The organism is Leptotrichia sp. oral taxon 847, assembly GCF_001553645.1.
Taxonomy (GTDB): Bacteria; Fusobacteriota; Fusobacteriia; order Fusobacteriales; family Leptotrichiaceae; genus Leptotrichia.
Map to the genome: position 1 here is coordinate 1,095,757 of NZ_CP014231.1, position 57,671 is coordinate 1,153,427.

Genomic DNA, 57,671 nt, shown 5'->3' on the forward strand with positions numbered 1-57,671 from the left:
CCAATAGAATATCCAACTCAATTTAATAACAATATAAATTGGTATTCCAATAAACGCCCCACCAATTCCAAAGAGCGCTCCACCAATCAAAACTACAAGAAGTGTCGTAATTGGATGCATTTTTACTGATTTTCCTGTAAGCCAAGGTTTTACAATGTTAGCTTCAATAGTTTGAACAATTGTAACTATCACAACAATGACAATTACTAAATTAAATGATTTTGTTGCAGCAAAAAATATCACGGGAATAAGTCCGATAAATGGTCCTAAAAATGGTATCACATTTCCAAAACCGATAATTATAGAAAATAAAACACTGTAATCCAGTTTCAAGCAATAAAAAATTATAAAAGACGCTATTCCAACAATCATACTGTCAAGCACTGTAACTAAAATATATTTCCCAATAGTCTGATCTATCTTTTTCGCTAAATCAACCAATTTCCCTTCACTGTCAATCTCAGATAAAAATTTTTCTATCCAAATTTCAATATTGTCGTAACTAAAAATAAGCATAATTGTAAAAATCGGTGTCATAAAAAGTAGTGTAAATGTACTACTTACAATGGAATAACTAGAAGTTAGAAGTTGTACTGTTATATTAATGATCACATCTTTAGAATTTATAATGGCGTTTTTTAAATCAATGTTGTTGGCTTCCATAAAACTAAACGCTTTTTTTTGAAAATTTCCCTGATTTTTCAAAAAGAATTCGATTAAACTCGAAACCTGCTTTGCAATTAAAGGAATAAATGCAAGAACAATATATATAAAAATTGCAAAAAATATTGAAAGCACAAGTAAAATTGCCAAATTTCTATTTTTTATGAGCTTTTTAGCCGCTTTTTTTTCATTTTTTTTATTGCTTATCATATCAATGATTGGCATTAGTGAATACACAATAATAAACGACAAAATAAACGGGAAAATCGTGCTTATAGCAAGATTAATTGGCTTTTTAAAATAATCGTAAACCTTAAAAAAAAGTAAAATTGATAAAAACAAAAGTGTCACTACAATTAGCACATTTTTCATTTTTAAAATTTTTTCTTCATCATAAAATTTCATTTATCTTCCTTTCCAAATTTTTTATCCAAAAGTTTTATCAGCCTTTTTGTTAAACACTATTTCAATCGGACATCCTTCAAATCCAAAATATTCCCTAAGTTTATTTTCAATATATCTCTTATAAGAAAAATGAATTAACTCGGGATTATTTGTGAAAAATACAAACTTTGGAGGAGCCTGGCTAATCTGTGTTGCATAATTAATTTTAACCGCTCTTCCTTTTCGAGTCGGCACAGGATTTTGTGCAACAATTTCTGCCAAAATCTGATTTAATATTCCAGTCGTAACTTTTTTATGATATTCTTCATTTATAAATTTAGCCTGTTCCAAAATATTAAGTGTCCTTTTTCCTGTAAGTGCTGAAATTGTAATAATTGGAGCATAATCCAAAAACGCCAAATCTGCTTTAACAAGTTCAGTAAACTCTTTTACACTATTATCATTTTTCTCAATCAAATCCCACTTATTAATTGTAATAATAATCGGCTTTCTTTCATCATAAATCATTCCTGCAATCCTTTTGTCCTGATCCGTCAGAAGTTCTGTTGCATCCAGCATAAGTACACAAACATCTGCTCTTTTAATGGCTTTCATCGCACGAAGCACACTGTAATATTCGATGTCATCCTCCACTTTAGATTTTCTCCGAATTCCCGCAGTATCAATAAGGGTATACATATCTCCATTGTATTTTAAAGCCGAGTCAATTGTATCTCTAGTCGTTCCAGCAATATCGCTCACAATCGAACGCTCTTTATTTAATAGTTTATTTAAAAGTGAAGATTTTCCCGCATTTGGTCTTCCAAGAATCGCAATACTAAGTCCTTCTGAAATTTCTTTAACATTTTTATCTTCAAATTTTTCAATTACAGCATCCAACAAATCCCCCAAATTCGTTTTATGCTCCCCTGAAATCCCGATAACTTCTTCAAATCCAAGCCCATAAAATTCAAAAATATTTTCCTTCTCCTTTATATAGTTGTCAATTTTATTGACAGCCACAATAACTTTTTTACCTTGTTTACGAAGAACAGTTGCCACATCCTCATCAAGCCCAGTAATTCCAGCTTTTCCATCCACCAAAAATATAATTACATCCGCTTCATCAATTGCAACTTGTGCCTGCTTTTTAATTTTACTCATCATGAAATCTTCTGTTCTAGGTTCAAGACCACCTGTATCCACAAGTATAAATTTTTGTCCCAACCACTCCATCTCACGATAAAGTCTGTCACGAGTAACTCCAGGTTCATCTTTCACTATTGACAGCCTATCTCCGACCAGTTTATTAAACAATGTTGATTTCCCCACATTCGGTCTACCAACAATCGCTACAGTATGTCTCATTTTACCTCCATTTTCATTTTTATAATATCATTTCTAATCTTTTATTTGTATATTCAATTCATACTCTCTTATTCTAACATATTTTTCACTTTTTTATTAGTCTTTTTTCGCAAGAGGGTAAACTTTTTTGTAAATAAAAAAACTGCTTCATAGAATTATCTTTATGAGACAGTCTTTTTTCTTCCACATCCAGTGAACTACTCCCACTTGTAGAATTGGGAGCTTCTTGGGAAGTATCTGCGTATGACTAGCCAAATATATTTACCAAGCTCTTCGGGTAGTTCCTACCCTGATATATTTTTAGTGTAATACATTTTGCTATAAATGTCAATCAAACATGCAATTCATCTCCCACTTATAAAAAGCCTACGACTTCTTGCTATCTTTTTGTTAAAAATCTAAAACTTTTCTATTTCAAAAAATACACTAAATATCTAAACTTAAATCAATTCCTGCCAATTTAAGAAAAAAATCAAATACTGATAAAATGCCACCAGAAAAGTATTTATTTGCCAAATACACTATTAATATTATTATCACAACTCCATATTTTTCAATATAACCGTAAACTCTTCTAATTTTTTCAGAAGAAAAGAAATAAACAATTCTTCCGCCGTCTAAAGGAGTTATCGGTATCAAATTAAAAATTCCAAGTAAAAGATTAATCAAATAGAGATAAATAAAGATTTCCACAACAATATTATTTATTCCAAGTCTATGTCCAATAATTCTAAGCACAATCAGCGAAATTGCTGCAAAAATAAAATTCACCGTAACTCCGGCAATACAAACACAAAAAATCCCCTTTTTTTGAGGAGTCAATTTTGAAAAATTCACAGGTACAGGCTTAGCCCATCCAATTAAAAACTTAAATCCACAAAGAAATATAACAGCAGGAAAAATAATACCCAGTAAATCAACATGCTTTAATGGATTTAAAGTTATTCTCCCCATATTTTTTGCCGTATCATCGCCAAAACAATATGCAACATACCCATGTGCAATTTCATGAAAAGTCATTGAAAATATATAAACCACAAAAATGATTATTATATTCATCGACATTTCAAGATTTTCAAAAAATTTAAAAATAAGAAGGATAGTCACTAACAAAAATATTCCTATTCTAAATTTAAAATTTCTATTCCAAAAAGATAAAAATTTATCGAAGAATTCTCTCATATTCATAAAAAACCGCTCCAGAAATAAAAAAAAGTGGCGTCCCCGGTTGGACTTGAACCAACGGCCCTCTGATTAACAGTCAGATGCTCTAACCAGCTGAGCTACGGAGACGCAGAAAAGAAAAAGTTTGGCGATTACCTATTTTTCCTAGTGAACACTAAGTATCGTAGGCGTAAACAGACTTAACTTCCGGGTTCGAAATGTAGACCGGGTGTATCCCTGTTGCAATAGTCACCAAACAGAATATAAAGGGTATTGAAAAAAGGCAATGAGAAATAAATAGTAGGCTAAGTAAAAGACAAAAAAGCTTAAGTAATATTAGTACTGGTCAACTGAACGCATTGCTGCGCTTACATCTCCAGCCTATCGACCACATAGTCTATGTGGATACTGGGAATACTCATCTTAAAGGGGGTTTCTCGCTTAGATGCTTTCAGCGATTATCCTAACCAAACGTGACTACTCAGCCGTGCCACTGGCGTGACAACTGATACATCAGAGGTTTGTCCATCCCGGTCCTCTCGTACTAAGGACAGAACTTTTCAGTATTCCAGCGCCTGCAGTGGATAGGGACCGAACTGTCTCACGACGTTCTGAACCCAGCTCGCGTGCCTCTTTAATGGGCGAACAGCCCAACCCTTGGGACCTTCTCCAGCCCCAGGATGAGACGAGCCGACATCGAGGTGCCAAACACTTCCGTCGATATGGACTCTTGGGAAGTATCAGCCTGTTATCCCCGGGGTAGCTTTTATCCGTTGAGCGACGGCCCTTCCATCAGGGACCGCCGGATCACTAACTCCTACTTTCGTACCTGCTCGACCCGTCGGTCTTGCAGTCAAGCTCCCTTATGCGTTTGCACTCGAAGGCTGATTTCCATCCAGCCTGAGGGAACCTTTGAACGCCTCCGTTACTCTTTTGGAGGCGACCGCCCCAGTCAAACTGCCCACCTAGCACTGTCTCCGGTAAAGGATTAGAATTCCGACAACATATGGTTGGTATTCCAACAGTGACTCAGAAAAGACTGACGCCTTAACTTCGAAGTCTCCCAACTATCCTATACACACATTGTCAAAACCCAATGCCAAGCTACAGTAAAGCTCCACGGGGTCTTTCCGTCCTACTGCAGGTAGTCGGTATCTTCACCGACATTACAACTTCACCAGGTCTCCAGCCAAGACAGCTCTCAAATCATTTCACCATTCGTGCAGGTCGGAACTTACCCGACAAGGAATTTCGCTACCTTAGGACCGTTATAGTTACGGCCGCCGTTCACCGGGGCTTCAAATTGGAGCTCTCACTCCTCCTCTTAACCTTCCGGCACTGGGCAGGTGTCAGCCCATATACGTCGCCTTACAGCTTAGCATAGACCTGTGTTTTTGGTAAACAGTTGCTTGAGACTCTTCACTGCGGCCTGTTTCCCCTTGAGGTGTTTCTCCTCTTAAGTATATCAGGCACCCCTTCTCCCGAAGTTACGGGGCTATTTTGCAGAGTTCCTTAGCTAGAGTTATCCTGTCGGCCTTAAGTTTCTCACTCTGTCCACCTGTGTCGGTTTAGGGTACGGGCACTGACGAGTCTTGTTAGAAGTTTTTCTAGGCAGTGTAGGATTTGTGACTTATGCAAAAGCACTTACCCGTAGGGTCTCACCTATAGGCACGCGGATTTACCTGCGTGCCCAGGCTAGGTCTTTAGAAAGGCTATTCCGACAGCCTTCTCACATACCTTACTGCGTCACTCCGTCACTCAGACGACTGACAGTGGTATAGGAATATTAACCTATTTACCATTCGCGATCACATCTCTGCTTACGCTTAGGTCCCGACTTCCCCGGGGCGGACGAACCTTCCCCCGGAAACCTTGGACTTCCGGCCGGAGGGATTCTCGCCCTCCTTCTCGCTACTCATTCCTGCATTCTCACTTCTGATGTCTCCAGCAGGCCTTACGGCCAGCCTTCGTAGACCTACAGAACGCTCTCCTACCAAGCGGCTATGCCGCTTCCACAGCTTCGGTTTATGTCTTTAGCCCCGTTACATCTTCGGCGCAGATACTCTCGACCAGTGAGCTATTACGCACTCTTTTAAGGAGTGGCTGCTTCTAAGCCAACCTCCTGGTTGTCTGTGAATATCCACCTCCTTTCCCACTTAGACATAATTAGGGACCTTAGCTGGTGGTCTGGGCTGTTTCCCTTTTGTCCATGGACCTTATCATCCATGGACTCACTCCGAATCAGTAATAAATGGTATTCGTAGTTTGCTTGATTTCGGTAAGCAATATGCCCCCTAGATCATACAGTGCTCTACCCCCACATATCTAAAATTCAGGCTGCACCTAAATGCATTTCGGAGAGAACGGGCTATTTCCTAGTTCGATTGGCTTTTCACCCCTAGACCTATCTCATCTCCCAACTTTTCAACGGCGGTGAGTTCGGCCCTCCACTGAGTCTTACCTCAGCTTCAGCCTGGACAGGCCTAGATCACTAGGTTTCGCGTCTATGACCAGCGACTATGTCGCCCTGTTAAGACTTGGTTTCCCTTCGGCTTCATTAATTAACCTTGCCACTGATCATAACTCGCAGGATGATTAACCAAAATCCACGCAGTCACACATAAAGTGCTCCTACCGTTTGTAAGCACACGGTTTCAAATTCTATTTCACTCCCTTGCACAGGGTTCTTTTCACCTTTCCCTCACGGTACTCTTCACTATCGGTCAATAACAGTATTTAGCCTTACGTGATATGGTCCACGCAGATTCACGCCAAATTCCTCGTGCTTGACGCTACTCGGGAGTTTCAAATCATAGCACAGCATATACGACATACAGGACTATCACCTTCTATGGTTCAGCTTCCCATCTGATTCTTCTTACTGCTATGCTACTTAGACATTATGGCATAAGTCGTATGAAATCCCACGACCCCGTACCGGCAACGCTGCCAGCTTGGCACCGGTACGGTTTAGGCTTATCCCCGTTCGCTCGCCGCTACTGAGGGAATCGTTTTTACTTTCTTTTCCTCCTGTTACTTAGATGTTTCAGTTCACAGGCTTACCGCTTTCGCGCATACCATCTGAGTATGCAGGTTACCCCATTCGGAAATTCAGGTGTCATTGATTATGTGCATCTCGACCTGACTTATCGCAGCTTATCGCGTCCTTCATCGGCTGTTATTACCTAGGCATCCTCCGTGTGCTCTTAATTAGCTTTTTTTTATTAACAGAATAAACTATTTTGTTGTAATCTTTTACCTACTATTCATTTCCCATTGTCCTTTAAAAGAAAAACTGTAAAGAAGAAGAAAGTGTAGAAACAAACTCCTTAGAAAGGAGGTGATCCATCCGCACCTTCCGGTACGGATACCTTGTTACGACTTCACCCCAATCACTGTTCACACCTTAGATGCCTTCTTCCGAAAGGTTAGACCGGCAGCTTCAGGTGCAGACAACTCTCGTGGTGTGACGGGCGGTGTGTACAAGACCCGAGAACGTATTCACCGCAGCATTGCTGATCTGCGATTACTAGCGATTCCAACTTCATGAAGTCGAGTTGCAGACTTCAATCCGAACTTGGACTGGCTTTGGAGGTTAGCTAGGCATTGCTGCATTGCGTCTCTCTGTACCAGCCATTGTAGCACGTGTGTAGCCCAGATCATAAGGGGCATGATGACTTGACGTCATCCCCACCTTCCTCCTGCTCTTCGCAGGCAGTCTCGCTAGAGTCCCCAACTTAATGATGGCAACTAGCGATAGGGGTTGCGCTCGTTGCGGGACTTAACCCAACATCTCACGACACGAGCTGTCGACAGCCATGCACCACCTGTCACTCGGTTCCCGAGGGCACGGTGATATTACTATCACCTACCGAGGATGTCAAGATCTGGTAAGGTTCCTCGCGTTGCGTCGAATTAAACCACATGCTCCACCGCTTGTGCGGGTCCCCGTCAATTCCTTTGAGTTTCAGCCTTGCGGCCGTACTCCCCAGGCGGATTACTTATCGCATTAACTTCGGCACGGACACTCTTCATGCCCACACCCAGTAATCATCGTTTACAGCTAGGACTACCAGGGTATCTAATCCTGTTTGCTCCCCTAGCTTTCGCACTTGAGCGTCAGTTATCGTCCAGTGAACTATCTTCATCATCGGCATTCCTGCACATATCTACGAATTTCACCTCTACTCGTGCAGTTCCGTCCACCTCTCCAATACTCTAGCAAAGCAGTTTCCAAGGCAAGCTATTGGTTGAGCCAATAGTTTTCACCTCGGACTTGCAAAGCCGCCTAGATGCCCTTTATGCCCAATAATTCCGGATAACGCTTGCGACATACGTATTACCGCGGCTGCTGGCACGTATTTAGCCGTCGCTTCTTTAGCAGGTACAGTCAGAACTTCGTCCCTGCTGAAAGCACTTTACGATCCGAAGACCTTCATCGTGCACACAGAATTGCTGGATCAGGGTTGCCCCCATTGTCCAATATTCCCCACTGCTGCCTCCCGTAGGAGTAAGGGCCGTATCTCAGTCCCCTTGTGGCCGTCCACCCTCTCAGGCCGGCTACCTATCATAGCCTTGGTAAGCCGTTACCTTACCAACAAGCTAATAGGACGCAAAGCTCTCGGATGGCATTGCTTTTCATGAGCCGGCTATGCGGCAGGCTCATAATATCTGGTATTATCAGTCGTTTCCGACTGTTATCCCGGACCATCCGGCAAGTTCTTTACGCGTTACTCACCCGTCCGCCATGGTTAACGCGGTGCAAGCACCGTTTCCCCATAGACTTGCATGTGTTAAGCATTCTGTCAGCGTTCATCCTGAGCCAGGATCAAACTCTTCATTCAACAATATATTAAATTTCACCTTACATATTTTTTTAATCTATCACACTTAAATTCTTCTTCTTTTTTCATTGTCCTTTTGCGACACTTTTTGTATCGACGAAATATATTATATCAAAGTTTCTTTTCCTTGTCAACTACTTTTTTCCCTATTTTTTTCTTTTTCATTTTTTCAATTTGATTTTTAATCTTTTGTAGATTATTTCTCTTCTGCAGTGCATCGTTTCTCTTTTTCTTGTTCCTTTTTATTATTCTAATAATCTCCTGTCTTTCATTTGTTAACTTCCGATATTCCTCAATTGTATTTCTTAATTCCATAACTTTTTTTATTAAATAGTATTTTCTTGCAACTGGTGTAGTAAATGTCTTTAAATTTTCTATATTTAATAAATATATTGGTATCTTTGAGAAATTTTTTATATCATTTATCCTGCTAGAAGTTGAAATTATTATTATCTGTTCGTACCTTTTTTCTGTTTTATTTATGTTTTTTTTAAATTCACTTAAATTAAAAACTTCTACTATTTCCAAAAACCCCGATATCTTCCAGATCTCATTAAATATTCTCATAATATTATTTTCTTCTATGTCCATCAAAACTATAGTTTTTATCCTTTTTATCTCTTCTTTTGGCACATATATTTTTTTTATTTTCCTGTCTATAAATTCTTCATCGTTATGCATTTTTCTTTTCTCTTCAATCTCATAAAGCTCTATACCTGAATTTTCTTTCAATGAGAGTTCTTTAATTTTTTTGTTTATATCTTCTATTACTGACTTTTCTTTTTTTGACTTCGTTTTCAAGTTTTTGTAAAGATCTTTTACTATTTTGGGATAAAATTTTATGTTTTCTTTTTTCAAAATCTTTTTTATCATCGTAAAATATTTTTCTTCCATTCCATTTTCAACAGATACTTCTTTTTCCATTTCATATCTCTGAGATTTCAAATCCATTAAAAATTTTGTTAATATTTTATATTTTTCCTTCATAGAATTTATACTGCTATTTTCTTCCAGATATAAAAATATTTTTCTTTGAATATATTTAATATTTTTTATATCCAATGTTAATTCTAGGTTTTTAATGTAAAAATTTTCTGAATAAATATCATTTTTCTCATTTTTTAGCCTTTTTAACAGAATTTCTTCTAGAAATTCTCTTCTGATTTTATTTAGCTTATATCCCTTATTTCTAAACAATTCTTTTATATTTATAGAATCTTTGTACTCTTCATAACTTATCCCATATTTAAATAACACTTTCTGAACATCGCTCTTTATCTTATTTTTTTCATCTTCCTTTAAATTTAGTTTTTTTATTATTCTATAAATACTTAATTTTTTATCACTGAAAAGTAAGAATAGTTCGATTAGTTCTCTTCTATAGGTTCTTTTTAATTTCTTTTCTTCGCTCTCTAATTTAAAAATCTTCTCATTGTAACTTCCAAAATAATAAACATAACTGTAATTACTATAAACAACTTCTGCATTGATTTCTTTTAAAACATCATTAATCTTCATAAGTATATATTTTAACTGTCTAAAATTATACCTACTTTCTATATCTCGCTTACTTACAATCTTAAAATTTATTATCTCCCTTAATAAATCCTTTTCTTCCAAGTCCAATTTCATTACATAAATCACCTTAATTTATAACTATTAAAACTAATTTAATAATATCAATTATAAATATTATTTTTTAGGTGCTTTTATAATTTTAGTAATCTTGATTTTTAAACTTGTAATTAATTTATTTTGATTAATTTTTAATTAAAATTAATTGTAAAGAACTTTTTATAAAAAGGATATTTATATTTTTATAGTTAATTTATCTATTATTATCATAATTTTTCTATTTATATAGATAAAATAAAAAAGGTGTTGTGGAGACACCTTCTTTATTTTTTGGAGAGAAAATCAATTCGTGAAAATTGATTTTATCTTAGTTATATATAAATATAGCTAAAACCATAATTATAGTTGTGAACTTTTTTCACAAAATTTCATTAAAATTCTTTTTTTATTTCTTCAACCCAAGCGTCGATTCTTTCGTCTGTTAAATCAGATTGATTTACTTCGTCCAATGCAAGTCCTAAAAATTTGTCGTCTTTCACTGCTCTTGATTCATTGAACTCATATCCTTCTGTTGAAGTATTTCCAATTACAGTTGCTCCTGTTTTTGAAATTTCTTCATTTATAATAGCCATTCCGTCCATAAATGTGTCGGAAAAAGTTCCTTGATCTCCACTTCCGAAATATGCTACCTTTTTCCCAGCTAAATTTAAATTAGCTAAATCGTCTAACACTGCTTGCCAGTCATCTTGCAAATCTCCAAATCCCCAAGTTGACGTTCCTAAAATTAATACATCAAAATCTTCAAGTTTGTCTACATTTCCATCAATGTTAAAAACTTCTGCTCCATCAATTTTTTCTGCAATTCTATTTGCTATATCTTCTGTAACTCCAGTTGTTGAACCGTAAAAAATACCTACTTTTGCCATTTTCTAACCTCCGTTTGATTTAATTTATATTCTATATCCAGTCTTTATTTTTAAAAAATTATATGACTAAATATATCACATTTTACTTTGATTGTCAAATTTTTTTAAAATTAACAATTTTTTTTATTGTATTATATCAAAATAATTTAATTTAGACAACCATTTTATTTTTTTAAATTTAAACTCTAAAATTAAAACTGAAAAAAATTTAACTGACATATAATAATAAATATATTTAGCATTTTATTTCGTTTTTGATTCTTGCAACAATATGTATTCTAACAACAATTCCAAAAAATGGATTATGAAAAGGATTTGTATTTCTTCTATATTTTTTATGACAAACCTCCAATATCTATAATATTTGGTTATATTTCAATTTTTAAAGAATTCTTTTCCACTTCTTGGATTTGGCTTTTGTATAATAAAAAGAGGAAAATAAAATTTTAAATTACTTGTTTTATCCAGCTCATCTTTTGATTTTGGAATTTTTAAGATTATATTTTAAAATACCATTTTTTGCTAGGTTTATGACAAAAAATTTATCTCCATTCAAATTTTTAAAAAGGCAAAAGTGCTTCAATCTTAAATTGATTGCGGTATTTTTTTGTGTTATAATATGCTTAAAGAATTTTTTAAAAATTTTTCTAATTGTGATTAACTGAAGCTTTTTATTAAATAAAATTAGAATTTTTTTTTACATAAAAATTGAAAGGAATTTTTTTAAATGAAAACTTATGATGTAATTGTAGTAGGTGCCGGACATGCCGGTGTGGAAGCTGCTTTAGCTTCTGCCAGAATGGGTCTAAATACTGCAATTTTTACAATAACTTTAGATAATATCGGCGTTATGTCGTGCAATCCTTCTATTGGCGGACCTGCAAAAAGCCATTTGGCAAAAGAAGTTGATGCACTTGGTGGAGAAATGGGACGAAATATGGACAAGAGCTTTATTCAAATGAGAATTTTAAACACAAAAAAAGGTCCCGCTGTGAGATCTCTTCGTTCCCAAGCTGACAGAAAAATTTACGCATTAGAAATGAAAAAAACTGTGGAAAAACAAGAAAATCTTGATACAATTCAGGATATTGTGACAGAACTTGTGACAGAAAATGGCGAAATTAAAGGAATTAAGACAAAAACAGGGATGAAATTTTGTGCAAAAGCTGTCGTACTTGCAACAGGAACTTTTCTTCGCGGACTTTTATACATCGGAGAAAAAAGAGTTAAAGGTGGGAGAATGGGTGAACTTTCAGCAGATGACCTGACTTTGTCACTAAAAAAATTAGGTTTCAAAATGGGAAGATTTAAAACAGGGACTCCACCTAGACTGGATATAAGAACACTTAATCTGGACAAATTGGAAAAACAGCCAGGTGAAACTAAAATTCCATTAAAATTTTCAATGAGAACGTCAATCGGTGAAACTCAAAGCCGACCACAATTATCTTGCTTTTTGACTCGAACAAATTTAACTACACACAAAATTATAACAGAAAATCTCGATAGAGCGCCCATGTATAATGGAAGCATCAGCAGTACAGGACCTCGTTACTGTCCATCAATCGAAGACAAAGTCGTAAAATTCAGCGACAAGGACAGCCACCACTTATTTTTGGAACCAGAAGGATTTCATACGACAGAAGTTTATGTAAGTGGACTTTCCACAAGCTATCCAGCCGAATTGCAACAAAAAATTGTAAACTCAATTGAAGGTCTTGAAAATGCTCATATTATGCGTTACGGTTACGCTGTCGAATACGACATCGTAAATCCAAGTGAACTTGACTACTCGCTTGAAACAAAAAGAATAAAAGGTTTATTTTTAGCAGGTCAGTTAAACGGTACAAGCGGTTACGAAGAAGCCGCGGCTCAAGGAATTATTGCAGGAATAAATGCAGCTCTCAAAGTAAAAGGCAAAGAACCTTTAATTTTAGATAGAGAAAGCTCGTATATCGGTACAATGATAGATGACTTGATTAATAAAGAACTATTTGAACCTTACAGAATGTTTACTGCAAGATCTGAATTTAGGCTTGTTTTAAGAGAAGATAATGCGGATATCAGACTTTCTGAAAAAGGTTACAAAGTTGGACTGCTGCCTAAAAAATATTACGACAAAGTTTTAAAAAAAATAGATGATGTCAAAAATACTATTACAAAATTGGAAGAAACAAAACTTGGAACTAGCAACAAAAAACTGGTGGAAGTCCTTGAAAAATATGGAGAATCGCTAAAAAGTGGAACAACTTTAAAAGAAATTTTACGTCGTCCAAAAGTTAGCTACGAAGATATAAAATACATTGCACAAGATATTGAAAACCCTCCAAAATTGGATTTTGACGCCGAAACTGAATATCAAATTGAAGTTCAAGTAAAATACGAAGGATATATCGCAAGAGCGCTAAATGTTATGGAACGTGAAAAAAAACTTGACACAAAATTGATTCCAAAAGATTTTGACTACGATGCGATGAAAGGGATAACACGTGAAGCAAAACAGAGATTGAAAGAAAAAAAACCGTACAATGTGGGACAAGCAGCAAGAGTTGCAGGTGTAACTCCAGCTGATATTTCAGTACTTATAATGTATTTGGATGGAATTTTGAAATAAAAAAGACTAAGAATAAAATTATTAAAGAAGAGAAAAAGGAAAAGAAAATTTATGGAAAATACAAAAAAATATTTTGAAAAATTACTTTTAAAATTGGAAATAACATTGGAAGATGAAAAGATGGAACAAATGTTAAATTTTCTTGAGTTACTTTATGAAAAAAATAAAGTTATGAATCTTACAGCAATTCGTGAGAAAAAGGGAATGATAGAAAAACATTTTATCGACTCGCTTTTACTTACAAAAATTATTAAAAACGAAGAAAAATCTTTTATTGATGTTGGAACAGGAGCGGGATTTCCTGGACTTGTTCTTGCAATTTTTTATCCTGAAAAAGAGTTTTTACTAGTTGATTCCGTGAGAAAAAAAATCAATTTCATCGACGAAGTGGTTGAAAAATTAAATTTAAAAAATGTTCAAACAAGTTTTGAACGTGCTGAAGAACTAATAAAAGGAAAAAGAGAAGTTTTTGATGTTGGACTTTGTAGGGGAGTTGCAAACTTAAGGGTCATTTTGGAATATATGATACCTTTTATTCAATTAAATGGAAGATTTTTGCCGCAAAAACTCAACTTAAATGAAGTCGCTGAAAGTAAAAATGCACTTTCAAAGTTAAGCTCGAAAATCGAAAATATTCACAAATTCAATCTTCCTGACAGTTGTGACGAAAGAATCATTTTAGAAATCAAAAAAACGAAAAAAACTGACGAAAAATATCCAAGAAAGACGGGAATTCCATCAAAAAAACCACTATAAAATAAAAAAATTTTAATTGTCCTTATTCCTTATTTTCTGTAGAGAATGTAAACTTTTTTGTGTAAATAAACTAAAAAATCCTTATATTACTGGATTTATATATAGCTTCAAAAAAATTATAAATATTCTTCAAACATTTTTAAAATTTAAACTAACTATATCAATTAAAAAACTATCTCAAAAAAATTATGAGATAGTCTTTTTATTATTTTAATTATCTTCTTCTTCTTCTTCTAGGCTCTCTTCTTACGTACACTTTTTTTGATTTTCTAGCTCTTCTTGCTCTTCTTATTGCCAATCTACTCTTTATAGTTGAAATGATTCTATTAGGTTCCCTTTTCACATAAACTTTTCTCGCTGAAAAAGAAATTGCTGAAAAACTTAGCATTCCTAAAATTAATAACGATTTTTTTATGATATTTTTCATTTTATCATCTCCAATCTAAATTTTCCACATTATAGCACTTTTTCGGTTAAAAATCAAAACTTTTTTACTTTTTATAAATATCTTTTTCATATTTTTTTATATTAATTTAAGCTTATTTTTTGTATTTTTAAAAAAGTTTTTTAATAGTTTTCAAAATAAACTTTATTTTTTTCAAATTTTTTCTGAACTTTATCTTTTTCAGAAATTGTAAGTTCACTAGGATCTATCCCAAATTCTTCAAATTTCCAGTCAATACCAATCGTCTTGTCACTCCATAAAATTCCGCTATCATATTTTGGGGCATATAAGTCGGTACATTTATACATAAATTCTGTATCATCTTCCAATGTCAAAAATCCGTGTGCAAACCCTTCAGGTACATAAAACATGGTTTTATTTTCTTCTGTCAACAAAACTCCATACCATTTACCAAATGTTTTACTATTTTTTCTCAAATCCACAGCCACATCATACACTTTCCCTTTTGCCACTCTGACAAGTTTCCCTTGAGTATGTTTTGTCTGAAAATGTAATCCTCTAAGCACGCCTTTTTTGGATTTTGAATGATTGTCCTGAACGAATTCCATCGTAAGTCCCAGTTCTTCAAATGACTTTTTATTATATGTTTCTAAAAAAAATCCCCTTTCATCTCCAAACACCTTTGGCTGAATTATTACCAAACCTTTTATCGGTGTTTCAATCACTTCGAAATTATTCATAATTTCCTCCTTCATAACTTTTTTCATAAATTCCTATTTATTTCCATACATTTCATCATAGTATTTCTGATAATCACCTGAAGCTACTTCATTTACCCAATCTTGATTTTCCAAATACCATTTGACAGTTTTTCTGATTCCTGTTTCAAAATCAGTTTCAGGGTACCATCCCAACTCTTTTGCTATTTTTGAAGGATTAATTGCATATCTCATATCATGTCCTAATCTATCCTGAACATAAGTTATCAAACTATAATTTACGCTTTCTAAGTCCGTTTTCAAAACTTTTTTATACTCATCGTTATTTGAAATTTCTTCTTTTAAAATATCAATTACTAATTTTACAATGTTAATATTCTGCTCTTCATTGAATCCACCAATATTGTAAATTTCTCCCACTTTACCATTTCTCACAACTAAGTCAATTCCTTTACAATGATCTTTCACATAAAGCCAGTCCCTTACATTGTCTCCTTTCCCATAAACAGGCAACTTTTTGCCTTCAAGCACATTTTTTATCATCAGAGGAATTAATTTTTCTGGAAAGTGATAAGGACCATAATTATTAGAACATCTAGTAATATTTATCGGCATTTTATAAGTTTCTCCATACGCAATTACAATATGGTCAGCTCCTGTTTTTGATGCAGAATAAGGACTTCTCGGATCGACTGCTGTTTTTTCTGTAAAAAATTTATCCCCATAAGTTTTCAAATTTGTTCGATTTTTTACAACTTTTTTTACTTTTTCGTCATCAATTATTAAATCAATCGCTGTTTCATAATCTTTTGCCAAACTTCCATAAACCTCATCAGTAGAAACTTGCAAATATTTCACACCATCTTTATAAATTGGATACCCATTCTCATCTTTAGAAACCGTCCAAGCCTTTTTAGCATTTTCCAACAAATTTTGGGTTCCCAAAATATTAGTTTCCAAGAAAATTTGTGGGTTTTCAATCGATCTATCAACATGCGATTCCGCTGCAAAATTTACCACAAAGTCAACATCGTTCTGCGCAAATATCCTTTCAATTTCTTTCCTGTCGCGTATGTCCACTTTCTCAAATTTCACTCTCTCATCTTTTATCTCCTCTTTTATTGTCCCCAAATTTCCCGCATAAGTCAACGCATCTACAACTACAACTTTTATATTCTCTCTATTCTCATACTTTTTCAAAATATATTTCAAAAAGTTCGCACCTATAAAACCAGCTGCTCCCGTCACTAAATATGTTTTCATTCATTTCCTCCTAACTTTTACTAATTCAGTAATACCAAAATAGCATAAACATTAAATCAAGATCTTATAATTTAATATTTATGCTTAAATTTTTTATTTTATAAGTTCATCATAAAAAAAACTTTAATACTAGTTTCAATGTTCTAAATTAACTTCATTCAAAATTCATACGTTCAAATTTTTAAAATAATTCTATTAATCTTTTAGCCATAATCACTTTTATTTTGATTTTAAGAACGTTCTTTCAATGTCAAAAACTTCTTTTTTTATCATTTTTTTTTCGTATTTCGTTATTTTTAATTTTTCGTTCTTTATCAAAAAACCATCCCCACTTGTTAAAATATTTTATGGCAGATTTTATATGAAATATCATCATTTTTTTTGACTTATACGAAGCTTTTCCATGTTCGTGAAATATTTCAGCTTCCGGGTAATAGACAACTTTGTATTTTTTCCCTATTCTTCGACATAAGTCATAATCTTCCATATACATAAAAAATCTTTCATCAAATCCGCCTATCTTCTTAAATACAGATGTTCTTACAAAAATAAAACAGCCAGAAAGAATTGGAACTTCCATTATTTTATTAAAATTAGCCCATCTCATTTCATAATCATAATCCATTTTTTTGACAACATTTTTAAATGGTAAAAATCTTCTGAAAATAAGATTTACAGGTGTCGGAAACAACCTGCATGTATAATTAAATTCCCCGTCAAAATCTTTAATTTTAGGTCCAATCTGCCCAATTTTCTTATGTTTTTTCATATACGCAACAATTTTTTCGACGGTATTTTCTTCAAAAAAAATGTCCGCATTAATAATTAAATGAAACTCAGATATTTCAGGATTACTAATCAATTTATTAATAATCACATTATGTCCTGCTCCAAACCCTTTATTGGAATTATTGAAAATATATTCTATCCTAGTATCATCAATTTTTTTAAACAAATTTTTTAAATCATTCATTTCCGAATTATCTGAAATCCACAATTTAAAATTTAATTTAATTTTTTGAAAACATTTAATTATTTCTTCTAAATTATTAATTGGAGTATTGTACGTTACAATACACGCTGTAAAATCATACATAATCTCACCTTTGCTAAGAAGTTAATCTAGTATTATAATACCATTTTTTCAAATAAATTTAAAGAAAAATATTTTTAAGGTATTAAAAAATGAAAACATATTTACTTAAAATATCATCACAGCTATTTTATAACCTTTATTTTACAACCTTATAGATTTTTTAATTCTATATTGAAATATTTTATAACTCTTGAATTTTTAGAAAAAGTTTTATATAATAAAAATGAAAATTTAAAATGAATGGAGATGTTTTTTATGATAAAAAAATTAGTTGAAATTGATGGAATGCACTGTGAACATTGTCAAAAAAAAGTGGAAGATACATTATATTCCATTCCAGAAGTCGAAGAAGTAACAGTAAGTTTGGTGGAAAAAAATGCAAAAATAACTTTAAATGAAGAAGTCAACGACATGATAATTGCAAATTTGATAAACGCAGCTGGTTACAAAGTAAAAAATGTAACTGAAATCACTGAATAAAAAAAGAGATTACGAAATCCAAAGATACCGACTCTAAAAATATAATTAAACTTAGAAATAAGGAATTAAGAGTTGGTATTTTTTTTATTCAAATAAAAAAGTGGCGTCCCCGGTTGGACTTGAACCAACGGCCCTCTGATTAACAGTCAGATGCTCTAACCAGCTGAGCTACGGAGACGCAGAAAAGAAAAAGTTTGGCGATTACCTATTTTTCCTAGTGAACACTAAGTATCGTAGGCGTAAACAGACTTAACTTCCGGGTTCGAAATGTAGACCGGGTGTATCCCTGTTGCAATAGTCACCAAACAGAATATAAAGGGTATTGAAAAAAGGCAATGAGAAATAAATAGTAGGCTAAGTAAAAGACAAAAAAGCTTAAGTAATATTAGTACTGGTCAACTGAACGCATTGCTGCGCTTACATCTCCAGCCTATCGACCACATAGTCTATGTGGATACTGGGAATACTCATCTTAAAGGGGGTTTCTCGCTTAGATGCTTTCAGCGATTATCCTAACCAAACGTGACTACTCAGCCGTGCCACTGGCGTGACAACTGATACATCAGAGGTTTGTCCATCCCGGTCCTCTCGTACTAAGGACAGAACTTTTCAGTATTCCAGCGCCTGCAGTGGATAGGGACCGAACTGTCTCACGACGTTCTGAACCCAGCTCGCGTGCCTCTTTAATGGGCGAACAGCCCAACCCTTGGGACCTTCTCCAGCCCCAGGATGAGACGAGCCGACATCGAGGTGCCAAACACTTCCGTCGATATGGACTCTTGGGAAGTATCAGCCTGTTATCCCCGGGGTAGCTTTTATCCGTTGAGCGACGGCCCTTCCATCAGGGACCGCCGGATCACTAACTCCTACTTTCGTACCTGCTCGACCCGTCGGTCTTGCAGTCAAGCTCCCTTATGCGTTTGCACTCGAAGGCTGATTTCCATCCAGCCTGAGGGAACCTTTGAACGCCTCCGTTACTCTTTTGGAGGCGACCGCCCCAGTCAAACTGCCCACCTAGCACTGTCTCCGGTAAAGGATTAGAATTCCGACAACATATGGTTGGTATTCCAACAGTGACTCAGAAAAGACTGACGCCTTAACTTCGAAGTCTCCCAACTATCCTATACACACATTGTCAAAACCCAATGCCAAGCTACAGTAAAGCTCCACGGGGTCTTTCCGTCCTACTGCAGGTAGTCGGTATCTTCACCGACATTACAACTTCACCAGGTCTCCAGCCAAGACAGCTCTCAAATCATTTCACCATTCGTGCAGGTCGGAACTTACCCGACAAGGAATTTCGCTACCTTAGGACCGTTATAGTTACGGCCGCCGTTCACCGGGGCTTCAAATTGGAGCTCTCACTCCTCCTCTTAACCTTCCGGCACTGGGCAGGTGTCAGCCCATATACGTCGCCTTACAGCTTAGCATAGACCTGTGTTTTTGGTAAACAGTTGCTTGAGACTCTTCACTGCGGCCTGTTTCCCCTTGAGGTGTTTCTCCTCTTAAGTATATCAGGCACCCCTTCTCCCGAAGTTACGGGGCTATTTTGCAGAGTTCCTTAGCTAGAGTTATCCTGTCGGCCTTAAGTTTCTCACTCTGTCCACCTGTGTCGGTTTAGGGTACGGGCACTGACGAGTCTTGTTAGAAGTTTTTCTAGGCAGTGTAGGATTTGTGACTTATGCAAAAGCACTTACCCGTAGGGTCTCACCTATAGGCACGCGGATTTACCTGCGTGCCCAGGCTAGGTCTTTAGAAAGGCTATTCCGACAGCCTTCTCACATACCTTACTGCGTCACTCCGTCACTCAGACGACTGACAGTGGTATAGGAATATTAACCTATTTACCATTCGCGATCACATCTCTGCTTACGCTTAGGTCCCGACTTCCCCGGGGCGGACGAACCTTCCCCCGGAAACCTTGGACTTCCGGCCGGAGGGATTCTCGCCCTCCTTCTCGCTACTCATTCCTGCATTCTCACTTCTGATGTCTCCAGCAGGCCTTACGGCCAGCCTTCGTAGACCTACAGAACGCTCTCCTACCAAGCGGCTATGCCGCTTCCACAGCTTCGGTTTATGTCTTTAGCCCCGTTACATCTTCGGCGCAGATACTCTCGACCAGTGAGCTATTACGCACTCTTTTAAGGAGTGGCTGCTTCTAAGCCAACCTCCTGGTTGTCTGTGAATATCCACCTCCTTTCCCACTTAGACATAATTAGGGACCTTAGCTGGTGGTCTGGGCTGTTTCCCTTTTGTCCATGGACCTTATCATCCATGGACTCACTCCGAATCAGTAATAAATGGTATTCGTAGTTTGCTTGATTTCGGTAAGCAATATGCCCCCTAGATCATACAGTGCTCTACCCCCACATATCTAAAATTCAGGCTGCACCTAAATGCATTTCGGAGAGAACGGGCTATTTCCTAGTTCGATTGGCTTTTCACCCCTAGACCTATCTCATCTCCCAACTTTTCAACGGCGGTGAGTTCGGCCCTCCACTGAGTCTTACCTCAGCTTCAGCCTGGACAGGCCTAGATCACTAGGTTTCGCGTCTATGACCAGCGACTATGTCGCCCTGTTAAGACTTGGTTTCCCTTCGGCTTCATTAATTAACCTTGCCACTGATCATAACTCGCAGGATGATTAACCAAAATCCACGCAGTCACACATAAAGTGCTCCTACCGTTTGTAAGCACACGGTTTCAAATTCTATTTCACTCCCTTGCACAGGGTTCTTTTCACCTTTCCCTCACGGTACTCTTCACTATCGGTCAATAACAGTATTTAGCCTTACGTGATATGGTCCACGCAGATTCACGCCAAATTCCTCGTGCTTGACGCTACTCGGGAGTTTCAAATCATAGCACAGCATATACGACATACAGGACTATCACCTTCTATGGTTCAGCTTCCCATCTGATTCTTCTTACTGCTATGCTACTTAGACATTATGGCATAAGTCGTATGAAATCCCACGACCCCGTACCGGCAACGCTGCCAGCTTGGCACCGGTACGGTTTAGGCTTATCCCCGTTCGCTCGCCGCTACTGAGGGAATCGTTTTTACTTTCTTTTCCTCCTGTTACTTAGATGTTTCAGTTCACAGGCTTACCGCTTTCGCGCATACCATCTGGGTATGCAGGTTACCCCATTCGGAAATTCAGGTGTCATTGATTATGTGCATCTCGACCTGACTTATCGCAGCTTATCGCGTCCTTCATCGGCTGTTATTACCTAGGCATCCTCCGTGTGCTCTTAATTAGCTTTTTTTTATTAACAGAATAAACTATTTTGTTGTAATCTTTTACCTACTATTCATTTCCCATTGTCCTTTAAAAGAAAAACTGTAAAGAAGAAGAAAGTGTAGAAACAAACTCCTTAGAAAGGAGGTGATCCATCCGCACCTTCCGGTACGGATACCTTGTTACGACTTCACCCCAATCACTGTTCACACCTTAGATGCCTTCTTCCGAAAGGTTAGACCGGCAGCTTCAGGTGCAGACAACTCTCGTGGTGTGACGGGCGGTGTGTACAAGACCCGAGAACGTATTCACCGCAGCATTGCTGATCTGCGATTACTAGCGATTCCAACTTCATGAAGTCGAGTTGCAGACTTCAATCCGAACTTGGACTGGCTTTGGAGGTTAGCTAGGCATTGCTGCATTGCGTCTCTCTGTACCAGCCATTGTAGCACGTGTGTAGCCCAGATCATAAGGGGCATGATGACTTGACGTCATCCCCACCTTCCTCCTGCTCTTCGCAGGCAGTCTCGCTAGAGTCCCCAACTTAATGATGGCAACTAGCGATAGGGGTTGCGCTCGTTGCGGGACTTAACCCAACATCTCACGACACGAGCTGTCGACAGCCATGCACCACCTGTCACTCGGTTCCCGAGGGCACGGTGATATTACTATCACCTACCGAGGATGTCAAGATCTGGTAAGGTTCCTCGCGTTGCGTCGAATTAAACCACATGCTCCACCGCTTGTGCGGGTCCCCGTCAATTCCTTTGAGTTTCAGCCTTGCGGCCGTACTCCCCAGGCGGATTACTTATCGCATTAACTTCGGCACGGACACTCTTCATGCCCACACCCAGTAATCATCGTTTACAGCTAGGACTACCAGGGTATCTAATCCTGTTTGCTCCCCTAGCTTTCGCACTTGAGCGTCAGTTATCGTCCAGTGAACTATCTTCATCATCGGCATTCCTGCACATATCTACGAATTTCACCTCTACTCGTGCAGTTCCGTCCACCTCTCCAATACTCTAGCAAAGCAGTTTCCAAGGCAAGCTATTGGTTGAGCCAATAGTTTTCACCTCGGACTTGCAAAGCCGCCTAGATGCCCTTTATGCCCAATAATTCCGGATAACGCTTGCGACATACGTATTACCGCGGCTGCTGACACGTATTTAGCCGTCGCTTCTTTAGCAGGTACAGTCAGAACTTCGTCCCTGCTGAAAGCACTTTACGATCCGAAGACCTTCATCGTGCACACAGAATTGCTGGATCAGGGTTGCCCCCATTGTCCAATATTCCCCACTGCTGCCTCCCGTAGGAGTAAGGGCCGTATCTCAGTCCCCTTGTGGCCGTCCACCCTCTCAGGCCGGCTACCTATCATAGCCTTGGTAAGCCGTTACCTTACCAACAAGCTAATAGGACGCAAAGCTCTCGGATGGCATTGCTTTTCATGAGCCGGCTATGCGGCAGGCTCATAATATCTGGTATTATCAGTCGTTTCCGACTGTTATCCCGGACCATCCGGCAAGTTCTTTACGCGTTACTCACCCGTCCGCCATGGTTAACGCGGTGCAAGCACCGTTTCCCCATAGACTTGCATGTGTTAAGCATTCTGTCAGCGTTCATCCTGAGCCAGGATCAAACTCTTCATTCAACAATATATTAAATTTCACCTTACATATTTTTTTAATCTATCACACTTAAATTCTTCTTCTTTTTTCATTGTCCTTTTGCGACACTTTTTGTATCGACGAAATATATTATATCAAAGTTTCTTTTCCTTGTCAACTACTTTTTTCTTATTTTTTTGGTTTTTTATCGCAATTCATACTTTTAAAAAAAAATACAGTCAAACAAACTTTATTAAAAAGACTTTGCTTGACTGCTTTATTATAAAAATTAATGTGCTTTATTTTATCTTTGTTTAGAACTATTTCTTTTTCAGACTAAAAAGAATCAGGGGATGACACTACATTCAAATCTTTATCTATTTCAAAAACTAAAGGTTTTCCTGTTGTCAAATTTAATTTTAAAATATCTTCATCTGAAATATTTAATAAATATTTTATTAAAGCTCTTAAACTGTTTCCGTGAGCTGCTACAATAACATTTTTTCCTTCTTGCAAACTTTTTGAAATATCTGAATGCCAATAAGGTAATACTCTTGCAATTGTATCTTTTAAGCTTTCTCCAAGTGGAGCTTCGGCATCAGATAAATCAGCGTATCTTCTGTCTGATTTTGGATAATATTCACTTGATTTTTCTATTGCAGGTGGTGCAACATCAAAACTTCTTCTCCAGATAAGAACTTGTTCGTCTCCGTATTTTTTGGCAGTTTCAGCTTTGTTCAACCCTTGTAATGCTCCATAATGACGTTCGTTCAATCTCCATGATTTGTAAACTGGAATATACAATTCATCCAATTCTTCCAATACATAATTTAAAGTTTTTATCGCTCTTTTTAAATAAGATGTGTAAGCGATGTCAAAAACTAATCCCATTTCTTTTAATGCTTTCCCTCCAGCTTTTGCTTCTTCAATTCCTTTTGGACTCAAATCCACGTCTTTCCATCCAGTAAATTTGTTTTCCAAGTTCCACTGGCTTTCACCGTGTCTAATTAGTACTAATTTCATAATATTTTCCTCCTAAATTTTATATTTTTTATTATTTTATTATTTCATTATTTTGTTTCAGCTTTAACTACTGTTTCTACAACAGCTGCATTCGTAGAAAGTTCTTTTTCGGCAATTAAATCTTCAAGATGTTCCTTTACTGTCATCAATTCTTCAAGATTCATATTATCATAAGCCGCTTGGGAAGATGTTTTTATATTTATTCCCTGTTTTCTTAAAAAACTGTCGACTTTACTTTGATTTTTTTTATATAGGTAATAACCTACTGCAACTGTTCCCACTCCGATTGCTGCTCCCACTAAATGTTCTTTTTTTACACTTCCAAATTTTATCATATTTTTACCTCCAAATTTTATTTATTATTTTTAATTTTTTTATTTTAAAGCTATATATTTGTCATCTGACTCATTTCCCGTTCTGTTGTTAAAAAATATATGGTCTATTAAGTCGCTCAAATTTTCAATGGAATTGTCATCTTTTACGTCTACAACATAATGAAACTTGCCATTTTCAGCTTTTAGACGATAAATTCTCACTTCTTTATTTGAAAAATTATTTAGCACAAGATGTCGCCCAAAAGTTGTAAACCACATAAGCGCTATTGCTACAACCGATCTATTTGCCATGTAGGATTTAAGCAAATACAAGGCAGGTAATATTTCTATATCAAAAAAGCCTTTTCGCCGTGTTTCCATATAGGCGTGTTCTATGATTGCCGCCGTTGTCAGTCCTGCCGCAAAATTATTTATATCCAGCTGCAACTTTTCAATTTTACTTTTTCCCAGTCCGTACAAAAAGGAAAGAAGTATCGCCGCTCCAGAATACACAGACAGTGAATCTATTGATTTTTCTTCAAAATCTTCTACCAATTTTACCGAAGTCATTTCGTGCTCGACTGACAGTGCTGTTGCTGTTCGATAAATTACTTCATCTATCGTGATTTCTTCAGGTTCAAAAGTTACAAGTAATGTATTTATAATTTCGTTATATCGTAAATTTGTATTTTGAGTCCCAACTTTTATTGTTTCAAAAAATTTTTTTATATTAATAATTCTGTGAGAAACTTTAAATCTGACACGATTTGGTAATTTATGAAGTACCGTTAAAGTTAATTTTTTCATATAAATTCCTCCAAAAGTAAACTGTAAAGATACAAAAAACAAAAACTCTATTTATTGACGTCATATTTTAGAAGTCTCAACGAATTTCCAACCACTAAAATTGTTATCGAATTATGCAAAACCGAGCTATATATAGCCGGAAGCAATCCCGTTGCTCCCAATACAAGAGCAAAACTGTTTATTCCAATTGCCATTGCAAAATTTTGCTTTATTATTTTTACAGTATTTTTAGCTAAACCTATTACACCTGGTATCAACAGCGGATCGTCAGAAGTTATTGTAACATCGGCAGCTTCCATTGCAACATCTGTTCTTGTGCTCCCAAGCGCTATTCCTACATTTGCATAAGAAAGAGCTGGAGCATCGTTTATTCCATCTCCGATCATAATGACTTTTGAGCCAATTGAGCGGAATTTTAAAATATCTTTAGCTTTGTCTTCTGGCAATAACTCAGATTCATATCTGTCCATCGACATTCTTGACGCAATAGTTTCAGCTTGCTGTCTTAAATCTCCTGTAAGCAGTACGATATCGTCTATTCCCTGATTTCTAAGCCGATTTATTGCTTTTTTTATATTTTCTCTCGGAGGATCAGAAACTCCAATGACACCGATTAAATTATCATTCTTAGCTACATAAATAACTATTTCACCACGATTTTGCATTCCTTTTACCGTATCAGCTGATATTTCCACAGAAATGTCATTTTCTTTCATATACCTTAGACTTCCCACACGAATGATGTCCTTATTCACAAAAGTCTCAATTCCTCTTGCAACTTTAATCACATTTTCCTTGTGTCGCGGTATTTTTAACCCTCTATTCTTTATTTCATTCAAAATTGCACTTGCCAAAGGATGAGTCGAAGTTTCTTCAGCAGCCGCAGCTAACACAAGCATTCTGTCATCTTTCATATTTTTAGCAAAAGTTCTTACAGTCTGAACTTTCGGTCTTCCTTCAGTAATTGTCCCCGTTTTATCAAATATAACCGTATCAGATTTTGAAAGCTCTTCCAAATAGTTGCTTCCTTTAATCAAAATCCCATTTTTAGCAGCTGTATTAATTGAAGCGGAAAAAGCCGTTGCAGTTGACAATCTTATTCCGCATGAATAGTCAATTACAAGCATACTTAACGCTTTTTGTAAATTTCTTGTTGAAAAATAAACTATTCCAGCAAGAAAAAAGTTTAGCGGAATTAATTGTGCAGAAAATGTATCAGCATAGGATTGAATATCCGCTTTGTTAAATGAAGCATCTTCAACCAATTTTATAATTCTTGAAGCAGTCCTGTCATCACCTACTTTTTCAGCTCTCACAGTAATATTTCCATTTTTTAAAAGTGTCCCGGCAAAAACTTCCTGTCCAACTTCCTTTTTTACAGGCATATATTCTCCTGTAATCGCCGATTGGTCGATAACTGCACTACCTTTTTCGATTGTTCCGTCAACACTTATCTTTTCTCCAGTCTGAACAAGAATTAAATCCCCTTTTTTTATTTCTTCAATCGGAACTTTTTTAGTAATTTCATCATCATTGTCCGATTGCTTCCAAACATAACTCTCTCCAACACTCAACATATCTTTAATAACGCCACGAGTCTTTTTCATTGTATAAACAGTCAAAAGCTCCGCAAATCTTTCCAAAATCATAATTGTCAAAGCTGTTCTTTCACTTCCTAAAGCAATGCTGCTGATAATTGCTGTGGAACTCAACGTATCTGCGTTAGGACGTTTATTTTTAATCAACGAATAAATTCCATTTTTTAAAACAGGTACTGCTAGAAAAATTGTCGATAAAGTTTTATAATTAAACAGTCGTCTAAATCCTGTAAATTTGGTTTTCGGACTTGGAATCAAAAGCAGTAATACTGCAGCTCCAATTCTTTTTAAAATTTTTTGCGGAGATTCTTCCTGCAATCGTCTTTCTATCACATATTTGTTTGATGTCTCTTTTTTTCATTTTTATAAATTTCAACAAGATGTGTACTTAATGTATTTTGAACTAACGATACTAAATTTTCACCAGTCAATGTAAAATTATCAAAATAAATGAGAACAGTTCCTATAATATTGTTAATTTTAACACTTTTGACATAATGAACATTTTGCAGCTGATTTATTATTTCTTCTTTATGAACCCCAAGATATTTTAATGCTCTCGATTTTATTCTGATTCTTCCACGAATTTCATGTAAAATTTCACAATCCAATAAATAATTTTTATTTAACATAAAAATTCCTTTCTATCTTTCTTTCATTCAAGCGATACTCAAAGCTCTTTAACTATATCATAAAAGGCATCTAAATTATTCTCTATTTCCTCCAAAGATTTATTTTCATATAATTCAGAATGATTAATTGCTGCTTTCCAGACTTTATTTAACCAGTCCAATATTTCTTTTTCCGAAGTTAACTTTGTATCATAGTAAAGTAAAATTTTATTTGTTATATATGAATATTCAATACTTTTTATACCTCTTTTGGATAAAATAAATTTTGTAACTTTGTAATCATACTTTTTCAGCTGTTCTGGCACATCTGATAAATTTGGAACAAAAAGTCTAAGTCTTCCAGGAATACTGTGTACAACCTTTATCTGATTAAACATCAAATACGTGGCTTTAAATAAATTTTCTAACATTATTTTTCCCTTTCAATTTTTCCGTTTGTTTTTTTTTCTTTTATTTTCACAGCACTTTTTATTTTCTTTTTCCTTCTGATAATAGACTGGAAGCCCACCATAATAATGTAGCGCCTGTGGGTAATACTGGAACTTTTCTCAACTTTTTAAGTCCATAAAAAATAAAAATTCCAGAAATCAATGTTTTCAAATCCAAATAACCTTTACTCTTATTATAAATAGTCATATCCATCGCTTCAAATATCTGCTTTAGCATTACTTTCACTTTTCCAGATTTACTTTTCAAGGCTTCTTCATCCAAATGAAGTAATTTTAGCACTATTAAATACAGAAAAGAACTCTCAAGCACTTTTTCATCGAAATAAATTAGGATACTTCCAATGACAGAATTTATTTTTACTTCATTTATTCCCGATAATTGTTTCATATTATTTAAAAATTCTTGCTCTAATTCCACATTTTCCTTTAGTACATCCGCTTGAAGCCTTAAACGTCCAGTTTGGTAATGTTTTACCTGTATAACGCCGTAAAAACTTTGTAACATAATCGACTCCTTAAATATTTTTCTAATTTATTATATAACTTTTTATTTTAAATTACAAGGTCATTTTTGTAAACTGACAAAGTACGAATTTTAGAGTCAGATTTTTAGTTTCAATATTTTTTATCTATTTCTGATTACGAGATGTTATTTTACTTAATATAATTTTTTCTATTTTTTTACATAAAAGGAAAACTTCTCCATTTTCCTTTATAATCTTCACACTCGTCTAAGCATTTTGTCCCTATCTTTTAAATCAATGTTAAATTTTTTCAAAAAATACTCTTGTTTTTTTTTAAAATCAGGCTATTATATTATTAGCAAAATAAATTTTAAAATTTTTATACAATAAATAAACGAATATTCAAAACTATAGGAGGTTTTCATTATGATTTCTTTTATTTTAGCAATAGTTGCTCTTATTTTGGGTTACGCATTTTACAGTAAATTTGTAGAAAAAGTTTTTGGAATAGAACCTGATAGAATACCGCCCTCAATTGAATATTACGACGGTGTCGATTATGTGCAAATTAGCACTCCAAAAGCATTTTTGATTCAATTCTTAAATATTGCCGGAACAGGACCGATATTTGGAGCGATTGCAGGGGCTTTGTGGGGACCGGCCGCATTTTTGTGGATTGTTTTTGGATGTATATTTGGAGGAGCAGTTCACGATTTCTTGATTGGTATGCTTTCGCTTAGGGATAAGGGAAGCAGTATTGGTGAACTCGTAGGACAAAATCTGGGCGTTGTAATGCAGCAGATTATGAGAGTTTTTTCAATTGTATTGCTTCTTTTAGTTGGAGTAGTATTTATAAAATCGCCTGCCGACATTCTTCATAATTTGATTCCAGGCGTAAGCGCTATGACTTTTACAATTATTATAATTGCTTATTACATTTTGGCGACAATTCTCCCGCTTGATAAAATCATTGCCAAAATTTATCCAATTTTTGGTTTTGCATTGTTATTTATGGCGATTGGTATTGGGACAATGTTAATTTACGGACAATTTACAGGAGCTTTTGCAATTCCTGAAGTTACCGAAATTTTTAAGGGAAATCCGCATCCTAAAGGAGTTTCAATGTTCCCTTACTTATTTATCTCTATTGCCTGCGGTGCAGTAAGCGGGTTCCACGCTACTCAATCCCCAATGGTTGCACGTTGCCTAAAAAATGAAACTGAAGGAAGAAAAGTTTTTTATGGCGCTATGATTGCAGAAGGTGTTGTTGCGTTGGTATGGGCTGCCGCTGCGATGACTGTGTTTGGCGGAATTAAAGAACTTGCCGCTGCCGGAACTCCTGCGGTTGTTGTAAATAAGGCATCTATTCAGTTGCTTGGTGTATTTGGGGCGTTTCTAGCTGTACTAGGTGTTGTTGCTTGTCCTATTACTTCGGGAGATACTGCCTTTAGAGGTTCACGGTTAATTATTGCCGACATTTTCAAAATTAAGCAAAGTCCAATAAAAAATAGATTTTTAATCGCAATACCTTTATTTATCATTGGTATTTATTTAACAACTATCGACTTTAACGTTATTTGGAGATATTTTGCATGGGCAAATCAAACTTTGGCGGCCGTTTCATTGTGGACTGCAACAGTATGGCTTGTTAAAAAAGGAAAACCATTCTTATTCGCATTAATTCCATCAATATTTATGACAATGGTTGTTACAACCTATATTGTAATCGCTCCAGAAGGATTTGTAAGATTTTTCAAGAACGTTCCTGTTCACACTATTGAATTTTATGGAATATTAATCGCAAGTGTAGTTACGATTATCTGTACAGCATTACTATTTAACTATAAACATCATTTGCATGGAAAATCTCATCACGCTGGACATTTACATGTTGCCAAATAAATAAAGAAAGAAAAAATTACAGTCAAACAAGGTTTTTCAGAAATCTTTGCTTGACTGTTTTTTTATATTTTCTATTACTTCAACGGATTCCAGCTTCTTTCAACATTTTTTTGCATTTCACCCACATTTTGAGGCGAACCTTCAACACTTATTAAATAAATCTTTCCATTATATCCAATATAGTTACTTATCCAGCTCTTTCCCGAAATTCTTTTAACTTTTACCTGTTTACCTTTATACCCATTTATTATAATACTTCTCATTTCAAGGTTATCTCTTGTATGCCCAGCGTTCAAAAGTCCACTATACTGATTTTTTGCCACTTCATCTACTAAATCTATCAAATTATTATTTTTATTATTTAAATAAATTATATCAAGCGTGTAAATATCAATCCCGTCCTTTGTTATCTGCATAGTTGTTTTACCCGAATCTGCATCTACAAACATTTTCCACCCTCTCGGAAAATCAATAAATCCAACAGTTTTATTTCCAAATCTACCATTTTTCAAACTTTCTTGCGATTTTTCAAAAAGTTCTGATTTTTGTTTTTTCATCTCATTTAATTTTTTCTTTCCAGTTTCAATTGTTATATCTGTTACGCAAGTCAGTTCACCCTTCGGAATATAACAGCCTTTTTTGCTATTTGTTGCAGCATTTGAATTAATAATAATTCCAAAACTTATAAGTAAAATTATTAAATTTATTTTTTTCATTTTGATACCTCCTTTCCTATTTTAAAAAAATATAGCAATTTTAATTTAAAACATAAGTAGAAAGTTACTTTTTACATATTTTTATTCCCATTTTTAAGTGGATTGACTACAATTCCCACTTTATTTTTTATAAATTAATACTCTGAACATTTTATAATCAGTCGCACTATAAAAATTACAATTCCAAATATTATCCAGAAATTTGATTTTTTTCTTTCATAAGTTTCTTCTTTTATATTTCTGCCTTTAGAATTTTTTTCTATAAAATATATTAAATCGTCATCGTATTCAATTTCATAATTTTTTTCTGAAATTTTATCACCCGTATATTCTCCCATTTCTTGCAGAAAATCCTGTGCATTTCTTATTGCTTCTCTCCCAAGTTCAATCAATCCTGTTTCATTTAATACTTTAAATGCCCAATCCTTTGACTTATTCCTGTCTTCCTGTCTATCATTGTAATATATCATATCACTAATTGCAGGAGCATATTTCATATTAGCGGCTTTTTCATATAGCTTGTATGCTTCCTCTTCACTTTTTCCAAATTCCTTACTGCATTCATAAAGTATCCCAAGTTCATAAATAGATTTTGCATCTCCCAGCTCCTGCCCAATTTTATACCATTTTTCAGCTTCTTTCTCATTTTCTTCAACCGTATCAAAATATTTCCCCAGTTCATAAGCCGCCTCTTTCACTCCTAAAGAATAAGCCTTTTCATACGTATCTTTGGCTTTTTCTCCATTGCCTGCAACATAATATGATTTTGCAAGCGACAAATATCCTCTTTCATTATACTGTGTTGCTTCAAGAAACAGTTTTTGAGCATTTCCCTTATCTCTCTTTTCCAAAAGTTCATTTCCCCGATTAATCAGTTCCACGTATTTTCTGTCTTTTTCATTTCCAAGCATAAATTCAATATTCTTGATTATTTCAGAATTCAATCCCATAATTTGCTTTTCATTTAACAATTTTTCCTGCCATTCTAATATTTTTTCTCTTTTATTCTGCTTAAAGTAAATTCTTACAAGATTGTATATTAATTCAGCATTTTTTGTATCAGCAATTTTTAAATAAATACTTTCTGCTTCTTCATAATCCTTCTTTTCTTCAGCAATTTTTCCTAGCCTAATTATTGAATTAATTTCGCCATTTTTTGCACCCTCGTTATACCAGTCCTGTGCAAGCTCATCATTTTCCGCTCCCTCTTCAATCATTCCAAGATAATAAGCCGCTTCTTTTACTCCATCATTGTACGCAAAATTGAACATATTAATCGCATTTTGTATATCCTTTTTACAATAATAATAAAATTTACCCAGCTCATAATTCCCTCTCATCTTCAATCCTGCTGCTCTTTCCAGCTCTTTCTTCGCCCTCTCAAAATTTCCCAGGATTATACTCTGATGTGTAAAAAAAATACTTTTCTGATACTCTTCATTTCTTTCTTCTTCATTTCCTTCATAATTTTGTGAATAATCCACTTCAACAATATCATCTATCGAAACAACCCTATGCCCAAATCTATCCACATTATCTGATTCCTCTTCATTTTCCCTGTTTTCTTTTTTTCTCGAAAAATCATCAAATTCATACATTTTTTTACGATTTCTAAAATTTATCACTATAAAAATTATAACTATTCCAATTATTATTGCTGTTACTATTTCCATACCCACGCTCCTTACTCTTTTGAAACTTCTCCTGTAAACTAGCCCAATTCTAAATATTTACTTTATATGTTTAACACATCATATTTCCTCATATTCTCATATTCATAAGACTGATTAATACCATTCATAAATATATCTCTACTTTCCACATCTTCCGTCAAATTCTCCTTCAAAAGTATCTTTAGTTCCAAATCATTAATCACACTTCTTTTCATTGCCGATAAATAATCATTTCTATTAATATTTTGCCAATTTACACACATTCCAAGACTTCTTATCAACATCTGATCCAGCCAAATCCTAGTCGTTCTTCCATTTCCCTCATAAAACGGATGCATTATATTCATTTCAACATATTTCTCAATTATTTCCTCAAAATTATTTTCAGGCATTTTTGAAACCGTCTTTAAATTATCTTCAAGATACATCGCACGACAAAATACTGTATCGCCTTTCTGAATATCATGTTTTCGCACTTCTCCAGCACTTCCATAACATTCTTGAAACAAATACCGATGTATTTCCTTCAAGCCTTCAAAAGTTCCCACTTGAATATTTTTTAATATTCCATTATCAAATAATTCCCTTGCCCTTCTTTTACTCAAAAATTCTTCTTCGTCTTGAGAAACTAGCCTTTTTAAGATTTTGTCACTTTCGTTTTCCCAATTGTATTTGCTATTTGTCATTTATTTTTCTCTTTCTTTTCTAAATATAATTATGCTAACCAAAAATAGTATATAATTTTCTCTATATTTTTTCTACCTATTTTTTATGTTTTTTGGAAAAGTCTTATTCAAAATCTAAATGATTTTCAAAGTATTTATTACTGTAGTTTTTTACTCCTTTTTTATTTTAATATTTGTCGCAATATACTATAAAATTTATGATATTAAAAAAGACTAGAATTTTCTATATTTTTTTCTAGCCTTTTTTATTAGTCATTATTGCAACTGCAAACCTCATCATTTAATACATGAAAAAGTACATGCTCTGCTTCTTTATTTCCTTTACTTATTGCTAATTTTAAATATTTTATTGCTTCATTTTTATTTTCATAATAATTTAGATAAAGATATGCCAAATTTATTAAACAAACTGTATCTTCTGTTTCTTCAAAACATTTCTGATATAATTTTTCCGCTTCTTCATATTTTTGATAAACATTTTCATATAATCCACCTAAATTGTTATATGCAAAACTACATTTTTTATCTATTGCTAATAAAAAATACTTCTCCGCATCTTCGTAATTATTCTTGTCGATATTAAGTACTCCAAGATTATTTATTGCAACTATATTTCCTTTTTCCACTGCTTTATTAAAATATTTTTCTGCTTCTTCAAAATTATTTTCAATTTCTAAAAAATAAAATCCTATATTATTTATAGCCATATCACTTCCTAATTTAGATGCTTTTTCAAAATATTCTAATGCTTCTTTATAATTTCCTTCTTGAAATTTCCTTTCTCCAAGTTCATTTATTGCATAGTAATCATTTTTTAGTACTAAATTTTCTAATTCTTTATATCCTTTTTCTTTATATTCTTTATACAATCTTATTCTCCCTAAAATAATATAATATATTTTTATAAATATAAAGAGAGTAAGAAAATAAAATTTCTATACTCTCCCTATAAAAATTATCCTTGTTGTTGCCATATATGATTTCCACTTGATGTATCAGGACATCTTCCTCCTGCTTTACCAGTTGGTCTTAAAGATGAATATATTATGCTACCACATGCCGAACATTGCCAAGTTACAACTGCTCCCATTTTCTCACACCTCCTCTCAAAATTATTTATTATCAAATTTACCTATTTTGATAATAAATTAGTTTTTCTTACTTTTTACAGATTAACTAACATAACATTAGTATAATCTTTTTTTTTACTTTGTCAATAATTTGTATTTGTTTTTTTTAAATTTTTTAAAAATAAAAAAGGCTAATACTCCCCCTATTTTTTCTAGCCTTCAAAAATCACACTCAAATTAATTCATAAAAATATAACAAATATTTTTAATTTAATAAATATTTTTTATCTATAACTCCATTTTTTCCAACTCCTCACTCTTCAAATCCCACTCTTCCATCTTCTCCATCTCTTCTTCTTCCAGCCTATCCAGTTTTTCCTGCATTTCCATCAGTTTTTCCATATTGTTTTCTTTTCCAGCCTTTTCGTATTCAGTATTTAAATTTTCTCTCATTTCTGTGATTTTTTCCATTTCCTTTTCCAGTTTTTCAATATCACGTTTCAATTTTGCGATTTTTCTTGACTGTTCCTTTTGCTCCTGATATGAGAGTTTTTTCTCTTCCTTCGTTTCGAGGTCTGTTCCTTGAGAAGCTGATTTTGCTGTTTTTAGGCTTTCTTTGTAGTCTTCGTAATTTCCCTTAAATTTCGTAAGACCATTTTCATCAAGATAGTAAATTGTGTTGCAGATTGTGTCTAAAAAGTGTCTATTGTGGGAAACAACAAGCATTGTTCCGTCAAAATCTTCCAATGCGTCTTCTAAAACTTCAATTGAGTAAATATCCAGATGGTTTGTCGGCTCGTCTAAAATTAGGAAATTCGCTCTTTGCATATACAATTTTAAGAATGAAACTCTAACTTTTTCTCCACCGCTCAATTTTTCTACTTTTTTCAAAACATCGTCGCCTGAAAACAAGAAAGCTCCCGCAAGTGTTCGCAAATATTCTTCCGTCAAATTCAGAGAATTATTAATTTCCTGTAAAATATTGTTTGCTGGAGTCAAATCCATGTGATTTTGGTCGTAATAACCGACTTTTACACGAGAACCAAACTCAACTGTTCCTGAATCCTGCTTCAATTTATTTACCAAAATTTTTAGCAAAGTCGACTTCCCAATTCCGTTTTTTCCAATAATTCCAACTCTTTCGCCACGAAATAGCTGAAAACTCACATTATTCAACACTTTTTTGTTGTCGAAACTTTTTGAAATTCCATTCACTTTTAAAACATTGTCCCCAGTAATCGTGTCTGTTTCAAATTTTAATTTCATTCTTTGCGGATTAAAAACAGGGTCATCCATTCGCTCGATTCTGTCCAGAATTTTTTGTCGTCCTTTTGCTTGTCTAGCCTTTATTCCAGCACGGAATCTGTCGATATATTCCTCCATTTTCTTAATTTTTTCCTGCTCTTTTTCGTAACGCTTCATTTCCCCTTTTAAAATCATCTCTTTTTGAATGATAAACGCAGAAAAATTCCCATCATACTTATGCAATTTCTTATTCTCAATTTCAAAAATTTTGTTACAAACATTATCCAAAAAAATCCTATCATGTGAAACAAGCAAAAACGCCTTCGCATACTGTTTCAAATAGTTTTCTAGCCACTCAATTGAAACCAAGTCCAAATGGTTTGTCGGCTCATCTAAAATTAGCAAATCTGGCTCAGATAGCAGCAATTTTGCAAGTGAAACCCTAGTTTGCTCTCCACCACTCAAATCTTTAATTACCAAATTGTAATATTCCTCAGTTAGCTCCAACCCAGTCAAAATCTGCTTTATCTTATACTCAATATCATATCCGCCCTTCGCCTCATAAAACGACGATAACTCCGCAGACTTATTAATCAATTTTTCCAGCTCATCATCTTCAGCCGTTCCCAAAAGCAAATTAACCTTCTGAAGTTCATGCCAAATTTCCCTCTCTTCTGCAAAAACTGACATCATTTCTTCATAAATCGTATTTTTTTCATCTGAAAACTCATGATTTTGCGACAAATATCCAATTTTCATCGAAGTACTTTTCACAATATTCCCAATTTCATTCAAATTATCTTCCGCCCCATCAATCCGCTCTCTATCAAGCAACATCCGAATAATCGTCGACTTCCCAGCTCCATTCACCCCAACAAGCCCAATCTTATCTCTCTCCTCAATCGTAAAATTAATATCCTTCAATATATATTCCCCAGCAAACTGCTTATACACCTTATTAAATTGCACTAAACTCATCAAATTCCCTTCCTTTTCTCTATTTTATCAAATTATTTTTTCATATTTTATATTTTAATTTTATTCGTTAAATTATATCATTTTTGATATTTGTTTACAATGTTTGAGAAATTTTCAAAATATTTAAGTTTGACAAAAATATTAAACTGTGATACTATATTACCTATAAATTTTTAAGAAAGAAGGTAATTTTATGAACAAAAAGAAAATTAACACTATTGTTGGTTCAATTGGAGCATTTATTGGAGTTTTTGTGTTTATAACCTATATTCCTCAAATTATCGCTAATTTAGGAGGAGAAAAAGCTCAGCCTTGGCAACCGCTCACAGCTTCAATTTCTTGTCTAATTTGGGTTATTTATGGATGGACTAAAGAACCTAAAAAAGATTTCATCCTTATTGTTCCAAATTTAGCTGGTGTAATATTAGGATTTTTAACTTTTATTACAGCTTTATAAATTTTTATTTATAAAAAATGAAATTTACTATTAAATATTTTTATTATACTTTTATATTAAAAGCAAAAAGAGGTTTTATGCCTCTTTTTTTATTTTATCAGAAATTTTTATTTATTTTTTCTATTATATAATTAAAAAATACATTATTTTGAAAAGTTTTTCTAGTATAAGTTGAAAAATTTTTTAATTTGGTATATAATTTCTTGTATATGTTAATATAGGTGGTGATAGAATGATAAAAAGAGAGCAATATTTAAAAGAAATTAGAAAATTTATGGATAAGCCGATAATAAAAGTTATTACTGGTATGCGTAGAAGCGGGAAATCTATGATTTTAAAATTAATATCTAAAGAACTTGAAGAAAAGAGAATTAATAAAGAAAATATTATTTTTATTAATTTTGAGTCTTTAATGTTCGCTGAATTTACAAATTTTCAAAAATTATATAGCTATATTATTGAAAAATCAAAAAATTTAGCTGGTAAAATTTATATTTTACTCGATGAGATTCAAGAAGTTGCTTCTTGGGAAAAAGTGATAAATTCATTGCTACTCGACTTAGATTGTGATATTTATATCACTGGTTCAAATGCTAATTTATTGTCTTCGGAGTTGTCTACCTACATTGCAGGAAGATATGTTGAAATAAAGGTTTTTCCTTTATCTTTTAAAGAATTTATAGATTTTTCCAAAATTCAAAATCCAGAAAAAATTTACAGCAATGAAGAATATTTTGAAAAATATTTGCAATTTGGAGGTTTACCTGCCATCCACAATTTTAATCAAGATAAGAATTCAATTTATCAATATTTGACTGATATATATAATTCTGTCTTGCTAAAAGATGTTGTTGCAAGAAATAATATAAGGGATATTGAACTTTTAGAACGAATAATTTTATACATTTTCGACAATATTGGAAATATTTTTTCTGCCAAAAAAATTTCAGATTTTTTGAAAAACCAAGGTAGAAAATTAAGTGTTGAAACCGTTTACAATTATTTAAAAGCACTTGAGAATGCATATATAATTTCAAAAGTTCAAAGATACGACATAAAAGGAAAATCCATTTTAGAAACACAAGAAAAATTTTATCTTCTTGACTTAGGTTTAAAACATTCTCAATTAGGATACAAAGCAAATGACATCGCTGGTCATCTTGAAAACATCATCTATTTAGAACTGTTAAGAAGAAAATACAATGTAAATATCGGAAAATTAAAAACAAAAGAAATTGATTTCATCGCACAAAAAGAAGATAAAAAATTATATATTCAAGTAACTTATCTTTTAGCCTCAGAAAATACCATTGACCGAGAATTTTCTCCATTAAAAAACATTGAAGACAACTATCCAAAATATGTTCTTTCTATGGATAATTTAGATGAATATAATATAAATGGAATTCAGCGAAAACGGATTATTGATTTTTTATTGGATTCATGATTTTGGAATTATAGTAAAAATTTTTATCTTACAATATTTTATTTTACTGACTTTTATAATATAATAATTTTATCCAAAAATTTTCATAATAAATAGATAAAAATAAAAGAGAACCAACAAAATCAGTTCTCTTTTTTCTATAACAAACAAATCCATAGTTTTAACCCACGATTCTCAAAACTCTACAATTTCTCACAAATAAAAACGAAATATCTTCAATCAATATTTCTGATTTAGAAACAAAAATTCCACTTCCCTTATCTATTTCCCGCAAAATCAATCTATCATTCTCAAATTTTTCAATTATCCCAAATTTCTCAAAATATGATTTTTCATACTCAAAATGTACTAATATTTTATTTTCAAAACATTTTTTCAAGATTTCCTTTATTTCCATATTTGAAATATCAGGCAAAATTTCTTCTAAAGATACATTCTCTGTTTCTATACGATAAACTTTTTCTGTAATTTCCCAAATGTCTGATGTTTTTATTATTATAAACTTGCAATCTGCCCAGAACAAATCATTTTCATAAATTAACGTGTAATTTTCATCTTGAAAAATAACACTTCCTTGAATATCATTTCTCGCTATTACAATTTTATTTTTCTGAATTTTATCATCTTTAACGATAATATCTTTAACAACATTTTTCCCTATCTCTATACTTTTCATTTCACTTTTTCTTATAAATTCTTCTGATTCCCTATCACCTTCATCACACCATTGAAAGTGTAAAATTTCTTTTGATTCTTTTACTAAATATCCTTCTCTCTGATAGTCATCTTCATAAAATAATCTTAATTTAATTTTATTCTTTTTGAAATATTTAAACAATTCCTTAAAAAATTTATTTTTTTCAAGTTCAATAATTTTTCTGTCACTAGATTTTCTTTCTTCTATTTTTTCCTTCATTAATTCCAAATATTCTGTATTTTTCCCAAATTTTTTCAAATCATCTATCTTTATAAATCTAAATCCACCATTTTTCCCATACGGACTGATTGATGTAAAAATAGCAAATTCACCATTAATTCCTACAAAATTCCCAGCATCAAATCTCCCTTTAGACAAACGCCAATATTCCAACAACTCATCTTTCCCAATTTTTTCTAAAAATTTTTTCATAAAATTTCCTCCCTTAAAAATCATCTTCCCATAACATTAAGTTTCAATTCCCCCAATAATTTTTTATCACAAAAAACAGTCGAAATCCAAAGTTTTTCATAAATAAATTCTTTTCTCCCAGCAAAATTATTTTTCTCCAAAGTAATATCCAAAAAATTCAAAAATCTTTTTTCAATTCCCAAAGCAAAAGCGTAAATATACATTTGCTGAAAATTTTCGATTAATTCATCTTCACTTGAAAAAGTAGGAACTTCTAATTTTTCAAAATTTAAAATGTATTTTTTGAATGATTCAATTTCATTCATAGCCAAAAGTCCATTTTCAGTATATCGCACGATTAACTTTTTGTAAATAAAAAATAAAATTACGAACGTAAGTGGAATTAAAATATAGAATCTTAGTCCAAATATGAACGAAATATTTGGTAACATAAAACTATACAACGAAAATAAGAATACCAATGCAATAAGGATTTTTAGTATTTTTGAGGTATATTTAGAAAGTATTAGTAAAAATAATATTCTTAGCCAAAAAATTTCCAAGAAAAAAACAATTATTACAATTAAAACTAAAAGTCCAAAATTTCCTTCTCCACTTCCAAATTTTACATCTTTACTTGTCATTATAATTGAAGCTAAAATAACTCCAAAATAAAAAATATAAAATCCTGAATTTTTCTTGTAAATTATAAATTCTTCCAATTTTTCAGGCGACCAAAATGAACCCAAAAACTTTTTCTTCGTCCTTTTATAAATTTCAAACATTTTTTGAAAAAAAGAATCTAAAGGTTTTTGATTCGACGAACTTCTCGAATAATTGCCGCTTGAACTACTCGATGAAGAACCCTTTAAAATTACATTTATCAAAAAAGCTACTAAAAAAGTTATTAACACTTGCAAGACTTCTCTAAAAATCTCTTTTCTTCTATCAATATTTTTTTCATCCATTTTTGGCAATTTCTCTCTATTCCCAAAACTTTGATAATCACTTAAAATCCCATTTTCAGAATCCGACAAGCTATCTAAAACCCATCGCTCTTCCGCAAAAAGCTCATCTTGTCTGTAATAATTACTTTTAGATTTTTCCAAATTTTTCTTATACAAAATATCCGATTGAAAATCCATATTTTCAAAAAGCTTTTCTTTTTTCGCAATTATAAAATTTTTCTCAACCAAAGAAAATATTCCAATATGAAAATTTTTCTCCGTCCTCGAATTATTCAAAATCCCCACTCCCATTGCAGAAATGCTTTTCGGAACTTTCAATTTTGGAATGACATCTTTTTTGAAAAAATTTTTACCCCAAAATTTTACTGTCCAAAAGCAGTAAATTAGTAAGATTGTTATTGCAATTATATAAATAATCGTTATTTCTTTCATAAAACTCTCCAGTAATAACCGTAAAATTATCAAATAATACTTATTATATCATATTTTAAAACGATTGAATAAAAATTTTATAAACAATGACGAAATAAAATATTTAGTGATAAATAAAAACTTCTATTTTAAGTTTTTTATTCAACCCGTGAAATTACTAAAACAATTTCTTATTTTTTAAGCAGTCTCTTTGGTCGTCAAACAGCTTAAGTTACTCATAAAAATAAATTTATAACGGACTTGAAATTGAGAGAAAATTGGAATATAATGTAAAAAAACATATAGAAAGTTGAGGAGAGTGTAAAATGAAAAAATTGGTATTTGCAATAATAATTTTAATGTTTGCAAGTAGTTGCGGATTAATTCAAAGAGTAAACATGCGAAGAGCTATAAAAAATAGTGGCGGTTCTTGTGAATATGTACAAGGTGTCGGTGAAATTTGCTCAGTTCCTGTAACACAATAAATATTATTTCTAATGCTAACAATAAAATTGTTAAAATCATATCTATGATACAAAATAGGAAAATAGAAAGTATTGAGAGTGTCTAAAGTTTTGCATAAATTATATATCGAATAATATAGAGATTTTTTACTTTAATTACATAAAAAAAACTTACACTCTCAAAATTTTTTTAAAATTTTATAGAAATATTTGTTCTAAAATAAAAATGTACTAATCCAAACTGTTTTTATCAATAAAAATAATTAGTTCGAATTAGTACATAATCATAATTATAAGTTTTATATTTTATTTCACTTTTTTCATTGTTATTGTATCGCCTGTTTCTGTCGAAAGAATTATAGTGTTAGCATCAACTAATCTTGTGTATTTCACATCTTTTAATATATTTATGAATTTATCTTCTATTTCCATTACATCGTTCGGACCTAACATTGCTGTAAGCATTAATTCAGAAACGATACGAATGTTATTATTTTTTATCTCATAATTTCCAGAATATGAATTTACTCCAGAGTTTCCACTAATTCTTCCTCCATCAAAATTTACTGTAATTCCTTTACCTTTTAAATTTACTCTTTTCCCAGAAATATTTGTAACTTTCCATTGAGACGATGAAATTGTTTTTTCAATATTACCTTTTGATGAATTGTTGGAATTATTATTAGTTATATTTTTAAAAGTTAGAGTTTCACCTCTATCAGTTTCCAAAACTAAAGTATTTTTAGTGTATCTAACTTTTTCCACATTTTGTAAAATTTTCATAAATTTACTTTCCAACTTCATCATTTTTCTAGAACCTGCCATTTCAGTTATACCTGCATCAGACATAAGAATACCACCATTCTGACTTAAAGCATAAGTTCCAAAAAAATTATTCACTCCCGAAGTTCCGTTAAAACCATCTTCTGTAAAATTAATTTTAATTTTACTTACTCCATCAGTTATTGCAGGTTTAAATCTTCTTTCTTTAATACTAGTCAACTGCCATGAAGTTCCTCTCAAATAATCTGTATCTGTACTTACTATATTTTGTTCCGAGTTACTCTGAGCTTTTTGTGTTACTGCCGAAGAAGTTGTATAATTAAATGCAAAAACCACGGCCAAAATCAACAAAATTTTTCTTTTCATAATAAAAACCTTCTTTCTAAAATTTTTAAAATAAAAATATCTTTGATTAATTTCACTCATTATGAACTATCCGCAAGCAAAGTTATAGGCTCCAACTTCATTGAAAATTTCTAAAAAAATTGAAACAGATTTCACTTTTTAGGTATTTATAAATCCTATGACTAATCGCCGCTTTCATTCAATACAAGGGTACCACATTAAATACAAAATGTCAATATTGAATTAAATTTTTATACTTAGAAAATAAGTATCATAAAAAATATAGTTTTTGATTTTTTAATTATTTATTCCCACCTAAAAATTTTCCTATCATTCCAGTTAGATCGTCTACTACATTTCCATCCTTATTCGTATCCAAAAGATTTGTAATCATATTCATAATTCCTCCATCTCCTGAAAAACTTGCAGAAAGATTTGAAGTTAAGTTACTAATTCCTTGTGCATCCAGATTATTTTCTTTTTTTTGCTGTCCCAACGCACCTAGTACAAGTGGTGCCAAAGTTTCTAGTATTTTTAGACTCCCTTTTGTATCCAGACCACTTGATTGTGAGATGGCATTTGCCACGTTTTGTGTATTATTTCCAAATAAATGATTTAAAATTCCTGCTCCATCTTTTAAATCAGGATTTTGTAAATATCCTTCCACATTGTTTAAAACAGAGCCATCATGTTGTGTAAGTGCATTATTCAAATTTTTTGCTCCTTCAGGTGTGCTTGAAGTTTTGTTTAAAGCGGAAAGTAGTGCAGGAACTGCTGCGAGTATTCCATTTTTTGTAGAGTCAGCTGTTCCACCTATTTGTTTTGATAAATTTTCTAAATTTTGATTTTGCAATAATCCTAATAATGCTTCTAAATTCATAATTTCTCCTAATTAATTTTATTTCTTGTTATTTTCTTCTGCAAAAATTTTTATTTTCCCATTGATATCAATATCTTGCAACTCCATTGATGCATTTTGTGTATCGTTTTCTTTTGCAAAAAACACAAATTCTCCTGTTGTGCTATTTATTTGTAATCCGTAAGTTATTCCATTTGAATATGTAAGTGTACTTGAAAGCTCGTTATCTTTTAATTTGGACAAAATTTCAGCATAAATTGCTCTTGCTTCAGAGTCTTTTAATTTACTGTCGGACACCTGTATCAAATTTGCCACTAAATTTTCAATTACTCCCAAATTTGCCCTATCCACCTTGTTTACTTTTAAGAATATTCCTGTTGCGTTTATTCCACTATAATCAAGCGCATAAATTGAATCTTCTTTAGAATTTATTTTAGAGTAATAATAATTTCTATTTTCAAAAATTAATTTTTCAAATTTGTTAATGCTTATTCTATTTTTTTCAGATTTTTCAGAAAATATTTTAAGTACCGCTTCAATTGAATTATTTGAAAAAATATTTTCCCTTTTTGCAATATTTTCTATATTTTTTCTTTCTTTATTTTTTTTAGCATTGACATTTTCCGTATTTTTTCCACAAGCAACCAAAAACACACTTGATAAAATAATGACTTCAAAAATCTTTTTCATTTTCAACTCCAAAATCTTGATTAATTTACAAATTTTTTTACATCTCTAATCAAATAAATTATTTTTAAAAATTGTTTTTATACGCTTATTATACAACAAAAAAAAATTTTTTTCTATATTTTTTTGATTATTATTTTATTTAATATTACTTTTATTCTCTCTTTTTCTCTGGTATTAAAATTTAAACTATTAACAAAACTGTCTGAGTAAAAGTAAATTTTTGGTGGTATATAAAATACCAAAGATTAATTGAGAGGATAGTATTACAATAATAATATTTCTACTAAAAAAACTGAAAAATTTTACTTAAAAAAAATAGAAAAATATCAAATAAATTCAGTGAAATAAAAAAATCAATATTGACTATAAAAATAACAAGTGTTATAATAAATTAATTTAAATTTTTGATACTTAGGAGGTCTTATGAAAAAAAATATTTTTAAAATTTTAACTTTGGCTATTGCACTATTTTTTATGGTAAGCTGTTCTAAAAAAAGCGACACTATAAAAATCGTCTTTTTACCAAATGAAGCAAATGAGTCATTAAAAAAATCACGAGATGAATTTGCAAATATTATTCAAAAAGCAACAGGAAAAAAAGTGGAAATTATAACTACTACGGATTATAATATCACAGTTGAAAATATCGTATCTGGACAAGCACAAATTACTTATCTCGGTGCTGAAGCCTATTTAAAAGCAAGAGAGCGCTCAAAAGATATTGAAGCTGTTCTTACAAATGCTGGGGAAAGCGGAACTCTAAAAGATTCCCTATATTACAGCTTTATCGCCGTTCGTAGTGAAGATGCCGCTAAATATAAAACTGGAAACATCTTTGACTTAAAAAAATTAAAAGGAAAAACAATTGGATTTGTTACAAACAGTTCAACTTCAGGGTTTAAAATTCCTGGAAAAGTCATAGCTGATGAATTTGGAATAAAAAATACAGATGAATTAATTGAGCCAAATAAAGTATTCTCAAAAGTTGTCTTTGGTGCTTCACATCCTGGAACGCAAGTTTTACTATTTAAAGGAGATGTTGATGTGGCAACATTTGCCATTCCAAAATCATTTACAACTTATGAATTGACTTCTGGTACTGACTTTAGAGCTGGTGCAACTTACACAGTTAAAAAGGGAGCTGTTGCGCCATTCGGACAATACGCTGGAAAAAGTTTCACTGTAATTCGTTCAATTCCTGTTTACAACGGGCCTATTGTATTTAACACAAAAACTTTGTCAAAAGAAGATCAAGAAAAAATCAAAAAAGCTTTGATGTCTAAAGAAGTTACTAATAATCCATATATTTTTAGCCCAAAAGAAACAACAAAAACTTCTAAAATAAGAGGATTATTTTTAAGAGAAAATCCAAATATTGGATTCATTGAAACAAATACCGCTTGGTACGAAAGCATGAAAGGTATCAAATAAAATGAGATTAGATAAATTTTTAAAAGTTACAAGAATTATAAAAAGAAGAACTGTAGCAAAAGAATTGGCCGACAATGGCAATATCACTGTAAATGGTGAAGTAAAAAAATCTTCTTATGAAGTGAAAAAAAATGATATTTTTGAAATAAAATATTTTAACAAAAATATAAAAGTAAAAGTTTTGGATTTGCCACCAGAAAGCTTGAAAAAAGAGCTTATAGAAAATTATATACAAATTATTCAATAATTTCAAATAGCCGAAATAAACTCGGCTATTTTTTATAAAAAATTTTCTTTCCTTCAGTAAATATTAAAAACCCACCTATCAAACCTAATATACTTCCAATTATGGTATTTTCAAAACGACTGAAAATAAACAAAAAATGATTATTTAATGTAAGACTTCCAGCTTCTGACAGTAAAATTGTAAGTGGTGTTATAAAAATTACAGCTATTCCATAATTTCTCGGCACTAAATATTCCACAATAAACTGCAAAACAACTATTGAAACACATATATAAAATATATTATTTTGGGAAACGATAAGTATTAAATAACAAAATCCAACTCCCAAAATTGTTCCACACATTCTTTGAATACTTCGTTTAAACACATGAATTTTAGATGTCCCTTGCATGATTGCAATACAAGCTACACAAATCCAATAAGGATTTTTGATTTTTAACAAAAATCCTATTGCAAGAGAGAGACTCATAAAAATTCCAACTATAAGACTTTCAATTTTTTTATTTTTTTCATCTTCCAAATTAATTTTCTTTTCAAGTTTTACTAAATTTAATTTTTTATTTTTTATTTTGTTTTGAAAAAACAAGCTATAAACAAAAGCTATGACACAAGTAGAAAGTGTTCCAAATGTTAAATAACCGACATTTTCCGCTATTTTTGAAATTGGTAAGTGCGGAAGGGAACTTGCAGTTGCACAAACCATAATAAAGAAAAAACTTCTAGGTGGCTTTAACTCAAAATGTAAAACTACATAATGTATGATAAAAGAAGCAAATCCCAAAATAAAAACGATTATAATTTTATTAAAACTAAAGATAAGTCCTGCCGAATATGAAAATATAAATCCAAATGAACACCCCAAAAGAACAGACATTTTTTCTTTTAAGCTCCCAAAAAGTGGAAAATAAACAACTATAATTCCCGCTAACGCTGAAATCATCGCATTTCTAAAATTATTTGTAAAATATCCAGTAAATATCGGAATTGCCATACATAAGCTACAAAGTATTGGTAAATCCATTGTTGCATCGATTCTTCTTATTTTAAAAAAATCTTTAATGTAATTTTTCATAATACCTCCTTTATTTTAAAATTTTTTATCAAAAAAGAATTTAACAAAGAAAAAAAGAAAAATCGACTAGAATTAGCCGATTTAACTTTTGTTACAACTTGACCTTTAAAAAACTTTAAAAGCAATTAATTATTTAGAAATTTTACTTGCAAAATATCCTAAAGTTCTGATTAATTGAGAAGTATAAGACATTTCATTGTCATACCAAGATACTGTTTTAACTAATTGAGTATCTCCATTTTGAACAATTTTAGTTTGAGTTGCATCAAATAATGATCCAAAGTGAATTCCAACGATGTCAGAAGATACTAATGGTTCTTCAGTATATCCGAATGATTCAGTTGATGCTGCTTTCATTGCTGCATTTACTTCATCAACAGTTACTTTTTTGTTTAAGATAGATACTAATTCAGTTAATGAACCAGTTGGAACAGGTACTCTTTGAGCAGCTCCATCTAATTTTCCGTTTAATTCAGGTACTACTAATCCAATTGCTTTTGCAGCTCCTGTTGAGTTAGGTACGATATTTACTGCAGCAGCTCTTGCTCTTCTTAAATCACCTTTTCTGTGTGGTGCATCTAATGTATTTTGGTCTCCTGTGTAAGCGTGGATAGTTGTCATTGTTCCAGTTACAATTCCAAATTTATCATTTAATGCTTTAGCCATTGGTGCTAAACAGTTAGTTGTACAAGAAGCTCCTGAAATAACTGTTTCTGAACCATCCAAGATTTCGTGGTTTACGTTGTAAACTACAGTTTTAACATCGTTTCCACCAGGTGCAGTAATAACTACTTTTTTAGCTCCTGCTTTTACGTGTTTTTCAGCTTTTTCTTTAGTTGCAAAGAAACCTGTTGCTTCTAATACTACGTCTACTCCTAATTTACCCCAAGGTAATTTTTCAGGATCAGCTTCTGCGAAAACTTTAATTTCATTTCCGTTTACTACGAAAGCTCCTTCTTTAACTTCAATAGTTCCGTTGAATCTTCCTTGAGATGAATCGTATTTGAATAAATGAGCTAACATTTTAGAATCTGTTAAGTCATTAATTGCTACAACTTCAAATTTATCTGTTTGTTCAGACATTAATCTTAATGCTAATCTCCCAATTCTTCCAAATCCATTAATTGCTACTTTAACTGCCATTTTAATAATACCTCCTAAAAATTTTATATATTAAAATTTAATATATTTATTACACTTTGAGTATAACATACTTTTAATAAATTTTCAATATCAAAAAGTGAATTTTACTCTTGAAAAAATGGTGGCAATACAAAATCAGACATATTGTCTTCATCCGAATCTTCTTCATCATATTCTTCTTTGTTATCTTCTTTATTTTCTGCAAAAACATTTGGTTTTTCCAAATCTTCATCTATTGATTCTGAATTTATCTCAACTTTTTTTTCTTCAGGTGCAAATCTTACAGTTTTTGAAACATTGTCACTTTCTCCAAGATTTGGCAAAACGTTATCCTGAAAATCTGTGGCTACAATTGATACACTTATTGTTCCTTCCAGTTCTTCTTCCAAAATATATCCCCAAATTAAGTTAGGTTCACTTCCAGCTTTAGCTGTAACTGTATTTGCAACTTCGTTTATTTCATTTAATGAAACATCTGGTCCAGCTGTAATATTTATCAATATCTTTCTTGCACCTTCTATTGATTTTTCCAACAATGGACTATTTAATGCCTGAGTTGTAGCGCTCTTCGCTTTTTCGTCTCCATTTGCTTCCCCGAAACCAAGCATAGCGATACCAGAATTCTGCATAATTGATCTAATATCCGCAAAATCAAGATTTATTACTCCTTGTTTCATAATTAAATCAGAAATTCCTTTTATTCCTATTTTTAATATACTGTTTGCCTCTTTAAAAGCGTTTAACAAAGTGATATTCATTCCTGGAATTTCAAATAATTTATCATTTGGGATGGCAATTAATGTATCCACATTTTCTTTTAAATTTTTAATCCCAGCTAGAGCGTTATTTTTTTTGATAGGCCCTTCAAAACTAAAAGGTTTTGTTACAATTGCAACAGTTAAGATTCCCATTGACTTCGCTACTTCCGCTATAATTGGTGAAGCTCCTGTCCCTGTTCCACCACCCATTCCTGCTGTGATGAATAACATATCTGTACCTTCTAGCACTTCTTTTATTTTATCTTCAGAATCTCTTGCGGCACTTCTCCCTTTTTCAGGATCTGCACCCGCACCTGTTCCTCTTCCTAAAAGAACTTTTGATGTCGCTTTTGATCTATCTAAATCTTGCTGATCTGTATTTATAGCTACAAACTCTACAGTTGTTATGTTACTTTCAATCATATCATTTATTGCGTTACCACCAGCTCCGCCTACTCCTACTACTTTTAATTTCACTGTACTATTAAAATTTTCCATTATTTATTTGCTACTTAAAAATCTTATTTTAATTTTAAAAATAGCATCTCCTTTCTCTAAACTCTTTTAAGATTATTTTTTATAGATGTCTTTAAATCTCAAATCTATATAAGTCAATGGTCCTTCTTTCCTTATTATTTGGTCATACGCTTTATACGTATCATCGTATTTTTTTTCAGTTACATCAGTATCTGTTCTAAATATCACACCATTTACGAGTAATATTTCGTAACTTTTAGGAGTTTTTCTTATTTCTGAAATCATTGAATAAAAATCTTTATTTTTTATTTTGGAAATTATAATTTTAATTCCTTCCAAGCTTGCTTCATCTGTGTATTCGATAATCGGCATACTCTTTGGTGAATCTTCTAATTTATCTCCATAAATATTTAACTCATCATCTGCCAGAAATAAATTTTCTCCTTTTCTTACATACGCATAAGGTTGTCTTTCCTCAATGTTAAATAATATTTTGCTCGGAAACTGTTTTGTAATTGAAACTTTTTTTACTCTCGCATCATTTCTTAAAAAATTTTCAATTTCTTTGGTATTTAAATAAACAATATTTTTTCCTTTCATTTTTTCAACTTGTTCTGTCACATCCCGCTGTAAAAGTTTTGTGTTTCCATTTACTACAACTTCTTGGACTTTAAAATAATCGGAATCAATAAATCTCTTGCAAAAAAATATAATTCCTAACAGCAAAAATAATATAAACAATATTTTAATTATATTTTTCATCTTAATTTAACTCCACTTTTTTAATATTATTATACACTGTTTTTGGATTTTATTCAATTATTTTTAAAAAAAATTTAAATAATTTAATTTTATTTTAAAATAATAATTTCTGTGTCCAACTGTATGTCAAATTTTTCTAAAACTACTTTTTTTACGTGTTCAATTACTGAAATTACGTCATTAAAAGTAGCATTTCCCACATTGGTGATAAAGTTTGGATGCTTTTCAGAAATTCTGGCACCTCCCACTTGATATCCCTTTAATCCAGCATCCGATATAAGTCTTGCCGCAAATTTTCCTTTTGGATTTTTAAATGTGCTTCCTAAATTTGGCAAATCAAGTGGATGTTTTAATTTTCTTTGCTCCCTTTTATCCTCTGAGACAGCCTTATCAAATCCAAATTTAAATTTAAATAGCGCTGAAATGACAATCCATTTATTTTCTTTTATTTCAGTTGTTCTGTATTTAAAATGTAAATCTTTTGTCTTTATTCTTTCTATTTTTCCATCATGTTTACATACTTCCACTTCCTCTATGCAATCAAAAATTTCAGTTCCATAAGCTCCGCCGTTCATATTGACAAGTCCTCCGACAGAACCAGGAATTCCTGTAATATTTTCAAGTCCAGTGTAGTTATTTTCTTCCATAAATTTGATTAAATCATCCAAATCCAAGCCAGATTCCACTCTCACTAAATCAAAATCTTTATTTTTTTCCTCCACAGAAATTTTTTGTAATTTTTTTAATGAAATAAAACTTATATCAAGATTTCCATCATATATTAAAGTATTTGTTCCGTTTCCTAAAATGAAAAATTTTTTTCTCGTATCTATGATTTCTTTTAATTCATTTTTTTCTTCCACAAAAATCAATTCCTTGGCTATTCCTCCAACTTTCATATTGGAATATTCACTCATTTGTGCGTTTTTTATAACTTCCATAAAACTTCCTTTCGCTTTTTCTCAACAATATTTTATAATTTTTCTAAATCTTTTGCTATCTCATGAGCTAGTTTTGAAACGCTTCCCGCACCCATAAATACGTAAGTGTTACCGCTGTCTTTTTCACTTTTCAAAAGATTTTCAATCTCTTCTTTTGTCTGAACTCTCACATTTCCGCCAATTTTTTTGGCCAACATTTCTGAACTTACACCATAGATATTGTCTTCACTTGCCGCATAAATTGGAAGTAGTATCAAGTCGTCAGCATGTTTTAGAGCTTCTACAAAATCATCAAAGAAAAATTTTGTCCGGCTGTATCTGTGTGGCTCAAAAATTACTATAACTTTTCCTTTTTCTGTCTTATGCGCCGCTTTTATCGTAACTCTCACTTCTGTTGGATGATGCGCATAATCATCTATTATTCTAATACCATTGTCATAAATAACTTGATATCTTCTGTTTGCACCTTTAAATTTTTGAATTCTTTCTTTTACTTTTTTCATATTGCAGCCAAATTCATGTGCAAAATAAATCACAGGAAGTGAATTTGAAACATTATGTTCTCCTGGAATGCTCAAATTAAATGTTCCAAGATTTTCTCCTTTTTTCACAACTTCAAAACTGGTTATTCCATCTTTTACTCTTATATTTTCGGCATAGATGTCAGCAGTTTTATCTTTTATGCTGTACCAGACGATGTTTTTATTTTTAAGTTTCAAATTTAGCTTTTCAACCGTATCTTTACATAAAATTGCAATTCTTTCGGTGCTGTCAATAAATTTTTCAAACGATTTTTTTATATTTTCAAATGTTCCGTGATGGTCCAGATGGTCTGGTTCCACATTTGTAACAACCGAATATTTTGGTTTTATGTACAAAAATGAGTTGTCACTTTCATCGGCTTCCGCTATAAAATATTCCGAATTCCCAATTTTACTGTTGCTTTGAATTTCTGGAATAAATCCTCCAACTACGATAAATGGCTCTTTTTCTAGTAGTGCCACGCTTAACATTGAGCTTGTAGTTGTCTTTCCATGAGTTCCTGCAACAGCAATTCCGTCGAAACGGTTCATTATTTCAGCTAACAATTCCCCTCTTTTTACTTTTTTTATGTTGTTTTCAACGACATATTTATATTCGGGATTTGTTTCTCTTATCGCTGTTGAATAGACAAATAAATCAATTCCTTTATCTTTTACATTTTCTTCAACTTGTCCAATGTAAACTTTTATTCCCAAGTCTTCCATATCTTTAGTTACAGGTTTTCTAACCAAATCTGAACCCGCTACGTTAAATCCGTCGGCTGCAAGTATTTTTGCAAGTCCGCTCATTCCCACTCCGTTTATTCCACTAAAATATATATTGTTTACTTTCGTTAACATTTTATTTCCTCCGTTTTTTATAGTCCCATTTCTTTTATTATTAGTTCTGACGCATTTCCTTTTTTCAAATTTTTTATATTTCCACTCATAAATTCCAAAGTTGTCTTTTGTTTTACAAGTGATAACGCTTCATCAATGGCATCTTCCGCAGTTTCGTTCGTAAATATTTTGGCTGCATTTTCAAATTCCAAGACATCCGCATTTTCTTTTTGTCCAACAAAATCATAAGGTATCAAGATTGACGGTTTTTCTAACTCAATCAATTCTGAAATTGTCGAAGCACCAGCACGGCAAACGACTAAATCACATGCTGCCATTAACTGTGGTACATTTTCAAAATAAGGTTTTACAATAGCTTTTCCAAAATCTCTCATTCTATAAGTCGCTTCTTCAAAATTATCTTTTCCAGTTGCCCAAAATAATTTCAACTTGGTGTCAGCCAGTATCTTTTTCCATTTTTTGGAAACTGCCTCATTTATATTTTTTGCTCCAAGACTTCCACCAATAATAAGTATTCCATGCTCATCATCCTCTATTCCCAGTTTTTTTCTCTCTTCTTTTTTATTTTTTGTATAAAACTCGTCTCTAAGTGGATTTCCAGTTACAACAAATTTAGATTTTTGATTTTCTTTTACACTATCTATCGTATTTTTAAATGCAACAAACACTTTTTTGGCACCTTTGTAAAACCATCTGTTAGCTTGTCCCATCGTATGATTTTGCTCCTGCAGGTAATATGGAATCTTTAAAACATTTGCAGCTACCAGAACTGGAATTGTGATGTAATTTCCAAATCCAATTATTTTTTGTGGTTTTTCTTTTTTTAATAACTTTATTGTACTAAAAATCGCTTTTAACATCTTAAATCCAGATTTTACTGAATTTAATGGCAACACATCAAGTCCAATAAATCTAAAATTTTCACGGGGAATTATTTCTTTTTCCATTCGGTGTTTTGTCCCTATGAATAAAATATCTATATTTTTTTCTCTCATTTTTTTTGCAATAGCAAGAGCAGGATAAATATGACCGCCTGTCCCGCCAGTAGTAAACACCACTTTTTCCATCTTTTTTCCTTTCGTCTTCAAAAAATTTTTACATCATATATTCCACTTCATTAATTTCATCCAATTCATCGCCCATCTCCTGCTTGTACAATGCCCTTATAACGTTGTAAACTATTCCTAGTGCAAACATACTGACAAATACGGAACTTCCACCATAACTCATAAGTGGCAATGGAATTCCCGTTGATGGCACTACATCACTTACAACGGCAATATTTCCCAATATCTGAGTTGCAAACATCACAAAAATTCCCATAAGCAGATATTTTGCGAACATATCTTTAATTTTACAGGCTACGATTAAAATTATAGCGAGTAGACATACATAAATTAATATTAAAATTAGCGCTCCTATAAACCCATTTTCTTCTGCAAATCCAGAAAATATATAATCCGTATGAATTTCAGGCAAGAATTTATATTTTTGAAGCCCATTTCCATAACCTCTTCCAGTCAAATTTCCACTTCCTATAGCTATTAGTGACTGATGCGCCTGAAAAACCAATTCTCCTGATTCATGACTCTTGATTCTGTTTACCCTGTATGAAGCCAACTTTAATAAAAATTGCCCCAAAATTATCAAAAATGAAAATATTATCGTGAAAACTGACAAATTAATACCTGAAATAAATAACATTAAAATCCCGATAATTGCTACTTGAGCCATACTCGTATACGATTTTTCCATAAGTATAAGGAGTGAGTAAACTCCTGTCGTTCCTAAAATTATAGCTGCCGAAGTCCAAGGTTTTGTAGCTATCATATTTTTATTTTTTAATCGGTCGATTAACACGGCAACAGTTATGATTATTATAAGTTTGGCAAATTCTGATGGCTGTATTTTAAATCCAAATACATTTATCCAACGAACTGCTCCTTTTGTCTTGCCTCCCAAAATTAACACCATAAAAAGTCCCACTATTCCGATTATGTAAAGTGCTGCAAAAAATTTAAATTCTTTGTATCTTTTATAATTCATAAGCGCCGTAAAACTAAAACAAATTAAGCCCAAAAATATCCAAAGTGCCTGCTTTGACAAATAATAGTAACTTGATTTCCCTTTCGGAACAACTGGAAAACTAAGGCTTGCCATTGTAAGAAGCCCCGTTACCAAAAGAAGTAAAATAACTATTATAAATGCCGTTCCCAAAAATTTCTTATTTCTAAACAATTTTAATTTCTCCTATTTTTATTTTCCTAAAATTTTTACAGTTAATTCCTTAAAAACTTTTCCTCTGTGCTCAAAACTTTTGAATTGGCAAAAACTTGAAGTTGCTGGAGAAAAAAGTACAGTCTGATCTTTTTCAAAATCTAAATTTTCTTTTAAATCCAAAAGTACATTTTCAACAGTTTTCAAATTTTTGTAGTTTTTGTAATTGACTTTTTCCATATCGTCTATCAAAATTTGTGCATTATCCCCAATTAAATAAACAAAGTCCACCTTTTTACTAACTTCTTTTATAAGTGGCATATTATCAATTTTTTTATCATCTCCACCTAAAATCATCACAATTTTGTTATCAAAAGAATCTAACGCTTTTAAAGTAGACTCCACATTTGTTCCTTTTGAATCGTTTATAAAAGTTGTATTTCCTTTTACAAAAAAATTTTCAAGTCTGTGTTCAAGTGGTGCTGTCAATTTCAAAAACTCTGAAATTTTTTCATTTGAGACATTCAAAATTTTGGCAGCTAAAATCAAAAACAGCATATTTTCCAGATTGTGCTTTCCTTTTAGCGACATTTCAGTAGTTCCCATCAAAATTTCTGAATTTTTTTTAATATATTCGTCTGAAATATTATTTTCGTCAATTTTTTTACTCAAATCTTTCATAATATGAATATTATTTTTATAAACGAACGCAGTTCCTCTTGTCTCTTTGCTTAAATAAACTTTTTTTGCTTTTATTTTATCTTTTAAACTTTCCTTTTTTTCACAAAGCTCAAAAAATTCTGCATCATCCAAATTTATAATTGCAAAGTCATCATTTGTTTGCTTTGTAAAAATATTAAATTTTGTTGAATAATAGTCTTCCAATGTAGCGTATCTTGTCAGGTGGTCAGGAGTCAAATTTATGATTCCAGCGATATTCGAGTGGATTTGTGGATTATTTTCTAGTTGATAGCTGCTTAACTCTAAAACTACATAGTCTAGCTTTGTTTCATCTGCCACCAATTTTGCAAATGAAAAACCTGCGTTTCCAGCAAGTTTTGCTCTAAATCCCGCAAAATTTAAAAGTTCTGCCATTTTCGTGCAAGTTGTTGTCTTTCCATTTGTTCCTGTAAATGAAATAATTTTTATATTTTTGTTGACATATTTGTACGCAAGATCAATTTCTGAAATTATTTTTACATTTTTATCTTCTGAAACTTTTAATAGTTTGGCTTTCCAAGGTATTCCAGGACTTTTTACAACAAATTCTATCTTTTCTTCGTTTAAAATTTTTATTCCTTCTTCTGAAGTTAGCGCAACTTTATCATCCACTAAATATACTTTGTAACCTTTTTTTTCAAGTAATTCTTTTGCTCCGAGACCGCTTAGTCCCGCTCCAAAAACTATCGCTTTATTCATATGACTATTCCTCTCTTTATTATTACATATTTATTTAATTTTTGTAACTAGTTTTTTTAAAAAAATTAAATAAACATACAATTTTTTTATTTTTTTTGCAAAGGATGAAAATCATCCCTTGCTTTTGCTTTTCTTTACTCAATTTTATCTCATTTTTAGAATTAAAAATGTGATTAGACAGGTCATAATGGACACTATCCAAAATCTTATCGTAACTTTTGTTTCAGGAAGTCCCAGTAATTCAAAATGATGGTGAATTGGCGCCATTTTAAACACTCTTTTTCCAAAAGTCTTGTAGTGCCAAACTTGAATCATAACGGACACAGCTTCTACGATAAATATAAATCCTGCAATTGGAAGCAGTAATTCCTGTTTTAAGAAAATAACTACTATTCCTAGTATTCCACCAAGTGTAAGTGAACCGGTATCTCCCATAAACACTTGCGCCGGATAAAAATTAAACCACAAAAAACCAGTTAATGCTCCGACAACAGACGCAAGATAAATACAAATTTCTGCTGAATCTCTAACATAATACAAATTCAAATATTTGGCATACTCATAATGTCCTGTCAAATATGTAACTATAAATAATGTTATACTTACAACAATTATAGGCCCGCTCACTAATCCGTCAAGTCCATCTGTCAAATTCACCGCATTTGACGAACCAATTATAACAAATCCCATAAACACGAAAAATAAAATTGGTGTTATATACAAATATGAATTTTTAATTATAGGGTTTACTATTGAAAAATCAATTGTTTTATTAATCATTCCAAATTTATAGACAAACCAAAAAGTTATTGCAGTTATGATAAGTTGTCCCACAATTTTCTTTTTCCCTGAAAGTCCACTTTTGTGCCGTGTCAATTTCAAGTAATCGTCATAAAATCCAATTGTTGTAAACAGTATTGTTATAAAAAATAAAAATATTACAAACTTATTTTCATAATTTCCTGCAACTAATGTTGCAAAAAGTATAGCTGCTATTATTAAAATTCCACCCATTGTAGGAGTTCCAGATTTGTCAAAATGAGATTTAGGCCCTTCCTCCCTTGCCGTATCTCCATACTTCTTCTTTTTCAGCCAAGTAATAAATGGCTTTCCAAACACAATCATAAACAAAAATGCCACGGCAAACGCTACAGAAGATCTAACTATAATAGATTTAAAAATTCTAAGCGTACCAAAATTGTTTATAAATAACCTTTGTAATAAATATAACATTATCTTTTTAGAATTAAAAAATTCTGTCTCCTTTCTATTCTTCTATAATTTCTTCCAGTTTTATTCCTCTCGATGCCTTTAGTAAAACAACTTTATTCTCTTTTATTTCATTTATTTTTTCTTTTATTTCAGATTTTTTATTAAAATAAATAATTTCTTTATTGTTCAATTTTTCGTTTTCAATTTTTTCAAACAAACTTTTCATTCTTTTTCCAAACAAATAAAGTTTGTCAAATTTCACATTTTTTAAGACATAGTAAATATCTGCGTGATATTTTAACTCATTTTCTCCCAGTTCCAACATATCACCCAAAACTATAATTTTTTTTACGCTATCTTCATTATAAATTTTTGAAAATGTTTCAAGTGATTTTTCTATAGAACTTGGACTCG

45 protein-coding genes, 2 tRNA genes, 6 rRNA genes and 1 pseudogene (2 of these 54 only partly in view) are annotated in these 57,671 nt (G+C 32.3%); 9 read left to right on the forward strand and 45 right to left on the reverse strand.

What is annotated here, in order from left to right:
- From AXF11_RS05065 to AXF11_RS05105, 9 genes are all read right to left on the reverse strand, one after another.
- Positions 1-1,068: the 5' portion of an AI-2E family transporter gene (locus AXF11_RS05065; protein WP_068155522.1), read on the reverse strand. 45 nt of this gene lie to the left of the window's left edge; 1,068 of the gene's 1,113 nt are visible here — the first part of the coding sequence; it begins with the start codon at positions 1,066-1,068; its stop codon lies beyond the left edge, outside the window.
- 21 nt (positions 1,069-1,089) lie between these two features.
- A complete protein-coding gene (gene der, locus AXF11_RS05070) occupies positions 1,090-2,415 on the reverse strand; it encodes a ribosome biogenesis GTPase Der (RefSeq protein WP_068155524.1) in 1,326 nt (441 codons plus the stop codon).
- Positions 2,416-2,841: 426 nt separating this feature from the next.
- Positions 2,842-3,603 carry a site-2 protease family protein gene (locus tag AXF11_RS05075; protein ID WP_068155525.1) on the reverse strand — a complete coding sequence of 254 codons (762 nt, stop codon included), beginning with the start codon at positions 3,601-3,603 and terminating at the stop codon, positions 2,842-2,844.
- A gap of 28 nt (positions 3,604-3,631) precedes the next feature.
- Positions 3,632-3,708, reverse strand: a tRNA-Asn gene (locus tag AXF11_RS05080).
- Positions 3,709-3,722: 14 nt separating this feature from the next.
- A 5S ribosomal RNA gene (gene rrf, locus AXF11_RS05085) occupies positions 3,723-3,836 on the reverse strand.
- 59 nt (positions 3,837-3,895) lie between these two features.
- Positions 3,896-6,800 (reverse strand): 23S ribosomal RNA (locus AXF11_RS05090).
- Between the two features lie 112 nt (positions 6,801-6,912).
- Positions 6,913-8,423: ribosomal RNA gene (locus tag AXF11_RS05095) — 16S ribosomal RNA — on the reverse strand.
- Together the 16S, 23S and 5S rRNA genes with 1 tRNA gene alongside form the textbook arrangement of a ribosomal RNA operon.
- Positions 8,424-8,534: 111 nt before the next feature.
- Entirely contained in the window at positions 8,535-10,055 is a 1,521-nt protein-coding gene (locus AXF11_RS05100) for a hypothetical protein (RefSeq protein ID WP_068155528.1), read from the reverse strand.
- Between the two features lie 374 nt (positions 10,056-10,429).
- Complete coding sequence (locus tag AXF11_RS05105; RefSeq protein ID WP_068155529.1) at positions 10,430-10,924, reverse strand: flavodoxin; 495 nt, start codon at positions 10,922-10,924, stop codon at positions 10,430-10,432.
- A 727-nt stretch (positions 10,925-11,651) separates the two neighbouring features.
- Between AXF11_RS05105 and mnmG the strand changes: the two genes are divergently transcribed.
- Together mnmG and rsmG are read left to right on the forward strand one after the other, a co-directional pair.
- Entirely contained in the window at positions 11,652-13,538 is a 1,887-nt protein-coding gene (mnmG, locus tag AXF11_RS05110; RefSeq protein ID WP_068155531.1) for a tRNA uridine-5-carboxymethylaminomethyl(34) synthesis enzyme MnmG, read from the forward strand.
- A gap of 51 nt (positions 13,539-13,589) precedes the next feature.
- A complete protein-coding gene (gene rsmG / locus AXF11_RS05115) occupies positions 13,590-14,294 on the forward strand; it encodes a 16S rRNA (guanine(527)-N(7))-methyltransferase RsmG (protein ID WP_068155532.1) in 705 nt (234 codons plus the stop codon).
- Between the two features lie 214 nt (positions 14,295-14,508).
- Here rsmG and AXF11_RS05120 read toward each other — a convergent pair whose 3' ends face one another.
- From AXF11_RS05120 to AXF11_RS05135, 4 genes are all read right to left on the reverse strand, one after another.
- The gene (locus tag AXF11_RS05120) at positions 14,509-14,721 is read right to left on the reverse strand and encodes a hypothetical protein (RefSeq protein WP_068155534.1); all 213 of its coding nucleotides are present in this window, start codon (positions 14,719-14,721) and stop codon (positions 14,509-14,511) included.
- Between the two features lie 140 nt (positions 14,722-14,861).
- Complete coding sequence (gene rfbC / locus AXF11_RS05125; protein ID WP_068155536.1) at positions 14,862-15,440, reverse strand: dTDP-4-dehydrorhamnose 3,5-epimerase; 579 nt, start codon at positions 15,438-15,440, stop codon at positions 14,862-14,864.
- Between the two features lie 33 nt (positions 15,441-15,473).
- On the reverse strand, positions 15,474-16,682 hold the full coding sequence (locus tag AXF11_RS05130; protein WP_068155538.1) for a dTDP-glucose 4,6-dehydratase: 1,209 nt from the start codon (positions 16,680-16,682) through the stop codon (positions 15,474-15,476).
- Between the two features lie 250 nt (positions 16,683-16,932).
- Entirely contained in the window at positions 16,933-17,778 is an 846-nt protein-coding gene (locus tag AXF11_RS05135) for a glycosyltransferase family 2 protein (protein WP_068155541.1), read from the reverse strand.
- A gap of 255 nt (positions 17,779-18,033) precedes the next feature.
- Between AXF11_RS05135 and AXF11_RS05140 the strand changes: the two genes are divergently transcribed.
- The gene (locus AXF11_RS05140) at positions 18,034-18,258 is read left to right on the forward strand and encodes a heavy-metal-associated domain-containing protein (RefSeq protein ID WP_068155543.1); all 225 of its coding nucleotides are present in this window, start codon (positions 18,034-18,036) and stop codon (positions 18,256-18,258) included.
- Positions 18,259-18,359: 101 nt separating this feature from the next.
- Here AXF11_RS05140 and AXF11_RS05145 read toward each other — a convergent pair.
- The 10 genes and pseudogenes from AXF11_RS05145 to AXF11_RS05190 all read right to left on the reverse strand — a co-directional run bounded on the left by AXF11_RS05145 (position 18,360) and on the right by AXF11_RS05190 (position 28,435).
- A tRNA-Asn gene (locus tag AXF11_RS05145) sits at positions 18,360-18,436 on the reverse strand.
- A 14-nt stretch (positions 18,437-18,450) separates the two neighbouring features.
- A 5S ribosomal RNA gene (rrf, locus tag AXF11_RS05150) occupies positions 18,451-18,564 on the reverse strand.
- Positions 18,565-18,623: 59 nt separating this feature from the next.
- A 23S ribosomal RNA gene (locus tag AXF11_RS05155) occupies positions 18,624-21,528 on the reverse strand.
- Positions 21,529-21,640: 112 nt separating this feature from the next.
- Positions 21,641-23,151: ribosomal RNA gene (locus tag AXF11_RS05160) — 16S ribosomal RNA — on the reverse strand.
- Between the two features lie 292 nt (positions 23,152-23,443).
- A complete protein-coding gene (gene gpmA, locus AXF11_RS05165) occupies positions 23,444-24,130 on the reverse strand; it encodes a 2,3-diphosphoglycerate-dependent phosphoglycerate mutase (protein ID WP_068155545.1) in 687 nt (228 codons plus the stop codon).
- Positions 24,131-24,177: 47 nt separating this feature from the next.
- Positions 24,178-24,465 (reverse strand): hypothetical protein, encoded by a 288-nt coding sequence (locus tag AXF11_RS05170; RefSeq protein ID WP_068155548.1) that lies wholly within the window; start codon positions 24,463-24,465, stop codon positions 24,178-24,180.
- A 39-nt stretch (positions 24,466-24,504) separates the two neighbouring features.
- Entirely contained in the window at positions 24,505-25,251 is a 747-nt protein-coding gene (locus tag AXF11_RS05175; RefSeq protein WP_068155551.1) for a hypothetical protein, read from the reverse strand.
- A 47-nt stretch (positions 25,252-25,298) separates the two neighbouring features.
- A pseudogene (locus AXF11_RS05180) lies at positions 25,299-27,481 on the reverse strand (heavy metal translocating P-type ATPase).
- Between the two features lie 38 nt (positions 27,482-27,519).
- Complete coding sequence (locus tag AXF11_RS05185; protein WP_068155553.1) at positions 27,520-27,891, reverse strand: hypothetical protein; 372 nt, start codon at positions 27,889-27,891, stop codon at positions 27,520-27,522.
- 58 nt (positions 27,892-27,949) lie between these two features.
- The gene (locus AXF11_RS05190; protein WP_068155554.1) at positions 27,950-28,435 is read right to left on the reverse strand and encodes an HMA2 domain-containing protein; all 486 of its coding nucleotides are present in this window, start codon (positions 28,433-28,435) and stop codon (positions 27,950-27,952) included.
- 385 nt (positions 28,436-28,820) lie between these two features.
- On the opposite strand from AXF11_RS05190, the gene AXF11_RS05195 reads away from it, so the two are divergent.
- On the forward strand, positions 28,821-30,296 hold the full coding sequence (locus AXF11_RS05195) for a carbon starvation CstA family protein (RefSeq protein WP_068155557.1): 1,476 nt from the start codon (positions 28,821-28,823) through the stop codon (positions 30,294-30,296).
- A 74-nt stretch (positions 30,297-30,370) separates the two neighbouring features.
- Here AXF11_RS05195 and AXF11_RS05200 read toward each other — a convergent pair whose 3' ends face one another.
- From AXF11_RS05200 to AXF11_RS05220, 6 genes are all read right to left on the reverse strand, one after another.
- The gene (locus AXF11_RS05200; protein ID WP_068155558.1) at positions 30,371-31,012 is read right to left on the reverse strand and encodes a hypothetical protein; all 642 of its coding nucleotides are present in this window, start codon (positions 31,010-31,012) and stop codon (positions 30,371-30,373) included.
- 134 nt (positions 31,013-31,146) lie between these two features.
- Positions 31,147-32,685 carry a tetratricopeptide repeat protein gene (locus AXF11_RS05205; RefSeq protein ID WP_068155560.1) on the reverse strand — a complete coding sequence of 513 codons (1,539 nt, stop codon included), beginning with the start codon at positions 32,683-32,685 and terminating at the stop codon, positions 31,147-31,149.
- Positions 32,686-32,747: 62 nt separating this feature from the next.
- Positions 32,748-33,371 (reverse strand): protein adenylyltransferase Fic, encoded by a 624-nt coding sequence (gene fic / locus AXF11_RS05210; protein ID WP_068155562.1) that lies wholly within the window; start codon positions 33,369-33,371, stop codon positions 32,748-32,750.
- A gap of 248 nt (positions 33,372-33,619) precedes the next feature.
- Entirely contained in the window at positions 33,620-34,240 is a 621-nt protein-coding gene (locus tag AXF11_RS05215) for a tetratricopeptide repeat protein (protein WP_068155564.1), read from the reverse strand.
- An 86-nt stretch (positions 34,241-34,326) separates the two neighbouring features.
- Positions 34,327-34,461, reverse strand: a complete 135-nt coding sequence (locus AXF11_RS11015) for a hypothetical protein (protein WP_257720965.1) — start codon at positions 34,459-34,461, stop codon at positions 34,327-34,329.
- A gap of 268 nt (positions 34,462-34,729) precedes the next feature.
- Complete coding sequence (locus AXF11_RS05220) at positions 34,730-36,664, reverse strand: ABC-F family ATP-binding cassette domain-containing protein (protein ID WP_068155567.1); 1,935 nt, start codon at positions 36,662-36,664, stop codon at positions 34,730-34,732.
- A 193-nt stretch (positions 36,665-36,857) separates the two neighbouring features.
- Here AXF11_RS05220 and AXF11_RS05225 point away from each other — a divergent pair, with 193 nt between their 5' ends.
- Both AXF11_RS05225 and AXF11_RS05230 read left to right on the forward strand, forming a co-directional pair.
- Positions 36,858-37,121 (forward strand): SemiSWEET family transporter, encoded by a 264-nt coding sequence (locus AXF11_RS05225; protein WP_007070517.1) that lies wholly within the window; start codon positions 36,858-36,860, stop codon positions 37,119-37,121.
- 232 nt (positions 37,122-37,353) lie between these two features.
- Positions 37,354-38,568 (forward strand): ATP-binding protein, encoded by a 1,215-nt coding sequence (locus AXF11_RS05230; RefSeq protein ID WP_068155569.1) that lies wholly within the window; start codon positions 37,354-37,356, stop codon positions 38,566-38,568.
- 160 nt (positions 38,569-38,728) lie between these two features.
- On the opposite strand, the gene AXF11_RS05235 is transcribed toward AXF11_RS05230, so the two are convergent.
- Entirely contained in the window at positions 38,729-39,697 is a 969-nt protein-coding gene (locus tag AXF11_RS05235) for a transposase (protein ID WP_068155571.1), read from the reverse strand.
- 20 nt (positions 39,698-39,717) lie between these two features.
- Complete coding sequence (locus AXF11_RS05240) at positions 39,718-41,076, reverse strand: DUF2207 family protein (protein WP_068155572.1); 1,359 nt, start codon at positions 41,074-41,076, stop codon at positions 39,718-39,720.
- 305 nt (positions 41,077-41,381) lie between these two features.
- On the opposite strand from AXF11_RS05240, the gene AXF11_RS05245 reads away from it, so the two are divergent.
- Positions 41,382-41,540 (forward strand): antifreeze protein, encoded by a 159-nt coding sequence (locus tag AXF11_RS05245; RefSeq protein WP_068155574.1) that lies wholly within the window; start codon positions 41,382-41,384, stop codon positions 41,538-41,540.
- Positions 41,541-41,825: 285 nt separating this feature from the next.
- Here the strand turns inward: AXF11_RS05245 and AXF11_RS05250 are convergent, their stop codons facing one another.
- The 3 genes from AXF11_RS05250 to AXF11_RS05260 all read right to left on the reverse strand — a co-directional run bounded on the left by AXF11_RS05250 (position 41,826) and on the right by AXF11_RS05260 (position 44,196).
- Entirely contained in the window at positions 41,826-42,668 is an 843-nt protein-coding gene (locus tag AXF11_RS05250; RefSeq protein WP_068155576.1) for an META domain-containing protein, read from the reverse strand.
- 280 nt (positions 42,669-42,948) lie between these two features.
- Entirely contained in the window at positions 42,949-43,527 is a 579-nt protein-coding gene (locus tag AXF11_RS05255; protein ID WP_068155579.1) for a DUF937 domain-containing protein, read from the reverse strand.
- An 18-nt stretch (positions 43,528-43,545) separates the two neighbouring features.
- Positions 43,546-44,196: a lipoprotein gene (locus AXF11_RS05260; protein ID WP_068155580.1), complete on the reverse strand. Its 651-nt coding sequence runs from the start codon at positions 44,194-44,196 to the stop codon at positions 43,546-43,548.
- Between the two features lie 423 nt (positions 44,197-44,619).
- On the opposite strand from AXF11_RS05260, the gene AXF11_RS05265 reads away from it, so the two are divergent.
- Both AXF11_RS05265 and AXF11_RS05270 read left to right on the forward strand, forming a co-directional pair.
- Positions 44,620-45,627, forward strand: coding sequence for a phosphate/phosphite/phosphonate ABC transporter substrate-binding protein (locus AXF11_RS05265; protein WP_068155582.1), 1,008 nt, complete (start codon positions 44,620-44,622; stop codon positions 45,625-45,627).
- A 1-nt stretch (position 45,628) separates the two neighbouring features.
- Positions 45,629-45,874 (forward strand): RNA-binding S4 domain-containing protein, encoded by a 246-nt coding sequence (locus tag AXF11_RS05270; RefSeq protein WP_068155585.1) that lies wholly within the window; start codon positions 45,629-45,631, stop codon positions 45,872-45,874.
- 25 nt (positions 45,875-45,899) lie between these two features.
- Here AXF11_RS05270 and AXF11_RS05275 read toward each other — a convergent pair whose 3' ends face one another.
- The 11 genes from AXF11_RS05275 to AXF11_RS05325 form a co-directional block, all read right to left on the reverse strand.
- The gene (locus AXF11_RS05275) at positions 45,900-46,946 is read right to left on the reverse strand and encodes an FUSC family protein (RefSeq protein ID WP_068155587.1); all 1,047 of its coding nucleotides are present in this window, start codon (positions 46,944-46,946) and stop codon (positions 45,900-45,902) included.
- A gap of 129 nt (positions 46,947-47,075) precedes the next feature.
- Positions 47,076-48,089 (reverse strand): type I glyceraldehyde-3-phosphate dehydrogenase, encoded by a 1,014-nt coding sequence (gene gap, locus AXF11_RS05280; protein ID WP_068155589.1) that lies wholly within the window; start codon positions 48,087-48,089, stop codon positions 47,076-47,078.
- Between the two features lie 104 nt (positions 48,090-48,193).
- Complete coding sequence (gene ftsZ, locus AXF11_RS05285) at positions 48,194-49,345, reverse strand: cell division protein FtsZ (protein ID WP_068155591.1); 1,152 nt, start codon at positions 49,343-49,345, stop codon at positions 48,194-48,196.
- Positions 49,346-49,417: 72 nt separating this feature from the next.
- Entirely contained in the window at positions 49,418-50,086 is a 669-nt protein-coding gene (locus AXF11_RS05290) for a cell division protein FtsQ/DivIB (RefSeq protein ID WP_068155592.1), read from the reverse strand.
- Between the two features lie 89 nt (positions 50,087-50,175).
- Positions 50,176-51,027, reverse strand: coding sequence for a UDP-N-acetylmuramate dehydrogenase (gene murB / locus AXF11_RS05295; protein ID WP_068155594.1), 852 nt, complete (start codon positions 51,025-51,027; stop codon positions 50,176-50,178).
- 32 nt (positions 51,028-51,059) lie between these two features.
- A complete protein-coding gene (gene murC / locus AXF11_RS05300; RefSeq protein WP_068155596.1) occupies positions 51,060-52,409 on the reverse strand; it encodes a UDP-N-acetylmuramate--L-alanine ligase in 1,350 nt (449 codons plus the stop codon).
- Between the two features lie 17 nt (positions 52,410-52,426).
- The gene (murG, locus tag AXF11_RS05305) at positions 52,427-53,476 is read right to left on the reverse strand and encodes an undecaprenyldiphospho-muramoylpentapeptide beta-N-acetylglucosaminyltransferase (RefSeq protein WP_068155598.1); all 1,050 of its coding nucleotides are present in this window, start codon (positions 53,474-53,476) and stop codon (positions 52,427-52,429) included.
- A 28-nt stretch (positions 53,477-53,504) separates the two neighbouring features.
- Positions 53,505-54,647 carry an FtsW/RodA/SpoVE family cell cycle protein gene (locus tag AXF11_RS05310; protein WP_068155600.1) on the reverse strand — a complete coding sequence of 381 codons (1,143 nt, stop codon included), beginning with the start codon at positions 54,645-54,647 and terminating at the stop codon, positions 53,505-53,507.
- A gap of 18 nt (positions 54,648-54,665) precedes the next feature.
- Entirely contained in the window at positions 54,666-56,045 is a 1,380-nt protein-coding gene (murD, locus tag AXF11_RS05315) for a UDP-N-acetylmuramoyl-L-alanine--D-glutamate ligase (RefSeq protein WP_068155602.1), read from the reverse strand.
- 144 nt (positions 56,046-56,189) lie between these two features.
- Positions 56,190-57,278, reverse strand: a complete 1,089-nt coding sequence (gene mraY / locus AXF11_RS05320; RefSeq protein WP_068155604.1) for a phospho-N-acetylmuramoyl-pentapeptide-transferase — start codon at positions 57,276-57,278, stop codon at positions 56,190-56,192.
- 34 nt (positions 57,279-57,312) lie between these two features.
- Positions 57,313-57,671, reverse strand: the end of a protein-coding gene (locus tag AXF11_RS05325) for a UDP-N-acetylmuramoyl-tripeptide--D-alanyl-D-alanine ligase (RefSeq protein WP_068155606.1). Its footprint extends 1,027 nt past the window's final position; the window shows 359 of its 1,386 coding nt (coding positions 1,028-1,386); its start codon lies off the right edge, out of view; its stop codon occupies positions 57,313-57,315.

Excerpts from the sequence above, each read along its gene's own strand:
- der (WP_068155524.1), bottom strand. The coding sequence starts at position 2,415 with ATGAGACATACTGTAGCGATTGTTGGTAGACCGAATGTGGGGAAATCA.
- AXF11_RS05075 (WP_068155525.1), bottom strand. The coding sequence starts at position 3,603 with ATGAATATGAGAGAATTCTTCGATAAATTTTTATCTTTTTGGAATAGA.
- AXF11_RS05100 (WP_068155528.1), bottom strand. The coding sequence starts at position 10,055 with ATGAAATTGGACTTGGAAGAAAAGGATTTATTAAGGGAGATAATAAAT.
- AXF11_RS05105 (WP_068155529.1), bottom strand. The coding sequence starts at position 10,924 with ATGGCAAAAGTAGGTATTTTTTACGGTTCAACAACTGGAGTTACAGAA.
- mnmG (WP_068155531.1), top strand. The coding sequence starts at position 11,652 with ATGAAAACTTATGATGTAATTGTAGTAGGTGCCGGACATGCCGGTGTG.
- rsmG (WP_068155532.1), top strand. The coding sequence starts at position 13,590 with ATGGAAAATACAAAAAAATATTTTGAAAAATTACTTTTAAAATTGGAA.
- AXF11_RS05120 (WP_068155534.1), bottom strand. The coding sequence starts at position 14,721 with ATGAAAAATATCATAAAAAAATCGTTATTAATTTTAGGAATGCTAAGT.
- rfbC (WP_068155536.1), bottom strand. The coding sequence starts at position 15,440 with ATGAATAATTTCGAAGTGATTGAAACACCGATAAAAGGTTTGGTAATA.
- AXF11_RS05130 (WP_068155538.1), bottom strand. The coding sequence starts at position 16,682 with ATGAAAACATATTTAGTGACGGGAGCAGCTGGTTTTATAGGTGCGAAC.
- AXF11_RS05135 (WP_068155541.1), bottom strand. The coding sequence starts at position 17,778 with ATGTATGATTTTACAGCGTGTATTGTAACGTACAATACTCCAATTAAT.
- AXF11_RS05140 (WP_068155543.1), top strand. The coding sequence starts at position 18,034 with ATGATAAAAAAATTAGTTGAAATTGATGGAATGCACTGTGAACATTGT.
- gpmA (WP_068155545.1), bottom strand. The coding sequence starts at position 24,130 with ATGAAATTAGTACTAATTAGACACGGTGAAAGCCAGTGGAACTTGGAA.
- AXF11_RS05170 (WP_068155548.1), bottom strand. The coding sequence starts at position 24,465 with ATGATAAAATTTGGAAGTGTAAAAAAAGAACATTTAGTGGGAGCAGCA.
- AXF11_RS05175 (WP_068155551.1), bottom strand. The coding sequence starts at position 25,251 with ATGAAAAAATTAACTTTAACGGTACTTCATAAATTACCAAATCGTGTC.
- AXF11_RS05185 (WP_068155553.1), bottom strand. The coding sequence starts at position 27,891 with ATGTTAGAAAATTTATTTAAAGCCACGTATTTGATGTTTAATCAGATA.
- AXF11_RS05190 (WP_068155554.1), bottom strand. The coding sequence starts at position 28,435 with ATGTTACAAAGTTTTTACGGCGTTATACAGGTAAAACATTACCAAACT.
- AXF11_RS05195 (WP_068155557.1), top strand. The coding sequence starts at position 28,821 with ATGATTTCTTTTATTTTAGCAATAGTTGCTCTTATTTTGGGTTACGCA.
- AXF11_RS05200 (WP_068155558.1), bottom strand. The coding sequence starts at position 31,012 with ATGAAAAAAATAAATTTAATAATTTTACTTATAAGTTTTGGAATTATT.
- AXF11_RS05205 (WP_068155560.1), bottom strand. The coding sequence starts at position 32,685 with ATGGAAATAGTAACAGCAATAATAATTGGAATAGTTATAATTTTTATA.
- fic (WP_068155562.1), bottom strand. The coding sequence starts at position 33,371 with ATGACAAATAGCAAATACAATTGGGAAAACGAAAGTGACAAAATCTTA.
- AXF11_RS11015 (WP_257720965.1), bottom strand. The coding sequence starts at position 34,461 with ATGGGAGCAGTTGTAACTTGGCAATGTTCGGCATGTGGTAGCATAATA.
- AXF11_RS05220 (WP_068155567.1), bottom strand. The coding sequence starts at position 36,664 with ATGAGTTTAGTGCAATTTAATAAGGTGTATAAGCAGTTTGCTGGGGAA.
- AXF11_RS05225 (WP_007070517.1), top strand. The coding sequence starts at position 36,858 with ATGAACAAAAAGAAAATTAACACTATTGTTGGTTCAATTGGAGCATTT.
- AXF11_RS05230 (WP_068155569.1), top strand. The coding sequence starts at position 37,354 with ATGATAAAAAGAGAGCAATATTTAAAAGAAATTAGAAAATTTATGGAT.
- AXF11_RS05235 (WP_068155571.1), bottom strand. The coding sequence starts at position 39,697 with ATGAAAAAATTTTTAGAAAAAATTGGGAAAGATGAGTTGTTGGAATAT.
- AXF11_RS05240 (WP_068155572.1), bottom strand. The coding sequence starts at position 41,076 with ATGAAAGAAATAACGATTATTTATATAATTGCAATAACAATCTTACTA.
- AXF11_RS05245 (WP_068155574.1), top strand. The coding sequence starts at position 41,382 with ATGAAAAAATTGGTATTTGCAATAATAATTTTAATGTTTGCAAGTAGT.
- AXF11_RS05250 (WP_068155576.1), bottom strand. The coding sequence starts at position 42,668 with ATGAAAAGAAAAATTTTGTTGATTTTGGCCGTGGTTTTTGCATTTAAT.
- AXF11_RS05255 (WP_068155579.1), bottom strand. The coding sequence starts at position 43,527 with ATGAATTTAGAAGCATTATTAGGATTATTGCAAAATCAAAATTTAGAA.
- AXF11_RS05260 (WP_068155580.1), bottom strand. The coding sequence starts at position 44,196 with ATGAAAAAGATTTTTGAAGTCATTATTTTATCAAGTGTGTTTTTGGTT.
- AXF11_RS05265 (WP_068155582.1), top strand. The coding sequence starts at position 44,620 with ATGAAAAAAAATATTTTTAAAATTTTAACTTTGGCTATTGCACTATTT.
- AXF11_RS05270 (WP_068155585.1), top strand. The coding sequence starts at position 45,629 with ATGAGATTAGATAAATTTTTAAAAGTTACAAGAATTATAAAAAGAAGA.
- AXF11_RS05275 (WP_068155587.1), bottom strand. The coding sequence starts at position 46,946 with ATGAAAAATTACATTAAAGATTTTTTTAAAATAAGAAGAATCGATGCA.
- gap (WP_068155589.1), bottom strand. The coding sequence starts at position 48,089 with ATGGCAGTTAAAGTAGCAATTAATGGATTTGGAAGAATTGGGAGATTA.
- ftsZ (WP_068155591.1), bottom strand. The coding sequence starts at position 49,345 with ATGGAAAATTTTAATAGTACAGTGAAATTAAAAGTAGTAGGAGTAGGC.
- AXF11_RS05290 (WP_068155592.1), bottom strand. The coding sequence starts at position 50,086 with ATGAAAAATATAATTAAAATATTGTTTATATTATTTTTGCTGTTAGGA.
- murB (WP_068155594.1), bottom strand. The coding sequence starts at position 51,027 with ATGGAAGTTATAAAAAACGCACAAATGAGTGAATATTCCAATATGAAA.
- murC (WP_068155596.1), bottom strand. The coding sequence starts at position 52,409 with ATGTTAACGAAAGTAAACAATATATATTTTAGTGGAATAAACGGAGTG.
- murG (WP_068155598.1), bottom strand. The coding sequence starts at position 53,476 with ATGGAAAAAGTGGTGTTTACTACTGGCGGGACAGGCGGTCATATTTAT.
- murD (WP_068155602.1), bottom strand. The coding sequence starts at position 56,045 with ATGAATAAAGCGATAGTTTTTGGAGCGGGACTAAGCGGTCTCGGAGCA.
- mraY (WP_068155604.1), bottom strand. The coding sequence starts at position 57,278 with ATGTTATATTTATTACAAAGGTTATTTATAAACAATTTTGGTACGCTT.